The organism is Clostridium sp. (assembly GCF_036569345.1).
Taxonomy (GTDB): domain Bacteria; phylum Bacillota; class Clostridia; order Clostridiales; family Clostridiaceae; genus Clostridium_AD.
Map to the genome: position 1 here is coordinate 1 of NZ_DATCQT010000052.1, position 57,671 is coordinate 57,671.

The 57,671-nt window shown below is 30.4% G+C and carries 53 protein-coding genes, 1 pseudogene and 1 other annotated feature; of the genes and pseudogenes, 48 read left to right on the top strand and 6 right to left on the bottom strand.

Annotated features, from left to right (window positions below; all coding sequences use genetic code 11):
- The first annotated feature begins 61 nt into the window (after positions 1 to 61).
- Positions 62 to 970 (top strand): AEC family transporter, encoded by a 909-nt coding sequence (locus VIM70_RS04885; protein ID WP_331944610.1) that lies wholly within the window; start codon positions 62 to 64, stop codon positions 968 to 970.
- A gap of 140 nt (positions 971 to 1,110) precedes the next feature.
- On the opposite strand, the gene VIM70_RS04890 is transcribed toward VIM70_RS04885, so the two are convergent.
- Together VIM70_RS04890 and hisS are read right to left on the bottom strand one after the other, a co-directional pair.
- Positions 1,111 to 2,460, bottom strand: coding sequence for an aminotransferase class V-fold PLP-dependent enzyme (locus VIM70_RS04890; RefSeq protein ID WP_331944611.1), 1,350 nt, complete (start codon positions 2,458 to 2,460; stop codon positions 1,111 to 1,113).
- A 255-nt stretch (positions 2,461 to 2,715) separates the two neighbouring features.
- Positions 2,716 to 4,032, bottom strand: coding sequence for a histidine--tRNA ligase (gene hisS, locus VIM70_RS04895; protein ID WP_331944612.1), 1,317 nt, complete (start codon positions 4,030 to 4,032; stop codon positions 2,716 to 2,718).
- A 433-nt stretch (positions 4,033 to 4,465) separates the two neighbouring features.
- Between hisS and VIM70_RS04900 the strand changes: the two genes are divergently transcribed.
- The 5 genes from VIM70_RS04900 (at position 4,466) to nifU (VIM70_RS04920) (ending at position 8,165) form a co-directional block, all read left to right on the top strand.
- The gene (locus tag VIM70_RS04900; protein ID WP_331944613.1) at positions 4,466 to 4,906 is read left to right on the top strand and encodes an RrF2 family transcriptional regulator; all 441 of its coding nucleotides are present in this window, start codon (positions 4,466 to 4,468) and stop codon (positions 4,904 to 4,906) included.
- Positions 4,899 to 6,083: a cysteine desulfurase NifS gene (nifS, locus tag VIM70_RS04905; protein ID WP_331944614.1), complete on the top strand. Its 1,185-nt coding sequence runs from the start codon at positions 4,899 to 4,901 to the stop codon at positions 6,081 to 6,083. Before VIM70_RS04900 ends, nifS begins: the two co-directional genes overlap by 8 nt.
- A gap of 1 nt (position 6,084) precedes the next feature.
- Complete coding sequence (nifU, locus tag VIM70_RS04910) at positions 6,085 to 6,513, top strand: Fe-S cluster assembly scaffold protein NifU (RefSeq protein WP_331944615.1); 429 nt, start codon at positions 6,085 to 6,087, stop codon at positions 6,511 to 6,513.
- Positions 6,514 to 6,523: 10 nt separating this feature from the next.
- The gene (gene mnmA / locus VIM70_RS04915) at positions 6,524 to 7,600 is read left to right on the top strand and encodes a tRNA 2-thiouridine(34) synthase MnmA (RefSeq protein WP_331944616.1); all 1,077 of its coding nucleotides are present in this window, start codon (positions 6,524 to 6,526) and stop codon (positions 7,598 to 7,600) included.
- A 166-nt stretch (positions 7,601 to 7,766) separates the two neighbouring features.
- The gene (gene nifU / locus VIM70_RS04920) at positions 7,767 to 8,165 is read left to right on the top strand and encodes a Fe-S cluster assembly scaffold protein NifU (protein WP_331944617.1); all 399 of its coding nucleotides are present in this window, start codon (positions 7,767 to 7,769) and stop codon (positions 8,163 to 8,165) included.
- A 44-nt stretch (positions 8,166 to 8,209) separates the two neighbouring features.
- Here the strand turns inward: nifU (VIM70_RS04920) and nagZ are convergent, their stop codons facing one another.
- Entirely contained in the window at positions 8,210 to 9,250 is a 1,041-nt protein-coding gene (gene nagZ, locus VIM70_RS04925; RefSeq protein WP_331944618.1) for a beta-N-acetylhexosaminidase, read from the bottom strand.
- A gap of 177 nt (positions 9,251 to 9,427) precedes the next feature.
- On the opposite strand from nagZ, the gene VIM70_RS04930 reads away from it, so the two are divergent.
- From VIM70_RS04930 to VIM70_RS05095, 34 genes are all read left to right on the top strand, one after another.
- Positions 9,428 to 9,934, top strand: coding sequence for a PRC-barrel domain-containing protein (locus tag VIM70_RS04930; RefSeq protein ID WP_331944619.1), 507 nt, complete (start codon positions 9,428 to 9,430; stop codon positions 9,932 to 9,934).
- The gene (locus tag VIM70_RS04935; RefSeq protein ID WP_331944620.1) at positions 9,921 to 10,949 is read left to right on the top strand and encodes an AI-2E family transporter; all 1,029 of its coding nucleotides are present in this window, start codon (positions 9,921 to 9,923) and stop codon (positions 10,947 to 10,949) included. The genes VIM70_RS04930 and VIM70_RS04935 overlap by 14 nt, the downstream gene beginning before the upstream one ends.
- A 119-nt stretch (positions 10,950 to 11,068) precedes the next feature.
- Positions 11,069 to 11,260 (top strand) — a binding site (T-box leader).
- Positions 11,261 to 11,330: 70 nt separating this feature from the next.
- Complete coding sequence (gene alaS, locus VIM70_RS04940; RefSeq protein WP_331944621.1) at positions 11,331 to 13,991, top strand: alanine--tRNA ligase; 2,661 nt, start codon at positions 11,331 to 11,333, stop codon at positions 13,989 to 13,991.
- Between the two features lie 186 nt (positions 13,992 to 14,177).
- Positions 14,178 to 14,435, top strand: a complete 258-nt coding sequence (locus VIM70_RS04945) for an IreB family regulatory phosphoprotein (RefSeq protein WP_331944622.1) — start codon at positions 14,178 to 14,180, stop codon at positions 14,433 to 14,435.
- A gap of 72 nt (positions 14,436 to 14,507) precedes the next feature.
- Complete coding sequence (ruvX, locus tag VIM70_RS04950; protein WP_331944623.1) at positions 14,508 to 14,927, top strand: Holliday junction resolvase RuvX; 420 nt, start codon at positions 14,508 to 14,510, stop codon at positions 14,925 to 14,927.
- A 91-nt stretch (positions 14,928 to 15,018) separates the two neighbouring features.
- Positions 15,019 to 15,264 carry a DUF1292 domain-containing protein gene (locus VIM70_RS04955; RefSeq protein ID WP_331944624.1) on the top strand — a complete coding sequence of 82 codons (246 nt, stop codon included), beginning with the start codon at positions 15,019 to 15,021 and terminating at the stop codon, positions 15,262 to 15,264.
- A gap of 195 nt (positions 15,265 to 15,459) precedes the next feature.
- A complete protein-coding gene (locus tag VIM70_RS04960; RefSeq protein WP_331944625.1) occupies positions 15,460 to 15,915 on the top strand; it encodes a Fur family transcriptional regulator in 456 nt (151 codons plus the stop codon).
- Positions 15,916 to 16,159: 244 nt separating this feature from the next.
- Entirely contained in the window at positions 16,160 to 17,983 is a 1,824-nt protein-coding gene (typA, locus tag VIM70_RS04965; RefSeq protein WP_331944626.1) for a translational GTPase TypA, read from the top strand.
- A 192-nt stretch (positions 17,984 to 18,175) separates the two neighbouring features.
- On the top strand, positions 18,176 to 18,850 hold the full coding sequence (locus tag VIM70_RS04970) for an O-methyltransferase (RefSeq protein ID WP_331944627.1): 675 nt from the start codon (positions 18,176 to 18,178) through the stop codon (positions 18,848 to 18,850).
- Positions 18,850 to 20,073, top strand: coding sequence for a U32 family peptidase (locus tag VIM70_RS04975; RefSeq protein ID WP_331944628.1), 1,224 nt, complete (start codon positions 18,850 to 18,852; stop codon positions 20,071 to 20,073). The genes VIM70_RS04970 and VIM70_RS04975 overlap by 1 nt, the downstream gene beginning before the upstream one ends.
- The gene (udk, locus tag VIM70_RS04980; RefSeq protein ID WP_331944629.1) at positions 20,073 to 20,708 is read left to right on the top strand and encodes a uridine kinase; all 636 of its coding nucleotides are present in this window, start codon (positions 20,073 to 20,075) and stop codon (positions 20,706 to 20,708) included. The genes VIM70_RS04975 and udk overlap by 1 nt, the downstream gene beginning before the upstream one ends.
- Before the next feature lie 59 nt (positions 20,709 to 20,767).
- Complete coding sequence (locus VIM70_RS04985) at positions 20,768 to 22,456, top strand: penicillin-binding transpeptidase domain-containing protein (protein ID WP_331944630.1); 1,689 nt, start codon at positions 20,768 to 20,770, stop codon at positions 22,454 to 22,456.
- An 88-nt stretch (positions 22,457 to 22,544) separates the two neighbouring features.
- On the top strand, positions 22,545 to 23,243 hold the full coding sequence (gene sigK / locus VIM70_RS04990; RefSeq protein ID WP_414648662.1) for an RNA polymerase sporulation sigma factor SigK: 699 nt from the start codon (positions 22,545 to 22,547) through the stop codon (positions 23,241 to 23,243).
- 208 nt (positions 23,244 to 23,451) lie between these two features.
- Entirely contained in the window at positions 23,452 to 24,507 is a 1,056-nt protein-coding gene (locus tag VIM70_RS04995; RefSeq protein ID WP_331944632.1) for a type IV pilus twitching motility protein PilT, read from the top strand.
- A 370-nt stretch (positions 24,508 to 24,877) separates the two neighbouring features.
- Positions 24,878 to 26,131: a cell division protein FtsA gene (ftsA, locus tag VIM70_RS05000; protein WP_331944633.1), complete on the top strand. Its 1,254-nt coding sequence runs from the start codon at positions 24,878 to 24,880 to the stop codon at positions 26,129 to 26,131.
- A gap of 15 nt (positions 26,132 to 26,146) precedes the next feature.
- Positions 26,147 to 27,238, top strand: a complete 1,092-nt coding sequence (gene ftsZ / locus VIM70_RS05005; RefSeq protein WP_331944634.1) for a cell division protein FtsZ — start codon at positions 26,147 to 26,149, stop codon at positions 27,236 to 27,238.
- A gap of 414 nt (positions 27,239 to 27,652) precedes the next feature.
- The gene (spoIIGA, locus tag VIM70_RS05010; RefSeq protein WP_331944635.1) at positions 27,653 to 28,459 is read left to right on the top strand and encodes a sigma-E processing peptidase SpoIIGA; all 807 of its coding nucleotides are present in this window, start codon (positions 27,653 to 27,655) and stop codon (positions 28,457 to 28,459) included.
- Positions 28,460 to 28,515: 56 nt separating this feature from the next.
- Positions 28,516 to 29,223, top strand: coding sequence for an RNA polymerase sporulation sigma factor SigE (gene sigE / locus VIM70_RS05015; protein ID WP_331944636.1), 708 nt, complete (start codon positions 28,516 to 28,518; stop codon positions 29,221 to 29,223).
- A gap of 229 nt (positions 29,224 to 29,452) precedes the next feature.
- Positions 29,453 to 29,713 carry a YlmC/YmxH family sporulation protein gene (locus tag VIM70_RS05020; RefSeq protein WP_331944637.1) on the top strand — a complete coding sequence of 87 codons (261 nt, stop codon included), beginning with the start codon at positions 29,453 to 29,455 and terminating at the stop codon, positions 29,711 to 29,713.
- Between the two features lie 60 nt (positions 29,714 to 29,773).
- A complete protein-coding gene (nrdR, locus tag VIM70_RS05025; RefSeq protein ID WP_331944638.1) occupies positions 29,774 to 30,241 on the top strand; it encodes a transcriptional regulator NrdR in 468 nt (155 codons plus the stop codon).
- 65 nt (positions 30,242 to 30,306) lie between these two features.
- Complete coding sequence (gene pgeF, locus VIM70_RS05030; RefSeq protein WP_331944639.1) at positions 30,307 to 31,020, top strand: peptidoglycan editing factor PgeF; 714 nt, start codon at positions 30,307 to 30,309, stop codon at positions 31,018 to 31,020.
- Positions 31,021 to 31,059: 39 nt separating this feature from the next.
- Positions 31,060 to 31,755: a response regulator transcription factor gene (locus VIM70_RS05035; RefSeq protein ID WP_331944640.1), complete on the top strand. Its 696-nt coding sequence runs from the start codon at positions 31,060 to 31,062 to the stop codon at positions 31,753 to 31,755.
- 2 nt (positions 31,756 to 31,757) lie between these two features.
- Positions 31,758 to 33,467: a two-component system histidine kinase PnpS gene (pnpS, locus tag VIM70_RS05040; RefSeq protein ID WP_331944641.1), complete on the top strand. Its 1,710-nt coding sequence runs from the start codon at positions 31,758 to 31,760 to the stop codon at positions 33,465 to 33,467.
- Positions 33,468 to 33,641: 174 nt separating this feature from the next.
- Positions 33,642 to 34,535 (top strand): phosphate ABC transporter substrate-binding protein, encoded by an 894-nt coding sequence (locus VIM70_RS05045; protein WP_331944642.1) that lies wholly within the window; start codon positions 33,642 to 33,644, stop codon positions 34,533 to 34,535.
- Between the two features lie 68 nt (positions 34,536 to 34,603).
- A complete protein-coding gene (pstC, locus tag VIM70_RS05050) occupies positions 34,604 to 35,512 on the top strand; it encodes a phosphate ABC transporter permease subunit PstC (protein ID WP_331944643.1) in 909 nt (302 codons plus the stop codon).
- Complete coding sequence (gene pstA, locus VIM70_RS05055; protein ID WP_331944644.1) at positions 35,512 to 36,399, top strand: phosphate ABC transporter permease PstA; 888 nt, start codon at positions 35,512 to 35,514, stop codon at positions 36,397 to 36,399. The genes pstC and pstA overlap by 1 nt, the downstream gene beginning before the upstream one ends.
- Positions 36,400 to 36,411: 12 nt before the next feature.
- A complete protein-coding gene (gene pstB, locus VIM70_RS05060) occupies positions 36,412 to 37,164 on the top strand; it encodes a phosphate ABC transporter ATP-binding protein PstB (protein ID WP_331944645.1) in 753 nt (250 codons plus the stop codon).
- A 24-nt stretch (positions 37,165 to 37,188) separates the two neighbouring features.
- Positions 37,189 to 37,845 (top strand): phosphate signaling complex protein PhoU, encoded by a 657-nt coding sequence (gene phoU / locus VIM70_RS05065; RefSeq protein ID WP_331944646.1) that lies wholly within the window; start codon positions 37,189 to 37,191, stop codon positions 37,843 to 37,845.
- A gap of 71 nt (positions 37,846 to 37,916) precedes the next feature.
- Entirely contained in the window at positions 37,917 to 38,741 is an 825-nt protein-coding gene (locus VIM70_RS05070) for a substrate-binding domain-containing protein (RefSeq protein ID WP_331944647.1), read from the top strand.
- A 310-nt stretch (positions 38,742 to 39,051) separates the two neighbouring features.
- On the top strand, positions 39,052 to 40,389 hold the full coding sequence (locus VIM70_RS05075; RefSeq protein WP_331944648.1) for a DUF512 domain-containing protein: 1,338 nt from the start codon (positions 39,052 to 39,054) through the stop codon (positions 40,387 to 40,389).
- Positions 40,389 to 41,705 carry a ribosome biogenesis GTPase Der gene (der, locus tag VIM70_RS05080; RefSeq protein ID WP_331944649.1) on the top strand — a complete coding sequence of 439 codons (1,317 nt, stop codon included), beginning with the start codon at positions 40,389 to 40,391 and terminating at the stop codon, positions 41,703 to 41,705. The genes VIM70_RS05075 and der overlap by 1 nt, the downstream gene beginning before the upstream one ends.
- 1 nt (position 41,706) lies before the next feature.
- On the top strand, positions 41,707 to 42,699 hold the full coding sequence (locus VIM70_RS05085) for an NAD(P)H-dependent glycerol-3-phosphate dehydrogenase (protein WP_331944650.1): 993 nt from the start codon (positions 41,707 to 41,709) through the stop codon (positions 42,697 to 42,699).
- Positions 42,700 to 42,852: 153 nt separating this feature from the next.
- Positions 42,853 to 44,331: a stage IV sporulation protein A gene (gene spoIVA / locus VIM70_RS05090; RefSeq protein ID WP_331944651.1), complete on the top strand. Its 1,479-nt coding sequence runs from the start codon at positions 42,853 to 42,855 to the stop codon at positions 44,329 to 44,331.
- Positions 44,332 to 44,593: 262 nt separating this feature from the next.
- A complete protein-coding gene (locus VIM70_RS05095; RefSeq protein ID WP_331944652.1) occupies positions 44,594 to 44,800 on the top strand; it encodes a hypothetical protein in 207 nt (68 codons plus the stop codon).
- 33 nt (positions 44,801 to 44,833) lie between these two features.
- Here the strand turns inward: VIM70_RS05095 and VIM70_RS05100 are convergent, their stop codons facing one another.
- Entirely contained in the window at positions 44,834 to 45,328 is a 495-nt protein-coding gene (locus VIM70_RS05100; RefSeq protein ID WP_331944653.1) for a methylated-DNA--[protein]-cysteine S-methyltransferase, read from the bottom strand.
- Between the two features lie 192 nt (positions 45,329 to 45,520).
- Between VIM70_RS05100 and VIM70_RS05105 the strand changes: the two genes are divergently transcribed.
- The 3 genes from VIM70_RS05105 (at position 45,521) to VIM70_RS05115 (ending at position 47,995) form a co-directional block, all read left to right on the top strand.
- Complete coding sequence (locus VIM70_RS05105) at positions 45,521 to 46,783, top strand: putative DNA modification/repair radical SAM protein (protein WP_331944654.1); 1,263 nt, start codon at positions 45,521 to 45,523, stop codon at positions 46,781 to 46,783.
- On the top strand, positions 46,776 to 47,507 hold the full coding sequence (locus VIM70_RS05110; protein ID WP_331944655.1) for a TIGR03915 family putative DNA repair protein: 732 nt from the start codon (positions 46,776 to 46,778) through the stop codon (positions 47,505 to 47,507). Before VIM70_RS05105 ends, VIM70_RS05110 begins: the two co-directional genes overlap by 8 nt.
- A 122-nt stretch (positions 47,508 to 47,629) precedes the next feature.
- Positions 47,630 to 47,995: a hypothetical protein gene (locus VIM70_RS05115; protein WP_331944656.1), complete on the top strand. Its 366-nt coding sequence runs from the start codon at positions 47,630 to 47,632 to the stop codon at positions 47,993 to 47,995.
- A gap of 147 nt (positions 47,996 to 48,142) precedes the next feature.
- On the opposite strand, the gene VIM70_RS05120 is transcribed toward VIM70_RS05115, so the two are convergent.
- On the bottom strand, positions 48,143 to 49,417 hold the full coding sequence (locus tag VIM70_RS05120; protein WP_331944657.1) for an aspartate aminotransferase family protein: 1,275 nt from the start codon (positions 49,415 to 49,417) through the stop codon (positions 48,143 to 48,145).
- Between the two features lie 16 nt (positions 49,418 to 49,433).
- Positions 49,434 to 51,356: a peptidase U32 family protein gene (locus VIM70_RS05125; protein WP_331944658.1), complete on the bottom strand. Its 1,923-nt coding sequence runs from the start codon at positions 51,354 to 51,356 to the stop codon at positions 49,434 to 49,436.
- Positions 51,357 to 51,555: 199 nt separating this feature from the next.
- Between VIM70_RS05125 and VIM70_RS05130 the strand changes: the two are divergent.
- The 5 genes and pseudogenes from VIM70_RS05130 to VIM70_RS05150 form a co-directional block, all read left to right on the top strand.
- Positions 51,556 to 51,765: pseudogene (locus VIM70_RS05130) on the top strand (DUF3243 family protein); the annotation flags it as partial.
- Positions 51,766 to 52,407: 642 nt separating this feature from the next.
- Positions 52,408 to 54,273: an NAD(P)/FAD-dependent oxidoreductase gene (locus tag VIM70_RS05135; RefSeq protein ID WP_331944659.1), complete on the top strand. Its 1,866-nt coding sequence runs from the start codon at positions 52,408 to 52,410 to the stop codon at positions 54,271 to 54,273.
- Positions 54,274 to 54,428: 155 nt separating this feature from the next.
- Complete coding sequence (locus tag VIM70_RS05140; protein ID WP_331944660.1) at positions 54,429 to 55,400, top strand: polyprenyl synthetase family protein; 972 nt, start codon at positions 54,429 to 54,431, stop codon at positions 55,398 to 55,400.
- Positions 55,401 to 55,423: 23 nt separating this feature from the next.
- A complete protein-coding gene (locus tag VIM70_RS05145) occupies positions 55,424 to 56,830 on the top strand; it encodes a menaquinone biosynthesis decarboxylase (RefSeq protein ID WP_331944661.1) in 1,407 nt (468 codons plus the stop codon).
- A complete protein-coding gene (locus VIM70_RS05150) occupies positions 56,811 to 57,668 on the top strand; it encodes a UbiA-like polyprenyltransferase (RefSeq protein ID WP_331944662.1) in 858 nt (285 codons plus the stop codon). The genes VIM70_RS05145 and VIM70_RS05150 overlap by 20 nt, the downstream gene beginning before the upstream one ends.
- Positions 57,669 to 57,671 lie beyond the last annotated feature (3 nt).

Consider the following 57,671-nt stretch of genomic DNA (forward strand, 5'->3'; position numbering starts at 1 on the left):
TATTATTATTTAATATATTAACAGAAAATTTATGGTATTTTTTCAATTAAGGAGAATAAAAATGGGAAATAGTCAATTAATTAATCAAATTATCGTATTATTTATTATAATGGCGGTAGGATTTTATGCTAAAAAAAAGAAGTTTCTTAATGATACTGTCGATAAAGGGCTTTCAGAACTATTATTAAATGTAACCTTGCCCTTTATGATTGTTACATCATTTAATATTAAATATGAAGCAGAGATGGTTAGTAATGCACAAAAGATTTTAATATATTCTTTTTTAATACATATAAGTTTAATATTTATTAGTAAAATATTTTTCTTCAAAGTTCCTAAAACAAAACAGCAGGTATATCGATTTATAACAATTTTCTCAAATACTGGCTTTATGGGATATCCAGTTCTTGAAAGTATTTATGGAGGAAAAGGTGTTTTCTATGCAGCAATATTTAATATTGCTTTTAACATTATAGTGTGGACTGTAGGGGTAATGCTATTCACCGGAGAAAAAGATTTTAAATCCATGAGAAAGGCGGTTGCAAACCCAGCAATTTTAGCAGTAATCATTGGTGTCATTTTATTCGTATTTTCAATAAAATTACCTTTACCTATTGAAAATGCGATAAAGCTAGTGGGGTCTACTACAACACCAATATCTATGATAATTGTTGGTTCAATGCTTGCTGAAATGAAATTTAAAGATGCCTTCTCTGATTTTTCTATATACTATGCTACATTTGTTAGACTTTTAATAGTCCCAATGATTGTTTATGCTGTGTTAAAACTTTTAAAAGTAGATGATTTATTACTTAAAATATGTGTTATACTGCAAGCAATGCCAGCAGCAGTAATGGCACCCTTACTTGCTGAAAAATACGGTGGTGACAATTTGCTCGCCTCACAGTGCGTGTTTATAACTACGATAATTTCTGCAGTAACGATACCTATAGTAATATTATTTTTATAGAATAAGTTATTGTAGGAAGTTCTTATGTAGATGGAGAATAGCATATTTAAATCATGGAGAAATAGTACACAGAGTGCATATCTACACTGTTATTAAAGTGCAGATAAATGTTTAGTGTACTATTTTTATTTATCATTTAACTATATATCGAAAAGGGTTTTTTTCATATTTTGATATTTGTTAATATAATAATCTCTTTTTAATGAAATCTTATTTAGGGCATAAACTAATATATCAATTTCCGAGTAAGTATTATATAGTCCAAAACTAATTCTAACCATTCCGGGATGGTATAAATTAGGATTAGCTAGTCTCTCACTTATAAATTCATCAGAAATATTTAATAACTTAACGACGTATGGTTGAGCGCAAAAACATCCACTTCTTACTGAAATGCCCCATTCATAGGAAAGAATTTTTGCAACTAAGGCATGGTCAATTCCACAAATATTAAAAGGAATTATGCTAACCCTATCAACGCCTTTAGAAGTATCACAATAAATTCTCAGGTTTGGTATATTTTTTATTTTGGAAACGGCATAGGAAGTCAAATTATTTTCAATACGCTCCACATTATTCATACCAATTTTATTTAAAGATTTAATAGCCGATGCCAGAGCGACAGAACCTATTACATTTGGTGATCCAGCCTCATGCCTCTCTGGAGATTCATTCCATTTTATAAAATCATGAGTAACAATATCTACTGTTCCACCGCCTACCTCATCAGGTTCACATTTATCTAAAATACTTTTAGGACCAATTAAAACTCCTATGCCAAAAGGTGCATACATTTTATGAGCAGAAAAGATTAGAAAATCTATATTGTATTCCGAATTTTCATTATTCATAATAAAAGGAGCATGAGGTATTAATTGTGCACCGTCTACTAATAGTTTCGAACCAAATTTATGAACTAATTTAGCAACATCATAAATAGGATTTTTATAGCCGGTTATATTTGATGCACCAGAAATTGTAACTAGTGTTACATAATCATTATATTTATTTAACTTAGCTTCTAAATCATCTAAGGACAATTTACCATCTGAATCTACAGAAATATAATCTATTATAAATTTATCTCTCCAAGGCAGATCGTTTGAGTGATGCTCCATATCTGTCGTTAATATAACACTTCTTTTATAGGGCTTACACAATAAGTTTGAAAGTTTGTTAAAGGCTTCTGTGGAATTTTTAACATAAATAACTGTATTATTAAAATCAGCATTAACGAATTTTAAAACAATATTTCTTGAATCCTCATATAATTTAGTGCTTAGTTGAGACTTATACCCTTCACCACGATGAATGGAGGAGTACCATGGAGCAAAATTAACAACATCTTCCATTACTGATTTGAAGGGTGGTGTAGTTGCTGCATTATCAAAATTAATTGCAGTAACAATTTTTCCGGAAATAAGAGGTACTTTTTTGTTTACGCCAAGTATCAGATCTCTGTAGCTTGGACTATTATCTTTAAAGGACATAATACTCCTCCTCGTAAAGTTATTTACTGTATATACTATTAGTTTTACGAGGAAAATGTGTCTTATTAATAATATATTAAAAATATGGAACCTGAGTATTAACATGAATTTGTAAAATCAGAGTTATATTAATATATTGTAGTTCAATTTTAGTCCATATATCAATGTCCTTAGTTTAAAGCCATAACTTTGATTACGTCATAAAAAAAAGTAATATATTCTAGCGAATATATTACTTTTTTGTGAGTTAATGATTTATACATTAACTATTTTATAGGCATTTTCAAAATCAACAGTTGTTTGCTCACCAGTTATCATATTTTTTACTGTAACAGTTTTATTTTGGGCTTCTGTTTCACCAATTAAAATTACAAAAGGAATACCTAGTTTATTTGCATACCCAAGTTTCTTTACTATTTTAGCATCATCAAGGTATATTTCAGTTATTACTCCCTTATCTCTTAAAGTATTTGCAAAAGAAATACCATAATCAATATTATTATCGAGTGGTATTACAAGTACTTTTGTTATACATTTTCCAGTATCATTCTTAAAAAATTCAACTTCATTTAATTGATAAAAAAGTCTTGTAAGACCTATTGATATTCCGACACCTGGTAATTTTTGTTTTGTATAATATTCTGCCAAATTATCATAACGCCCACCTGAACATACAGAACCAATAGATGGGTATTCATTTAAAAATGTTTCATAAACCGTGCCAGTGTAATAATCAAGACCTCTGGATATTTTTAAATCTATTTTAAAATTATCATCAGGAACTCCAAACAATTTTACGTATTTTGTAACAATTGAAAGTTCGTTTACACCTTGGTTAAAACTCGCATTAGAAATATTTAAATTATTTAAGGCGAGTAGAATATCATTGTTGCTTCCACGCATATTAATAAATTCAAGAATTTTTTCTACGACTTCGGTGCTTAAGCCATTACCTAGCAGTTCCTGAGTGGCTACGGATACTCCGATTTTGTCTATCTTGTCAATAATCTTTAGAACCTCTGATTTATCTTGGATTTCTAAGGATTCGAAAAAACCATTTAACAGTTTTCTATTGTTTATTTTTATGGTGAAATCTTGGAAACCAAGATTGCTGAATATTGAATAAATAATACTTGGTATTTCAGCATCATTTAAAATACTTAAACTGTTGTGTCCTACAATATCAATATCACATTGGTAAAATTCACGAAACCGTCCCTTTTGATTTCTCTCTCCTCTATAAACCTTACCAATTTGGTACCTTCTAAAGGGGAAAGTTAAGAAGCTGAAATTTTGAGATACATATCTAGCTAGTGGGACAGTTAAATCAAACCTAAGGGATAAGTCATTACTCCCTTTTAAAAATCTATAAATTTGTTTTTCAGTTTCTCCGCCTCCCTTTGCAAGTAGTATTTCTGATTTCTCGATCACTGGTGTATCTATGGGCATAAATCCAAAGCTTTCATAAGTTTTCCTTATTGTATCAGATAATTTATTGAATTGAATTTGATCTGCTGGCAGTAACTCCATAAAGCCAGGTAAAATTGACGGTTTAACAATTTCATTTTTCATTTTTAATACCTCCTATAAAATATAAAAAACCCAACGTAAGTGACTTATCTACGTGGGTAACATTCTTCCAAAGCGTTTTTTAAATTATACTATATATAATTAAATACTTCAAGGAAGAATATAAATTTCTTTAGTATTTGGGTTCTAATTATTTACTAAATATATAATATCGAGCATTATGGATGTATAAGTAGATTATTGGCATATAATTCGATAATTAAGCTTAAAAATCGAGAAAATAAAAGAAAACTGAGTTATTCATAGTTGACAAGATTACTAGGAGTTGATATGATGATTTCAGAAAGTATAGTAAAACACTCTACTTTAAGAATAATTCAGAAGTGAAGTTGCTCCAGTTTTAAGCAGAGATTACATACTATAACAATTTGAAAACTTTAGTAACTACGCGGGTGTTGATTAAAGGAGTGATTATATGAAATTATCTACGAAGGGAAGATATGGGGTCAAAGCCATGGTAGATTTAGCTATAAATTATGGTGAACAGCCTGTATCTATAAAAAGTATATCCGAAAGACAAAGTATTTCTGAATATTATTTAGAACAACTATTCTCATCTCTAAGACGAGCTAAACTTATTAAAAGTATTAGGGGGTCTCAGGGCGGTTATATACTTAATAGAAGACCAGAGGAAATAACTATATATGATGTTATTAATGTACTTGAAGGACCAATTGAAATTTCTAATTGCCTTGAAGATGAAGCATGCAATAATATTGATTGTTGTGCTACCAGATTATTATGGAAGAAAATAAAAAATAGTATAGATAGTGTAACCACCTCGATAACTTTAAAAGATATTGTTGATGATTACAATGAAATGACACTAATTAAAGGAGTGAAAGATAATGAATAAATCAATATACATGGACCATGCTGCAACAACTTATACTAAACCAGAAGTAATGAAAGAAATGCTTCCTTACTTTACAACTTATTTTGGAAATCCATCTTCAATCTATACTCTAGCAAGAGAAACTAAAAAGGTAATAGATATTGGACGAGACAAGGTAGCGAAAGCAATAAATGCTGATTCAAGTGAAATATATTTTACAAGTGGTGGTTCAGAAGCAGATAATTGGGCTATAAAGGGTATAGCTTCTGCTTATAAGAAAAAAGGAAATCATATAATAACTACTGTTATTGAGCATCATGCAGTACTTCATACTTGTGAATATTTATCTAAAAATGGATTTGACATTACATATTTACCAGTAGATGAATATGGATTTATTAGTATTAAAGATTTAGAAAATGCTATTACTGATAAAACCATTTTGGTATCAGTAATGTTTGCTAATAATGAGATTGGAACAATTGAACCAATAAAAGAAATAGGAGCATTATGCAGAAGTAAAAAAATACTTTTCCATACAGATGCAGTTCAAGCCGTAGGTCATATTCCAGTTGATGTAAAAGAGATGAATATAGATTTATTATCACTCGCTGGTCATAAATTTTATGGACCAAAAGGAATAGGAGCTTTATATATACGAAAAGGCATTAAAATAGAAAATTTAATACATGGTGGTGGGCAGGAAAGAAATAGAAGAGCTGGTACTGAAAATGTAGCTAGCGTAGTTGGAATTGGTAAAGCTCTTGAGCTAGCAGTTGAGAACATGGAAGAAAATAATAAAAAACTAGTTTATTTAAGAGATAAACTTATGAATGGATTATTAAAAGTACCGTACACAAGGCTTAATGGACCAATAGGAGAAAAAAGACTTCCAGGAAACTCTAATATTAGTTTTAGGTTTGTTGAAGGTGAATCTATATTATTAATGCTTGATGCAAAAGGTATTGCAGCCTCAAGTGGAAGTGCATGTACATCAGGTTCATTAGATCCATCTCACGTATTACTTGCAATAGGTCTTATTCATGAGATAGCTCATGGTTCATTAAGATTAACTTTAGGTGATGCTACTACTGAGGAAGAAGTAGATTACGTATTAGAAACAGTTCCAAAGGTTATTCAAAGATTAAGAGATATGTCACCACTATATGATGACTATTTAAAGAAGGGGGAAAAATAATATGGATTACAGTGCAAAAGTTATGGACCATTTTACTAATCCAAGAAATGTAGGCGAAATTCCAAATGCTAGCGGAATTGGTGAAGTTGGTAACGCTAAATGTGGAGATATTATGAAAGTTTATTTGAAAGTAGAAGATAATATAGTAGTGGATGCTAAATTTAAAACCTTTGGTTGTGGATCAGCTATAGCATCTTCAAGCATGGCAACAGAGCTAATTAAAGGTAAATCTGTAGATGATGCATGGACATTAACAAACTTAGCAGTTGCTGAAGCATTGGATGGATTACCACCAATAAAAATGCATTGCTCAGTACTCGCTGAAGAAGCTATACACAAAGCAATTAATGATTATAGAAGAAAAGCTGGGCTAAAAGTATGGGATCATGAAGCACATCAAGACATACATGGTGAAGTACACGGAGAATAGGTGATATTATATGAAAAAAAAAGTAGTTATTGGAATGAGTGGTGGAGTAGATAGTTCTGTAGCTGCATATCTTTTGAAAGAACAAGGCTATGAAGTTATAGGGATCATGATGAAGCTCTCTCCAGATAATCCTGATTATGAAGAAAATGAAGGTGGATGTTGTTCTATTTCAGCGGCAAATGATGCAAGGCGAGTTGCAGATGTACTAGATATACCCTTTTATGTTATGAATTTCAAGGATGTTTTTAAGGCAAATGTTATTGATAATTTCGTTGATGAATATATGGAAGGTAGAACACCTAATCCTTGTATTGTCTGTAATAAAAAAATCAAATTTGAGGAATTTTTAAGAAAAGCTAGGGCACTGGGAGCTGATTATATAGCTACAGGTCACTATGCTAAAATTGAAAAACAAGATGATAGATATATACTTAAAAAATCAGAAGATGATAAAAAAGATCAAACATATGCTTTGTATACATTAAATCAAGAGCAATTAAGTCATACTTTGATGCCTTGTGGAGATTATTCAAAACCAGAAATACGTAATATTGCAGAGAGAATTGGACTAGAAGTTTTCAAAAAAAAGGATAGTCAGGAAATTTGTTTTATTCCTGATAATGACCATGGATCTTACATTAAAAAATATAGTGGTAGAGAAATAAAACCAGGAAATTTTGTTAATAATGAGGGGAAGGTTATGGGCTTTCATAAAGGAATAGTATACTATACCATAGGTCAGAGGAAGGGGCTGGGTATAGCTATAGGTAAACCTGTTTTTGTTAATGATATTAATCCTAAAACTAACGAAGTGGTAATAGGAGACGAAGAGAATATTTTTAAAATTGGTCTTATTGCTAAAGATTTAAATTTCATTCCATTTGATAAACTCGAATCAAATTTAAGAGTTACAGCTAAGATAAGATATTCGGCCATTCCTCAAGCAGCTACTTTAATTCCTATAGAAAATGATAGAATCAAAGTTGTTTTTGATGATAAACAAAGAGCTATAACCAAAGGCCAATCAGTGGTTTTCTATTTAGAAAATTTAGTAGTTGGTGGTGGGATAATAGAGGAGATTTTATAAATCTAAACCATATGTAAATAAAGCTATTTAGTAGAGAATTTAGGCAGAAAGATATCTAGTTGAAAACTAGATATCTTTCTGCCTTTATAGGAAACAACAATTATTAGGTAAAGCAGCGCGATGATAATAAAGCGAAACTTTTATTGTGAAAAAAAGGAGTAAAATTATGATATATAGTGATAAGGTTATGGAGCATTTTTATAGTCCAAGAAATATGGGAATATTAGGAGATGCTAACGGTATTGGAGAAGCAGGAGATCCAAAATGTGGGGATATAATGAAAATTTATATAAAGGTTGAGGATAATATAATAATTAGTGTTAAGTTTAAGGCTTTCGGATGTGGATCAGCGATAGCTTCATCTAGCATTGCAACAGAACTTATAAAGGGCAAAACTTTAGAGCGGGCGTGGAAGTTAACCAACAAGTCGGTTATTGAAGCACTAGACGGTTTGCCAGCTTTAAAAGAGCATTGTTCTGTGCTTGCAGAACAAACTATACATAATGCAATAAATAATTATAGGGAATCACAAAAACTTGAACTTTGGAAAAGTGATTTGAAATAACTACATTTTATAAAACTACATTAGTTTTTGAAAAATGTAGTTTTTTATTTTTTCATTAACGATTCTATTTTATTGTTAATACCATTAATATCATTGATATTGATGGATTTTATTATATCATTATATTTTATAATGGCGCCCATTGTCATATCATCAGTTATAACTACTCCGGTAAAATTTAAAGTTCCTCTTAATATATCGGTTATAACAGTTTTTGACATACTCGCAGGATAAGCAGGGTCTATTTTATTAAGTAAGATATGTGACACCATAATGGCATCCACATTATTTTTTATAGCTTCTTTAAAAGGAACTAGTTCAAACGCATTAAGTTTTGCTAAATCCTTTTTTACTACGGGAAGTTCTAAATGTGAATCAACTGCTGTGTCCCCATGCCCAGGAAAGTGCTTTACAACAGAAATTATATTGTTATCCATTATGCCTTCCATAGTTTTAATGCCTAATTTATTAACAATACTTGGGCTACTCCCAAAGGATCTGTCACCTATTATGGGATTATTAGGATTGCTATTTATATCAAGTACTGGGGCGAAATCCATATTAAATCCAAAGGTTTTAAGTTCTTCTCCTATAATTTTTCCAATATTGTAACTTGAGATGCTATCGTTGTTTTTTCCTATAGTTTCATTTGATGGAAGCTTTTTAATTTCAGTTGGCATCCTTGATACCCTTCCACCTTCCTCATCTACAGATATAAACAAAGGTATTTTGTTTTGGGAATTCTTAGTTTTTAGTGAATTAGTTAGGCTAACTAATTGATTCGGATTATTTACATTTTTGCTAAATAAAATAACCCCGGAAACCTTATGTTCTTTAATCAAATTATTTATATTATTATCCAATGTAAAACCATCAAGTCCAACAATTACTAACTGACCAATTTTCTCGTCCAAACTCATAGCATTAATTTTGATTTGTACTTTATCAATATTTTTAATTTTAGGCAAAATAACCTTGTCACTGGAACTAGGAATGGGACTAAGGCTAGGAATTGAATTACTACAACCAAATAGAAATAACCCACTAATTAACAATATGTTTATAATTAATTTTTGCCTTATCAAATTTCATCGCTTCCTTTTAAAATATTAGAATTCAATAAAAAAGAAAATTATTAAATAATAATACTGTTTAATCCATATATTTTCAACATTTATATTTTTTACGTAATAATTATTAGATTAATTGGAAAACATAACTGTAAGTAAAAATAAGAAAGATCTTTTTATATAGGAGAGACTATGTTTAAGAGCAAAAAATTTATATTTATGGATGTTGTGAGTGTGGATGGAAAGAAAATAGGTTTTATCAGAGACTTACTAATAGATTTTAATAACGGTAAGGTACTTGGATTTGTAATATCTCCATATAATTTTTTCAGTAAAAATCTAAGTGTATTAAAAGAAGATATCATATATTTTAATAAGCATATGGTAGTTAAAAAGGTGGAGAAAAGTAGAAAATTATGTTTGCACAGCTTTATCAATATGGATGTAATAGATAAATGTGGAAATATATTTGGTATGGTAGAGGATATTAATTTTACATATGATACATTTGAAATAAAAGGAGTTATAGTTTCTTCAGGGTTTATTCCAAATTTGCTAAGAGGGAAAAGGATAATGTTAATAAATGAACTAATTCTTGGAGAAGAAAATATTCTGTATATTCCACATAGCGAAGAATATTATTTTAAAAGTATGCCACATAATTTTTTTGTAAAGGAAAAAATAAATGAAAAAAATTAATAAAAAGAAGTTAACTATGACTATTGTATGTATAATTATTTTTATAGTTATAATCCTTATTGCAGTAAGAATACCTATTATTAAGCAAATAATAAATTTAGTTTTTATTTCTTTTATCGTTGCATATATACTAAAACCACTATATATGCTTTTAATTAAAAAAGGAGTAAATAAAAAAGCAGCTTCTGCTTTAATAATAGTAGGTTTAGCAGGCTTAATAGCATTAACCTTAATAGTTGTAATTCCATCACTTTTTAGAGAAAGTTTGTACATAAATAAGGCAATAAATGAACTTCAAAACTATTTGATTAATGCAAATATGAAGATAAAGGTATTAAGCACTAACAAAGTTATGAGTGGTATTATAAATACTATATACAACAAGTCAAATGCTCAAATACTTTTAATATTTGATAAAATATTTAATTCCATCATGGGAATGGGTGAGAATATAATAACGTACATGCTTTCTCCCTTGATAATATATTACTTTTTATGTGATAGTGAAAATATGATAAATAAGGCTTTAATAGTTTTTCCGCCAGAAAGCAGAAACGTAATAAAAAAAATAATAGAGGATATTGATAAGGTATTGGGACGATATATTATAAGTCAACTTATTTTATGTGGGATTATAACTATTGCAACATTTTTTATTTTAATATTTATGAAAGTTGATTTTCCTTTGATACTTTCATTAATAAATGGAATTTTCAACATAATTCCTTATTTTGGACCTCTATTTGGGGTAATACCTATTATTTTAATAGCGCTACTATCCTCACCAAAAATAGCTTTATATACAACGCTTTGGTTATTTGCACTTCAACAAATTGAAGGAAGTATATTGTCCCCAAAAATAATTGGAGAAAGTATTAGTATGCATCCATTGACAGTAATATTATTATTACTGATAGGTGGTAATGTTGGAGGTATTTTAGGAATGATACTAGCAGTTCCTCTAGGAGTAGTGATTAAAGTTATATACGAGGACTTAAACTATTATTTATTTTAGTTATATCAAATACATTGTTCTATATTAAATTTAAATCAAATCTTCAAAAGATTAATTTAAACATACCTTATATATTGACAATAAGTATATTTTTGCTTATAATTTGTATATATAGAGGTATTAAGGTAATGATAAGAATTAGTAAATATATTGTATCATATAGAGAGGAAGTGGAAGGTGAAAACTTCTTGATAAATGTATTGAAGCTATCTTTGAACTTTATTTTGTTGAGAGATATTGTTTGTAATAATTTTAATTAATTATGAGGCAATATAATTAGGGTGGTAACGCGGAAAACTTTCGTCCCTTGTTTTTAGGGAAGTGAAGGTTTTTTTATTTTCTGATGAAAACAAACATTGTAAAATAAACGGAGGAGATATTATGGAAAAATTAGGGCTAAATGAAATTAGGGAATCCTTTCTGAAATTTTTTGAAAGCAAAGAACATCTTAGACTTGAGAGTTTTTCTCTAGTGCCTAAGAATGATAGCAGTTTATTACTTGTAAATGCAGGTATGCAACCATTAAAACCATATTTTACAGGAATTAAAACACCGCCTAATACTAGAATAACCAATTGCCAAAAATGTATTAGAACAGGAGATATTGAAAATGTAGGCAAGACCTCAAGACATGGTACTTTCTTTGAAATGCTTGGTAACTTCTCTTTTGGAGATTATTTCAAGAAAGAGATTATTCAATGGGCTTGGGAATATGTAACAATTGTTTTAGATATACCAAAAGATAATTTATATGTAACTATATATTTAGAAGATGATGAAGCTTTTGATGTTTGGACTAAAAACACCGATATTGATCCAGCACGTATATTCAGATTAGGGAAAGAAGAAAATTTTTGGGAAATAGGTCAAGGACCTTGTGGTCCAAGTTCGGAAATACACTTTGATAGAAATGTAGAACTCGGTCAAATTAAAACTGAAGAAGAATTTCTTAAAGCAGGAAATGATGATAGAGTAATAGAATTTTGGAATTTAGTGTTCACTCAATTTAATAAGGATGAGCATGGGAACTACAACAAATTAACGAATCCTAACATAGATACGGGGATGGGCCTTGAGAGAATAGCATCTATAATGCAGGGCACCGATAATATATTTGAAATTGATACTATAAAAAATATTTTAGAAGAGGTTTCAAGGATCTCAGGTGTTAAATGTGGGAAAAGCAGGGCAGAGGATATATCACTTCGAATAATAACAGACCATATTAGAAGCACAACATTTATGATAAGTGATGGTGTACTTCCGTCTAATGAGGGGATAGGTTATGTTTTAAGGCGATTACTAAGGCGTGCAGCAAGACACGGCAGATTACTTGGAATTGAAAATATTTTTTTAAATGAATTATGTGATACGGTGATTGAAAACTCATTTAAAGCTTACCCAGAGTTAAAAGAGAAAGCATCATATATTAAAAAGGTTATAAAAATTGAAGAAGAAAGATTTTTGGAAACTATAGATTCTGGTATGGATATTTTAAAGGCTTATATTGAAGAACTTAAGATGAGTGAACCTAAAGATGAAAATAGTAAAATTTTAAGTGGGGATAAAGCATTTAAATTATATGATACCTATGGTTTTCCTTATGAGCTTACAGAGGAAATATTAGAAGACGTGGGCATGAAAATTGATTTAAAAGGATTTAATAGTGAAATGCAAAGTCAAAGACAAAGAGCAAGAGATGCTAGAGGACAATCAAATTACATGGGTAGTGGAGAAAGTGTATTGAATTTAATTCCTAAAGACATAGAAACAGAATTTGATGGATACGATAAAACGGAGTTGCAAGCAAAAGCTAAAGTTTTAATTAGTGGTGAAGAACTTGTTTCCGAACTTTCAAAAGGTTTAAAAGGAATTATTGTAACAGAAATTACTCCTTTTTATGCTGAAATGGGTGGACAAATTGGAGATAAAGGAATTATTTTTAATGATAATTTTAAAGCACAAGTTTACGATTGTCAAAAAAGTGCTTCAGGTAAAGTTGTACATTTTGTTAAAGTGCTTGAAGGTTTACTGCTACCAAATGAATTAGTAACTCTTAAGATTGATGAGAATAGAAGAACAGAAGTATGTAGAAATCATACTGCAACTCATATGTTACAAGAAGCATTAAAAAGAGTTTTAGGTGATCACGTTCACCAATCAGGTTCTTATGTAAATCAGGAGAGACTAAGGTTCGACTTCACCCATTTTTCCGCACTAACGGAGGGTGAAATTATTAAGGTTCAAAAAATTGTAAATGACAATATTATGAAGGCATATAAGGTTGAGACGAATGTTATGACTATAGATAAAGCTAAGGAAAGTGGCGCCATAGCATTGTTTGACGAAAAGTATCACAATGATGTTAGGGTAGTATCTGTAGGGGAGTATAGCAAGGAATTATGTGGTGGTACTCATGTTAGAAATTCAGGGGAAATCGGGCTCTTTAAAATTCTATCAGAATCAGGAGTAGCAGCCGGAGTTAGAAGAATTGAAGCTATAACAGGTAGTAATTTTGTAGAATATATGGAAGATAAAAATAATTTATTAAAAGATATTTATGGTGAACTAAAATGCTCAGAAAAAGATATATTAAAAAAATTAGAAACTCAATTGTGTGAATTAAAAGACAAAGAAAAGGAAATAATATTATTAAAGGGCAAGTTGGCTAGTTCGTCAGTTGATGAAATGTTAACTAATATTAAAGAGATAAAAGGTGTTAAAGTAATTTGCGGCGATGTGAAAGATATAGATGGAGATGCTTTGAGAGATTTAGCTGATAAACTTCGTGACAAACTTGGTGATGGTGTAGTTGTGCTTGGAAGTCACATAGATGATAAGGTAATATTTATTGCAATGGCATCTAAATCAGCAATAGATAAAGGAATACATTGTGGAAAAATTATTAAAGAAGTTGCTAAAATCGCTGGTGGTGGTGGAGGTGGTAGACCTGATATGGCAGAGGCAGGTGGAAAACTTCCTGAAAAATTAAAACAAGCAATAGAGAATGTATCATCTATTATTGAAAGATTGGTAAAATAGTATACTTTTTGTAATAGTTGTTTTATAATATAATTAGCAACAAGTTATTTTATTATCGTTAGTATCTATAATGGTGTTTATTCTAACAAAAATCTGTAATGTATTGCCATTCTATACAATTTCCTAATGTATTCAAATGGTGTAAATTACAGCGTTAAGCATATTATAAGGGAAGAGGTGTATGGAATGGATAATAATGAAAATACAGTCCAATTTGATTTTGTAAAAGATAAAAAAGATTTAACAAAAACTATTTTGACTGACGTATACAATTCACTTATAAAAAAGGGATATAACCCAGTAAATCAAATGGTAGGATATTTAATTTCTGGAGATCCAACATATATAACGAACTACAATGGAGCAAGAGCGTTAGTAAGAAAGCTAGAGAGAGATGAAATATTAGAAGAAGTTTTGAAATCTTATCTAGACATAAAAAAATAAAATGCCCAAAAGGGCATTTTATTTTTTAAAGATGGGTTGTATTAATTAAACTATTATTAAAGGGGTATATGAATGAGAGTATTAGGATTAGACATTGGAGACAGAACAATTGGCGTAGCTGTGTGTGACCCCTTAGGATTAACAGCACAAGGAATTACAACAATCAAAAGGAAAAGCATAGTCATAGACATTGAAGAAATCAAAAAAATATGTGTACAGTATGATGTAGAAACAATTGTATCAGGTCTTCCTAAGAACATGAATGGAACTATAGGACCACAAGGAGAAAAGGTTCAGCGCTTTTGCGAGAAACTTAAAGAAATTTTTAATTTTGAAGTAAAAATGTGGGATGAAAGATTAACTACCGTAGCTGCAAATAGAGTAATGCTAGAGGGGGATTTGTCTAGGTCAAAACGAAAAAAAATTGTAGATAAAATCGCAGCTGTGTTCATATTGCAAGGATATTTAGATAGTTTAGGCACACATTTATAAGGCATATTTATATAAAAATATATATTTTAAAATACATATGAAATTAAGATTTAAATATTATTAATAATACAATTAGAAAGGAGAAAATAAAATGGATAACAATGTTGAAACTATACTATTAAACGATGAAGAGGGTAAGGAGATAGAATTTGATGTGCTAACGAAATTAGACATTGAAGATAAAGAATATGTTATTGTTGCTCCAACTGGAGAAGAAGACATTGATGCTATTGCACTAAGAATTGATAAGGACGCAGAGGGCAACGATATTTTAGTTACAATAGAAGACGATGAAGAGTTTGAAATGATTTCAGAAGCTTACGATGCAATTTCTTAAGGTGAGCATAACCCACAATTTAAAAGAAAGTCTTTATTTGAGCAACTTTAGTGGAATTTTAGACAAATTAGCCTCTTTTATATAGACTAAATGATTATCAATTGACAATATCATAATAAAGTATTAAAATGAATATATAGTAAATATAATTTACACTGATTAGTCAACTGATAGTTGTAGAAAAGGGGTATATATATGTCAAACATATCTCCAGAGAGCGTTGAGAGTTTAAAAGAATCTTTAAAACAAGAGGGATATAAGTTAACTCCACAGAGGAGAGCAATCCTAAATGGAATAATTAAGAGTGAAGGTAGCCATCTTACTGCAGAAGAACTATATGACCTTGTTAAAGTTGATTGCCCTGAAATAGGTCTTGCTACAATTTATAGGACAGTTCAACTTTTAGAAGAAATGGGTGTAATTAATAAGTTGGATTTAGATGATGGATGTAGCAGATATGAACTTAATCATGAAGATGAGAGACATCAACACCACCACATGATTTGTAATCGCTGTGGCGCAGTGCTCGAGGTAGAAGGAGATTTACTTGATGAGCTAGAAGCAATTGTTGAAAAAAAATACAATTTTAAGATTGAAGACCATAGTTTAAAATTTTATGGCATTTGTGAAAAGTGTCTAAGTAAACAATAAATACTTTAAAAAGAATTTATAGGTAACTTTTAGATTAATATGGGATGATGAGATGAAATTACTAAGTGATATTAGGCAATTAAATTCGTCATTTAGTGATAATGAATAATAGACATAGTTGACTTTTTTGCAAGATAATATTAAAATAAGTATAGTAAATGCGAAAATTGGATACTTCAAGACGTATCCAATTTTTGTTTGTGTAAAATGTGTGAACTTACGAAAAAAAAATTGGAGGATTAATATGAATTTATTTACAAGAAATGATGTTAGAAATATAGCAATAATTGCTCACGTAGATCACGGCAAGACAACACTAGTGGATTGTCTACTAAAGCAAAGCCATGTTTTTAGAGAAAATGAAAGAGTACAGGAGAGAGTAATGGACTCTAATGATTTAGAAAAAGAAAGAGGAATAACAATTCTTTCTAAGAATACAGCAGTAATGCATAATGGGATTAAAATAAATATAGTTGATACTCCAGGACATGCTGATTTTGGTGGAGAAGTTGAACGTGTACTTAAGATGGTTGATAGTGTACTTCTTGTAGTTGATGCATATGAAGGTGCAATGCCACAAACTAAATTTGTTTTAAAGAAAGCATTAGAATTAAATCTTAAACCTATCGTTGTTATAAACAAAATTGATAGAAAAGACGCTCGTCCTACAGAAGTACTTGATGAAGTCTTTGACCTATTTGTTGAACTTGGAGCAGATGATGAACAATTAGACTTTGCAGTGGTATATGCTTCTGCTAGAGAAGGGTATGCAAAACTTGAAGTTGCTGATGTAAGTGACAACATGGAGCCATTATTTGATTCTATAATAAAGAATGTAAAGGCACCAGAAGGATATTTAGATATGCCACTTCAAATGCTTATTTCAACTATTGATTATAATGAATATGTTGGAAAAATTGGAATAGGAAAAATTGAAAGAGGATCAATCAAAAAAAATCAACAAATAGCACTTATAAGAAAAGATGGAACAATAAACAATGTTAAAGTTTCAAGCCTTTTCGTTTACAATGGTCTTAAAAGAGAAGAAACTGATGAAGCAATGCTTGGTGATATAGTAGCAGTTTCTGGTATTCCAGACATTAACATTGGAGAAACAATAGCTGATATTAATGAACCAGAAGCTCTTCCATTCATTGAAATTGATGAGCCTACTTTAAGTATGAATTTCATGGTTAATAATTCTCCTTTTGCAGGCCAAGAAGGAACGTATGTTACATCAAGACATATAAGAGATAGACTTATGAAAGAACTTGAAACTAATGTTAGTTTAAGAGTAGAAGAAATTGAAGATGGTTTTGAAGTAAGTGGAAGAGGGGAACTTCATCTTTCAGTTCTAATAGAAACTATGAGACGTGAAGGATATGAATTCCAAGTATCAAAAGCAAATGTTATATACAAAGAGGAAAATGGCCATAAAACAGAGCCAATTGAGCACCTTACAATTGACGTTCCAGAAGAATTTATGGGTGTAGTAATGGAAAAAATGGGACCTAGAAAAGCAGATATGGTTAATATGACTTCTGCTATAAATGGATATACTAGATTAGAGTTCAAAGTACCTTCAAGAGGATTAATTGGCTTTAGAAGTGAACTTATGACTGATACTAAGGGTAATGGTATAATGAATCATGTTCTAGATGGTTACGATAAGTATAGGGGAGAAATTCCAGATAGAAATAAAGGTTCTTTAATTGTATTTGAAAGCGGAGAATCAGTAACTTACGGATTATACAATGCTCAAGAAAGAGGAACTCTTTTCATAACATCAGGAATGCCAGTATATGCAGGAATGATTGCAGGGGAATGTGCAAGAGCTGGAGACATAGAAGTAAATGTTTGTAGAAAGAAACAGTTAACAAACACTAGATCTTCAGGAGCAGATGATGCACTAAAATTAACTTCACTTAAACCTATGTCACTAGAGCAGTGCTTAGAATTTGTAGCTATAGATGAGTTAGTTGAAATTACTCCTCTAAACATTAGAATGAGAAAAAGAATATTAGACTCAGGAGAAAGAAAAAGAGCATCTAGTAAATCAAATAAATAGTTTCAGTAAAAGAAAACCCGAAATTTAATTTGGAAGGTTTTCTTTTTCAATGTACATATAAAATTAAAATGTAACACAGGGATTTTAGTTAACTGTGTTAGTCACATAAAAATAAATGACAAGTCAGTATTGTAAAATCTTTGACTTGTTATTTATTTTTATATGCATTAATGAATTTTTGGAGGAAATTAAATGAGTGGGGTAACATATGATTATATGGAACAATATTTAAGGGGTTTAATTCCAGGTAATAATATAATTATGAAAAATTTGGAAAATTTTGCTCTAGAGAATAGAGTGCCTATAGTTCAAAAAGAAACTGCTAAATTTTTAGAATTGATGGTTACTATGAAGAAACCTAAAAAGATTTTAGAACTCGGGACAGCTATAGGATATTCTGCTATTCTAATGAATCTAACTTCTGGAGGACTTAGTGAAATTACAACTATTGAAAGAGACGAAAAAATGATAGAGATTGCTAAGTCTAATATAGAAAAATACGGACTACAAAATAAAATTACTATTATAGAAGGAGATTGCCTAGAAGCACTAGAAAATCTTAAAGATGAATTTGATATGATTTTTATAGATGCAGGTAAAGGTCACTATAATCATTTTCTTCCCCATTGCTTAAGGCTCTTAAAAAAAGAAGGAGTTCTTATTGCTGATAATGTCCTTTTTAGAGGAATGGTTGCATCAAAAGAGATTGCAACGCGTAGAAAAATCACTATAATAAAACGTATGAAAAGTTATTTAGAATTAGTATCTAATAATGATGAACTTATAACTTCTGTAATACCAATGGGAGATGGTATCTCAGTTACAGTAAGAAAGTGTGAGGTAATCAGCAAGGAGGAACAAAACTAATGAAACCAGAAATACTAGCACCCGCAGGTAACTTGGAAAAATTAAAAGCGGCTATAAATTTTGGAGCAGACGCGGTTTATTTAGGTGGAAGTAAATTAAATTTAAGAGCTTTTGCTGATAATTTTAGCACGGAAGAATTAAAAGAAGGTTTAGACTTTGCACATTTAAGAGGCAAAAGGGTATATATTACCTTAAACGTATTTCCTCACAATGAAGACTTAGACGGCTTAGAAGATTATCTAAAAGAAATATATGAACTAGGTGCGGATGCTATTATTGTATCTGATCCAGGAATTATTATGACAGCAAGAGAAGTCGTACCAAATTTAGAAATTCATTTAAGCACTCAAGCTAACAATGTAAACTATAAATCAGCTATCTTTTGGCATAAACAAGGGGTTAAAAGAATTGTTCTAGCAAGAGAATTATCACTTATCGAAATTAAAGAAATTAGAGCAAAGTTACCTGATACTTGTGAACTTGAAGCTTTTGTTCATGGATCTATGTGTATGTCCTATTCAGGAAGATGTCTACTGTCTAATTATATGACTGGAAGAGATGCGAATAGAGGACAATGTGCTCAGCCATGTAGGTATAAATATTTCTTAGTTGAAGAAAAAAGAGATGGGGAGTACTTTCCTATAATTGAAGATGATAAAGGTACTTACATAATGAATTCCAAGGACTTAAACATGATTGAACACATACCAGAACTTATGAAATCAGGGATAGCATCCTTTAAGATAGAAGGAAGGATGAAAAGCGCATATTATGTTGCATCTGTAAGTAAATCTTATAGAGAAGCAGTGGATGCGTATATAGCTGATCCAGTAAATTATAAATTTCAGAAGAAATGGATGGATAATCTCTTAAAACCTAGCCACAGACAATATTATACTGGGTTTTACTTTGGAGATCCAAACAAACAGATATATGAATCATCGTCATATATTAGAGATTACGATATAATTGGAATTGTGCGCCAATATAACGAGGAAAATGGTATTGCAATAATCGAGCAAAGGAATAAAGTATATTGTGGGGATACTGTTGAAGTATTAAGGCCTGTAGGAGATAATGTTTCAATAGTACTTAGTGATATGAAAAATTCCAAGGGAGAGAGCATAGTTTCTGCACCAAGCGCTCAGATGTTATTTTCTGTTAATGTTAAAGAAAAACTTCATGAAAATGATATAATTATTAAATCTAAGGAGAAAGAATAATGAATCGCCCTATTTTAATAGGAATAACTGGTGGAACAGGTTCAGGAAAAAGTACAATAGCTAGAGAAATTTATAAACGGTTCGGCGATACATGTATTGCAATGATTGAGCAAGATTCTTATTATAAGGATCAAAGTGATCTTTCTTATGACGAGAGAATAAAAACAAATTATGATCATCCGGATGCTTTTGATACTTCTCTTTTAGTTAAACATTTGAATCTCCTTTTAGAAGGACATGTTATTGAAAAGCCTATATATAATTTTGAAATACATAACAGAATAAAAGAAACAGTTGCTGTGCAGCCAAGGGAGATTATTATATTTGAAGGAATTCTTGTACTCGCAGAAAAGATTCTTCGCGACATGCTTGATATTAAAATATATGTAGACACTGATGCAGATGTGAGGTTCATAAGAAGACTTATGAGGGATATTAATGAGAGAGGTAGAACAACTGATTCTGTTATAAATCAATATTTGAATGTTGTTAAACCAATGCATGAACAATTTACTGAACCTACCAAAAGGTATGCAGACATTATTATACCTGAAGGTGGACATAACAAGGTAGCTATAGATATACTTACTGCAAATATAAGCCAAATTCTACAAAAACAGCAAAATCAAAAATAACATTATAAAGTATAAAACATCTCATTCTAGGCGAGAATTAATCTAGATGAGGTGTTTTTATGTATAAGAGAAATAATATATTTGGTTACTCAAATCAAAAGAGTGAAATTAAAAAAAGAATATGGATAATAATGCTTATATTTGCGCTGTTATTTTGTATCCTAATTTGGAGAATTGCAAATGATATGTATTTTAAATCTGAACCTTTGAAAGCTATGTTTAATGCACAATATACAATAAATGAACAATACGGTATGTTATATAAGTTAACTGATTGTAATGGAAACGAGCTTTTAAACTATTCTAATAATTATTATGCTGTTATTGACCCAGTGGATTATCTAAGATTTAATGAATATACAAGTAAATATGACATGCAATCTTTGATTATTACTTTAAGAAACTATAATAAAGGCTATGATTTAGAAAAGATTAAAGGCACAGGAAATGGAGAGAAATTAAGATATAAAATAGATGAAGCGACCTATAATAAAATCAAGGATATTAAAAAAGTAAAAGGGTTTTATACTTTTGAATCAAATGATTTAGTCGAAAATAAAAATTGGAAAATTCAAAATGTATTAACAAATCTAATATACTATAATAATAAGGTTGAAACTAAAAAAAGTTCAGATTCTTTAGAGATGCAAATATATAACAAAACTAAAAATAATAAATTTACAGGAATTAGGTTTTCAAAAGGAGTTAATGGTGAGATTGCAGAAGGTGAGACTATTGATACTACAAATAATGTTAATGTAAGACTTACTTTAGATGAAAATATTCAAGATAAAGTTGAAGCTATTCTTCATGAGGAAAAATATGAGCAAATTGGTGTTGTGCTTATGGAGAGCAAGAGTGGAAAAATAAGAGCAATGGCGCAAAAGGATGACATTGAAAATAATGCAAATTTAGGAATTCCAAGTACCGGCGGTGCTTTACCAGGATCAATTTTTAAAGTTATCGTGGAAGAAGCGGCGTTAGATACTGGCTCAATAAACAAAAATGAGATTTTTACATTGAGTCCAGGTTTATTTCCAGACGATACTCATCAGTACAACGGTAAAACTGAGTTTACAGTTAGTGAGGCACTACGTGATTCTTCTAATAATATATTCGCCCAAATAGGTTATAAGATAGGGTTCCAAAATATGTATGACTATGCAAAAAAGCAAGGGATATTAGACACAGTATTAAATTTTCAGCAAGAGCAAATTGGTAAGTTTGATAATGGTGTGGGTTTATTAAGCCCAAAGGAGGATATATATCAGGCATCTATAGGGCAGAAGATTAAAATAACACCACTCGAGGCCCTTAGCATTCCAAATACAGTTATAAACAACGGAGTATATGTTCAGCCAAGCATAATAGACACATATGTAAATGATAAAAATGGCGTAGTAGAAAAGGTTACTCCTAAAACCTCTCAAGTATTAAAAAGTGAGACTGCAAAAACTTTAAAACTTGATATGTTGGATGTAGTAAACAATGGCACAGGTGTAAGAGCCTTTGTTAAAGGTATGGATATAGGGGGTAAAACAGGTACCACCGAGTATTCTGTGGAAGGAAAAAAGTATTCAGATGGATGGTTTGTTGGCTTTTTTACTTTTAAAGGAATAGATTATTCTATGGTTGTATTTGTAAAAAACATAACATTAGGTCAAAAGGAAGGTATAGGAAGTCAAGGTGGCGGGGATACTGCTGCTCCAATATTTAAAAAAGTAGTTGAAGCACTCTCTATTAAATAATTAAATAAATTTCTATGTACAGGCACCTTTAATAAAATAAATCATATTATATTAATAAGCTCTATTAGGAGGAACACCTGTGTTTTTCATGAATTGTTTATTTGATATGATTGGAAACGTTACGTTTTTGACGGCTTATATAACTGGAAGTAGTTCATTCCCTCAACCATTAAATGAAGAAGAAGAAAAATCCTATTTAATAAAATTAAAGGAAGGCGATATACTAGCTAAAGGAATATTGGTTGAACGAAATTTAAGACTAGTTGCACATATAGTAAAAAAATATTCTTACCCAGGAAAGGATGTAGATGACCTCATATCTATTGGAACTGTTGGGCTAATAAAAGCTATTGATTCATTTGATACAAGTAAGGGAACAAGACTTGCTACCTACGCTGCGAGGTGCATAGAAAACGAAATACTTATGCTTATTCGTAATAACAAGAAAACAAAAGGGGAAGTGTATCTGCAAGATCCTATTGGTATTGATAAGGAGGGAAATGAGATCTCCCTTATGGATGTATTAAGTAGTGATGAAGATTCTATTATTGATAAAGTAGAAAGTAAAATACAAATTAAGAGACTTTACAATAAGATAAATATGGCTTTAATGGATAGAGAAAAAATAATAATACAAATGCGCTATGGATTACTTGACGGTAACCCTCGAACCCAGAGAGAAATCGCATTAATTCTAGGAATTTCCAGGTCATATGTTTCTAGAATTGAAAAGAGAGCATTAAGGAAACTTAATAAAGAATTAAATAGTAATAATAAAATTATATAAACAGTTCTAGCAAATTGTAGCAACTATGGTATAATTATTAATTGTACACTACTAGGTGGATAAGGCATCTTAAGGAATTTCAATTATTTATTTAATATAACAAATTTTATTTAAAAATACGAAAAAAATGTAGCAAAATATATTAAGATTAAAGCTAATTTTTCTTGTATATTTGTAAAGCTACATAAAAAGAACAGGAGGACCACTAATGATACCTCTAAGTGAATTATTAGAAAAAACAACGCAGCAAAATGCATCAGATTTACACCTAACAGTTGGATCGGTACCGGTTATTAGAGTCAATGGACATCTAATACAGGTGGGTCAAACTAAATTAACGCCAGCAGATACTGAAAAGTATTCAAGAGAAATTTTAGAGGATTATTATGAGGAATACTTTGAAAACGGTGAAATTGATACTTCTTATTCTATTGGAGGCCTTGGGCGATTTAGAGTTAATGTATATAAGCAAAGGGGAAGCGATACTATAGCTATTAGAGTAGTTGCTCTAAAAATACCTACTATTAAGCAACTTGAGCTTCCAGAGGTTGTTAGGGCTCTTACAACAAAACAAAGAGGGCTAGTTTTAGTAACAGGGCCTACCGGTAGTGGTAAAAGTACAACACTCGCTGCTATGGTTAATGAAATCAATTCAACTAGAGCTTGTAATATTATAACTCTCGAGGATCCTATTGAATATTTGCACAAGCACAATAAATCTATTATTAATCAAAGAGAAATTGGGAAAGATAGTAAAAATTATAAAAATGCTTTAAGGGCTATACTTAGAGAAGATCCAGATGTTATATTAGTAGGCGAAATGCGAGATCTTGAAACAATTTCTATTGCTATTACCGCAGCTGAAACGGGACATTTAGTTTTCTCAACGTTGCATACTATAGGTGCAGCAAAGACAGTAGATAGAATAGTGGATGTATTTCCACCACATCAGCAGCAACAAATTAAGGTTCAATTAGCTGCTGTAATGCAAGGAATAGTTTCTCAACAATTAATACCTAAAATAAGTGGAAGTGGGAGAGTAGCCGCTCTTGAGATAATGATATCTACTCCAGCAATTCAAAACCTTATTCGTGAAGGCAAAACACATCAATTACAATCTTGCGTTCAAACTGGAGGAAAATATGGTATGAAAACTATGGATATGTCAATTGCAGACTTATATAAAAAAGGTGTTATATCTAAAGAGGAAGCAATGACTTACTCAGTTGACAATGAAATGATGATAAGAATGTTATCCCTTTAGCTAATATTTAAAAAATAAGCTAAGAGCTTATCAACTACAGCTCTTAGCTTATTTTAATTTTTTTTAAAATTTCAAATGTCACACTATTGTGAAAAATTCGCTTAAAAATATAATATTGCATTTTCTATATATTGCTACTATACTAGTTATGAAGAACAAGTTAGCTTTTTACCATCATAAATTTAATATAGTATACTAATTTGAAATTAAGTTTATATATATCTAAAAATATACAATAAAATGCAAGAAAAATTAACAGTATTTAAATTTATAATAAATATTATAAAAAAATGATTTAAATAAGAGGAAAATTTATTATTTTGTTGAATATATACACTTAAGGTTTCTCTTATGAGGGGGGATAAACTTAATGAATGGACAAATAGTAGGAATTGATTTAGGATCATCAAAAATATGTGGAGCCGTTGGTAAAATAAGTAGTAATGGAAAACTTCAGATTATAGGCATTACATCAGTGGTATGTAGTGGTTTAAATAAATCAGTTGTAATAGATATTGATAATACAGCTGAAGCTATAAAACAATGTATCACACAACTAGAGCGTATGACAGATACACAAATTAGTGAAGGGTATATTTCACTGCCTGGAGGAATTTGTGAATTAGTAAGAAATACAGGAATGATTGCAATATCTTCTGAAGACAGAGAAATTAAACAAAGCGATGTGGACAGGGTAATTGAAGCAGCTAAACTTATTTCAGTTCCATCAGATAAAGAAATAGTAGGGGTTGAACCTGAACAATATATTGTTGATGGATATAATAATATTAAGGACCCTAGAGGTATGAGCGGAGTAAGGCTGGAAGTAGAAGGACAAGTAGTAATGGCACAGTCTACAGTTGTTAGTAATTTACTGAAAAGTGTTAAAAGAGCAGGTATTAAAGTCAATGGCATAGTACTTCAACCGTCTGCTATATCAGAGGCAGTTCTTCGAAAAGAAGAGAAAGATATGGGCATAACACTAATAGATGTTGGAGCTCAGACTATTGATATTTCTATTTACAAGAGCGGAAAATTAAAATATACTTCTATTGTTCAATTAGGTGGAGATAACATAACCAATGATATTGCAGTTTGCCTTAAAGTGCCCTTTAGCGAAGGCGAAAGATTAAAGCTTAAATATGGAAGTCTAATTAAAAGTAAAAGCGAAGATGTACCAAAAATTAGAGTTAAAGATTCTTATGATACTTTAATGGAAATTGATAATAATTTATTAATTGATATAATTCATGCCAGAGTAGAAGAACTATTTCATTTAATAAAAAGAAACTTATTAAATAGTGGATTTTATAAGGAGATTTCTGGCGTAGTTATAGTCGGAGGTGGAGTATCTTTATTTAGGGGTACTAATGAGCTAGGTAAGGATATACTAGGTAAGTCAGTAAGAATAGGTTCTCCGGAGTACGTAGGAGCAGCTAGCCCTATTTACGTTACAGCTGTAGGGATAGTATTGCAAGCTGTAAATAATCTTAAAACTAGTAATAGTTCAATTGAAGAATCAGATGAACATTCTTATGATAACAAATGGTCAAAAAACCAAAATATAAAAGGGAAAAACAAATTTGCATTAAAAGTTAAAGATTTTTTTGCGGATTTTTTCTAAAGAGGAGGTATTGTTGTGCTAGATTTTGATGTTGATGTTCAAGAATTTGCTCAAATTAAAGTAATTGGGTGTGGAGGCGGAGGAAACAATGCTATAAACAGAATGATTATGGAGGGACTTAAAAACGTAGAATTTATAGCTATAAATACAGATAAACAAGCTTTAATTCTTTCTCATGCGGTTCAAAAAATACAAATTGGTGATAAACTAACTAAGGGGCTTGGAGCAGGTGCCAATCCCGAAATTGGTATGAAGGCAGCAGAAGAAAGTAAAGAAGAAATTTCTCAAGCAATAAAAGGAGCAGATATGGTATTTATAACTGCAGGTATGGGAGGCGGTACAGGTACTGGGGCTGCACCAGTGGTTGCAGAAATTGCTAAATCTATGGGAATACTAACAGTAGGAGTTGTAACAAAACCATTCCCATTTGAAGGCAGAAAAAGGATGATTAATGCTGAAATAGGAATAAAAACTCTTAAGGAAACAGTAGATACTTTAGTAACAATACCAAATGAAAGATTATTAACCATGGTAGATAAAAAAACTACATTGATGGATTCTTTCAAAATGGCAGATGATGTATTAAGACAAGGTATACAAGGTATATCTGATTTGATTACAATCCCAGGTCTTGTAAATTTAGATTTTGCAGATGTGAGAACAATTATGCTTGCTAAAGGCCTTGCACATATGGGCGTTGGTAGAGCTTCTGGTGATAATAGAGCTCAGGAGGCAGCAAAGCAAGCAATTTCAAGTCCACTACTGGAAACTTCTATAGTTGGTGCTACAGGTGTGCTTTTAAACATTACTGGTGGAATGGACTTAGGATTACTTGAAATAAATGAAGCTGCAGAAATAGTACAAGGTGCAGCCGATCCTGATGCTAATATAATATTTGGCGCAGTTATTGATGAAGATCTAAAAGATGAAATAAGAATAACAGTAATTGCAACTGGGTTTGAAAGTGATAATTCGATGCAAAATAAAACTGTGCTAAAATCTAAAGTAAAAGAAACAGTGAGTCCTATTGAAGAAGTTGCGTATACTAAAGATTATGAAGAATCAGACTTAGAAATTCCAGCTTTTTTAAGAAGACAAAGTAAGTAATAAATAATAAAGTGCCTTTTGGCACTTTATTTGCGTTTAAAGTGATATTAATTGCACATTAGACATTATTCCCTATGTAATAAAATCACGTTAACTAAAGCCATTTCAGAGGTATTGATTAACGTGACGAATTTTTAGGGGGTAAGTCTTTTTTTGTATATATATTTAATCATCAGCTTAGATGCTGTAATATTAGCTACTTCAGGAGGAAATTTATGTAACATCAGAATATAGTTTTTTTTCACGCAAGTTGCTTATAAATATATAATATTTATGATATTCCTTATAAGATGTTGTTAGGAATAATATAGAAATAAATGACGGTTTATAAAGGAATAAAAATTACTTTTGTGGTAAAATATGACAAAATTCTGAATGAAAAAGTTATATAATAATTTAAAGGAGGAAGATGGAGTGATAGTATATTTAGATGTTCTTATATTAGTGAACTTTATAGTTAATTTATTCATATTACATGTTACCGTTCAAACATTAAGAAAAAGAGTAAAATTTGTATGGATATGCCTTTCAAGTTTTATAGGCAGCCTATATGTTTTAACTGTAGTATATCCAAAGCTTAAATACTTGACATATTTACCTTTTAAAATATTAATAGTAATTGTCATGATTTTAATTGTTTTTAGAGAGAAAAAATTTTTATTCAACATTAAGGCTTCTCTAATTTTTTTATTATATTCAATCCTATTAGCTGGAATGTGCTTATTTATACAAATCAGCAGTAGTACAGATATGTCATTCGATGTAATCATAATAAATTTTCCTTATGAAAAATTACTGCTTTCATTAATGGTAATTTATATACTCATATATAGAATCATGATTTTTATAGGAGATAGAAAAAAAATATTAACACTGGTTTACACTGTTGATATTATAAATAAAAATTATAAAAAAACTATAAAAGCATTTTTAGATACTGGAAATGAGCTTCGAGAGCCTGCTACTAATTTGCCAGTACTAATTGTTGAACGCGATATTTTAAGGGAAATTTTACTAGAGAAAAACAATACTTATTCTATTCCTTATACAGTGGTAAATGGAACGAGTGGAAGATTTATAGGATTTAAACCAGAGTATATAAATATTCATATTGATAAAAAGAATATTGAAACAAAAAATGTAATTATAGCATTTTGCGAGTATAAATTAAGTAAAGATAATGACTACAATGGGTTAATGTCAAGAGGTATACTAAGTTAATATACTGTGGAAATAAGTAATTGTTATATGCTAATAATAGAGTTTAGGAGGACGTTATGTTTAATTTTAAAGTGATGTTAAACAAATTATTTGTTAAATTAAAAATGTTTTCAAACAATTTGTTTTATATAGGAGGGAATGATGCACTTCCACCTCCTTTAACTAAAGATGAAGAGTATGAATTAGTGACTAAATTAGACACCGGTGATAAACGGGTAAGGGCAACATTAATTGAAAGAAATTTAAGATTAGTAGTTTATATCGCAAGGAAGTTTGAGAATACAGGCGTAAATGTTGAAGATCTAATTTCTGTGGGAACCATAGGGCTTATAAAAGCAGTTAACACATTTGATCCTGAAAAGCAAATTAAGCTAGCTACATATGCTTCAAGATGTATTGAGAATGAAATTTTAATGTATCTTAGGCGAAACAGTAAAATTAAAACGGAAATTTCTCTTTATGAGCCCTTAAATGTTGATTGGGATGGAAATGAATTGTTGCTTTCAGATATAATTGGTACGGACAACGATGTGGTTTACAATATTATTGAAGAGGATGTTGATAAGCAATTACTTTGGCTTGCTATGCAACGTTTGAATTCAAGAGAAAAAGAAATTGTGCAATTAAGATTTGGATTAAATGGAACTATAGAGAAAACACAAAAGGAGGTTGCTGATATACTAGGAATATCACAATCGTACATCTCTAGGCTTGAAAAAAGAATAATAAAAAGATTGCAAAAGGAAATTAATAAAATGGTGTAGGGATGTCTTTAGTATAAAAATATATCAAGAAAAAAGTATGTTTAGGATCCTCTACATGGGTCCTTTTTATAATTCCTTTAAAATTAATAAAATGTTCTAATTATAAATAATATTTTTAGTGAGTAATGAATATAAATAATATAAAGTGAAAGGAATATAAAAAGATAGACTACAATAGTGAATAGCTATTTAAAGTGGCTGCTTTAAAAAACTTATAGGGGGTAATAAAATGGAAAGCTTAATGTTTGCTATAAACAACTTAAGACAAATGGAAATTATAGATATAAATTCAGGCTCAAAAATGGGATATATCAAAGATCTAAAAGTTGATTGTGAAGACTATAGAATTATTTCAATCGTTCTTCCAACTCTGAAATCATCTTGGTTTAATAAAAATAATAGCATTGAGATACCTTGGGAGAATGTGAAGAAAATTGGTGTGGACGTTATTCTTGTAGATGGTAGTGATGTATTTATGGAAAACGAATAAGAAAAAGTGTATAATGTTAGTATATTTGCTAACTATACTAGGAAAAGGGCGTGAAGACCATTGAAATGTCCATATTGCAGCTGTGAAGAAAGTAAAGTAGTTGACTCTAGATCAACAGATGATAATATTGCAACTAGAAGAAGAAGAGAATGTCTTAGTTGTTTTAAACGATACACTACTTATGAAAAAGTGGAAGATGTACCTATTTTAGTAATAAAAAAGGATTTTAATAGGGAATATTTTGATAGAACAAAAATACTAAATGGCCTTATGAAAGCATGCCAAAAGAGGCCCGTATCAAGAATGCAAATAGAAGCAATTTGTGATGAAGTAGAAAAACAGCTAAATAATGAAATGCTTACAGAAGTAAAATCTGATTACATAGGAGAAATCATTATGAGTATATTAAAAAATGTAGATGAGGTTTCTTATGTGCGATTTGCTTCTGTATATAGGCAATTTAAGGATATTAATACGTTTATGGAAGAAATAAGAAAACTAATGTCTAAGGAAAAAAAATGTCCTTAGGCATTTTTTTTCATTTCAATAAGTTATAATGTTGTTAATAAAAGCCATATAAAAGAGGTGTAGTATTGCAAATTGAAACTATTGATAATTATGAATTTATAAAATTTGAGTGTGATAATGCAGTGATATTGTTTTCAACGGCTAAGGGTGGATTAGATTTCAATCAAAGAACTGAGAAAGGGTTACTAAATTTAGAGAGAATTAAAGAACATTATGATTTAAAAGATATGGGTTACTTAAATCAAATTCATAGTGACGTAATTTTAAGATTTGATGGTAATATTAAGGATGGAGATGCTTTAATAACAGATAGAAAAAGAACAGCTATAGGTGTTTTTACAGCAGATTGTGTTCCAGTAATTTTAGTAGACAATAGGGCATGTGTTATTGCTGCCGTGCATAGTGGATGGAAAGGAACAAAAGATTTTATAGTAAGTAAAACAATAAAAAGACTACAAGAAAATTATGATTCTAGAGCTGAGGATATTAGCGTTTACATAGGACCACATATTGGAAGTTGTTGTTATGAAGTTAGTAGGGAACTAATAGAAGAGTTTACTAGTGAAGAAATTTATAGTAATATTAATATTAGTAACATAGATAATAAACTTGATTTAGAAAAATGCATTTTAACTCAACTTGTGGAAAAGGGTATTAAAGTAGAAAACATTAGTACCACCAATATGTGTACTTCCTGTAATAAACAATATGAATTATATTCCTATAGATTCAATGAAAATAAGCACGAAAGGATGTTTTCTTTTGTTTATTTAAAATAAGAAGACAATAAAATACAGAAGACAAATGGAGGGATTAATATGGCCGAAGAAAAAATATTAGTAGTGGATGATGAAGAACATATACAGGAGTTAATTAAATTTAATTTGGAGAAGAGTGGATATAAAGTTATATGCGCTGATAATGGTATAGATGCTATAAAACTCGCTAAAGAGCAAATGCCTCAAATTATGTTGCTTGATATAATGTTACCTGGCATGGATGGTTTAGACGTTTGTAAGGAAATTAGAAAAGATTCAAATATGTCCAATATGCCCATAATAATGATAACAGCAAAAGGTGAAGAAATAGACAAAATAATAGGACTTGAGTTAGGTGCTGATGATTATATTACAAAACCATTTTCAGTAAGGGAGCTAGTAGCCAGGATTAAAGCTATCCTCAGAAGAAGCACAATGCAACTAGTTGAAAAGACTTTCAATGTTGGCAATTTAGTAATTGATTTTGCTAAACACGAGGTTATTAAAGGTGAAACTAAAATTGATTTGACATTAAAGGAATTTGAACTATTACAAATACTAATAAAGAATAAAGGTAGAGTTATGACTAGAGACTTCTTACTCGATAAAATATGGGGTTATGAATACGTAGGAGAGACTAGAACCGTGGACGTTCATATAAGACATTTAAGACAAAAGATTGAAGACGACGATAAAAATCCAGTATATATCCAAACTATTAGGGGTATAGGCTATAGATTTAATTTTGGAGATTAATTATGAAGAAAAAGTTATTAATATATTTGTTATGTACTGTGATTTTTATATTTATTGTAGTAACTGCATTAATTATATCTATTTTTAATTTTGAATATAATCAAAATCTAAAAGATAAACTTCAAACAAATAATAATATGATAATTAGTTTATTGCAAAGTAATAATTTAAGAGACCAACAGAAATTTTTTACTAAAAACTTAGAAAGTTCGGATTTGAGGTTTACATACATAAATAAGTTGGGTAAAGTTCTTTATGATTCAACTGTAAATAGTGAAACTATGGATAATCATAATGGTAGGATAGAAATAATAAAAGCAAGAAAAACCGGAAGCGGATTTGCAATGAGATATAGTATGACTACTAAGAAAAATATGATGTATTTTGCAAGTACTTTTGGTGATGGATTTATTATTAGAAGTTCTATGCCTCTTGAGATAGTTAATGGTTTAGGGAGTAAATACTTAAAATTTTACATCTTAGCTATAATTTTTTCAACGTTAATGTCAATTTGGTTTTCTATAAAACTATCCAATGTAATAGTAAAACCCATTACGGATTTGATTTTTATTACTTCGAGAATTAGTAAGGGCGAATTCCATAGAAGAGCTAGGATATTGTCAGATGGAGAAATAGGAGAATTAGCTAAGAATTTTAATGAGATGGCGGATAAACTAGAGTCTACACTAAATGACGTTATAGATAAACAAAATAGGCTAGAGGCTATTCTACAAAGTATGGATAGTGGAGTTATTGCTGTAAATAGAAAAAATAAAGTGATAATGATTAATCCATACGCTAAAAAAATGTTCGGAATTACTGAAGATATTATTGGACAAAACCTTATGGATAATATTAGAAACTTTGAATTAGAAAATATATTTCTTCAAAGCGATGATGATTATAAAGAAATTAAGATTGGCTGGCCAAAAGAAAGAGAACTCAGGATAAAAACTGCAGATATAATTAACGCAAATGAACATATTGGTACTGTAGCTGTAGTTCAAGACATTACAAAAGTGAAAAAATTGGAGAAAATGAGAACACAATTTGTAGCAAATGTTTCACATGAACTTAAAACGCCTCTAACATCTATTAAAGGGTTCGCAGAAACATTAAAATATGTTGATGACGTTGAGACAAAGGAAAAGTTTTTAAATATAATTAACGAGGAAGCTGAAAGATTAACTAGGTTAATTACTGATATTTTGACACTTTCACATATAGAACAAAAGATGGAAGTTAAAAAGGAAAATATTGATGTTAATGAAATTATAGAAGATGTTTACAATTTAATGAAAAATACTGCAGATTTGAAAGGAATACAGTTATTAGTGAAGAAGCAAAACATAAAGACGATTACAGGTGATACGGATATGTTTAAACAAATGTTAATTAACTTAGTAGATAATGCTCTAAACTACTCAGAAACAGGAGATAGTGTTTGCATTGGAACAGAGTGCAAGGAGGATAGATTTATTTTGTGGGTTAAAGACACAGGAGTTGGAATAGCTGAAAAACAAATTTCACGTATTTTTGAAAGATTCTACAGAGTTGATAAGGCACGTTCTAGATCAAAAGGAGGCACAGGCCTTGGCCTTGCTATTGTCAAACATATAGTACTTCAATTTAATGGGAAGATATTTATAGAAAGTGAGTTAGGAATAGGTAGTAAATTCATAATAGAAATACCATACCGTCATTTTAAATAAGCAATTTCATTATTACAGTGATAGATTTATTTTTGCCATTGTAAACTTTAATTAACACAAGTTAAACTTTAGTTAACTTTGGCTTAATACAAAGTTAACTTTCAGGGTATAATATTATAAGTGTAATGAGTAGCTATTAAAACAGTCTAAATAAATGAGACGGAGGAATTATCTATGAAAAGAAAAAGTTTAAAATTAATGGTGGCGGCATTAGCTGTTGCAATGACAGCAGGAATTTTTGCTGGTTGTTCAAGTAAAAAAACAACTGAAACCACTCCTAAAACTGAAACTGCCGCATTATCAGGTTCAATAACTGCAGCAGGATCAACTGCACTTCAGCCTCTAGCTGAATTAGCTTCCCAAAAACTCTCCGATAAAAATCCAGGAGCAACAGTAAATGTTCAAGGCGGTGGAAGTGGTACTGGACTTACTCAGGTATCACAAGGTAGTGCACAAATAGGTAATTCAGATATATTTGCAAAAGATAAAACTGGAATTGATGCAACTGCATTAAAAGATAATAAGGTATGTGTTATAGGATTTGCAGCAGTTACAAACCCAAAAGCTAATGTAAAATCTTTAACAAAACAACAATTAATAGATATATTTACAGGCAAGATAAAAAATTGGAAAGAAGTTGGCGGTGCTGATATAAAAATTACTATTATAAATAGAACAAAGTCTTCAGGAACAAGAGCAACGTTCGTGCAATATGGATTGGATGGTAAGCAAGAGGCAGCTGGACTAACTGAGGATTCAAGTGGAGCTGTAGAAAAAGTAGTTAAACAGACTGATGGAGCAATTAGTTATTTAGCATTATCTTATTTTAATGATGCAGCTAAAAAAGTAGGCTTAAACGTATTAAAAATAGATGGTGTTGAAGCAAATTCAGCAAATATAAGTACAGACAAATATAAAATTTGGTCATACGAACATATGTATACTAAGGGCGAATCTACAGGAGTAACAAAAGCATTTATAGCTTATATGTTAAGTAGTGACATGAAAGCATCAATAATAAAATTAGGATACATTCCAATGTCAGATATGAAAGCAACAAGAGATTAATGTTCTCTAAAGGCTAGGTAAAACTAGTCTTTATTTTGCATTAAAATAATATTTTGGGGTAAAATAATATGAAAAAAAATGGTATGAAAAAATTTCTTTTAAAACTTAAAAATGAATATTTAGGACGTGGATATGCAACATTTTGTGGTGCGATTATTGTTATTCTCACTTTCACCATCATATTATTCTTAACAACTAAAGGTTTAAATACATTTATAAAACACGGATACTCGATAACTAATTTTCTATTCTCTGGTGCTTGGAATCCGGATGGCGGAGAGTCTTTAAAACCTCAATTTGGAACTTTAATATTTATTTTTGCTTCGACATTTGTGTCGTTTCTTGCGGTTCTTGTTAGTGCACCTGTAGGGGTAGCCTTAGCAGTATTTATGAATGTGATTTCACCAAAACTTGGGACAAAGGTTCTCCAACCTGCTATAGAATTGTTTGTTGGAATACCATCAGTTGTATATGGTTGGATAGGAGTAAGTGTATTAGTGCCTATTATTAAGGTTTTCTTTGGAGGAATCGGGTTTAGCCTGCTTGCAGGAGTACTCGTTATAAGCGTAATGATATTACCGACAATTGCAAGTATCTCCTCTGATGCTATAAGAACTATTCCAAAAGATTATATAGAAGCATCTTATGGACTTGGAGCAACGAGGTGGCAAACTATAATTAAGGTGATTATTCCTGCAGCTAAAAGTGGAATATTAACTGGAATTGTACTCGGAGTTTCAAGAGCTTTTGGAGAAGCACTTGCCGTGCAAATGGTAATAGGTAATTCAATTACATTCCCTAAAGGGCTACTTGGAACTACATCTACATTAACAAGTATTCTTACTATGGATATGGCAAATACAATAGATGGAACACCTTGGAATGATGCATTATGGTCAATGGCGCTACTATTACTAATTATATCATTTATATTTATACTTATAATTAGAAAAATTGGGAAAAGGGGTGAGGCATAATGAGTTCTAAAGTTAAAGATAAAATAGCAACAATTGTTTTATATATAGTTTCTGCTTTAGTAATTTTATTACTTGTAAGCCTCATTGGGTATATAATATATAATGGACGAGAGTCATTAAATCTAAAGTTTCTGCTTGGTGAACCCAAAATTGGTGAAGCTGGTGGTGGAATTGGACGTCAATTATTTAATTCAATACACTTACTTGTAGTAACACTTATATTTACTATACCTTTGGGTGTAGGCGCTGGAATATATTTAGCTGAATACGCAAAAGAAGGCAAGATATTAAATGTTATAAGATTATGCATAGAAACAATGGCGTCATTACCATCTATTGTAGTTGGTTTATTTGGGCTTTTAATTTTTGTTAACATGGCAAAATGGGGATATTCTCTTCTTGCTGGAGCGTTAGCTATAACTATAATAAATCTACCAGGTATGACTAGAGTTTGTGAAAATGCTGTTAAAGCCGCATCATTTGGTGTTAAAGAAGCAAGTTTAGGATTAGGTGCAACTAGGTGGCAGACTCTTAAAAATGTTGTATTGCCATCTGCAATGCCTCAAATTTTAACAGGTGTTATACTAGCAGCAGGAAGAATATTTGGAGAAGCAGCAGCATTACTATATACTGCAGGTATGAGTGCTCCAAACTTAAACTTTACTACTTTAAGTTTAACAGATAAAGTTTCAGCTTTTAGTTTATTAAGGCCAGCGGAAACATTATCTGTCTACATATGGAAACTTAATTCAGAAGGAATGGTGCCCGATGCTACTAAGATAGCAAATGGTGCTTCTGCGGTTTTAATAATAGCAGTGCTTATATTTAATATATCTGCAAGAATAATCGGAAAAAAAATATATGATTCTCATTCGGGAAGTAAATAGGGAGGTAACAATATGGGAATAGTTATAACAAAGAATTTAAATCTATATTATGGGAATTCTCAAGCGTTAAAGAATGTAAATATTGATATAGAGAAAAATTCAGTTACGGCACTTATAGGTCCATCAGGATGTGGTAAATCAACATTTTTACGTACTATAAACAGGATGAATGATTTAATAGAGTGTGTTAGAATAGAAGGAGAAGTAATATACGAAAATCAAAATATATACAAACCAGATTATGATGTTATAGATTTAAGGAAAAAAGTCGGAATGGTATTCCAAAAGGCTAATCCTTTTCCTATGTCAATATATGAAAATATAGCTTATGGTCCCAGAATTCATGGAATAAAAAATAAGAAAGAGCTTGATGAAATTGTGGAGACGAGTTTAAAGGGAGCTGTGCTTTGGGAAGAAGTAAAAGACAGGCTTAAAAAGAGTGCATTAGGATTATCTGGTGGACAACAGCAGCGTTTATGTATTGCTAGAACTTTGGCCGTAGAACCTGAGGTTTTATTGATGGATGAGCCAACATCTGCCTTAGATCCTATTTCAACTTTGAAAATCGAAGAATTAATGGATGTACTGAAAAAAAAATACACAGTAATAATAGTAACTCATAATATGCAACAAGCAGGAAGAATTTCTGATCATACAGCATTCTTTTTAAATGGAGAAATTATTGAAAATGGAAAAACAGAGGAAATATTTTATAAACCTATAGATAAAAGAACAGAGGATTATATTACAGGAAGATTCGGCTAAAATATAAAAAAGGAAGGTGATTTTATGGCAAGGAAAGTCTTTGAAGAGAATCTTCAAGAACTTCATAATGATCTCATTAGAATGGGGAGTATAGTTGAAAAACAAATTCATGACTGCATCGATGCTTTAGTTACTCATAACACTGATAAAGCAGAAAAAATAATGAAGAATGATGATATAGTTGATGAACTAGAACGAGAAATAGAAAATAAAGCAATTAAATTAATTGCCATGCAGCAGCCTTTAGCAATAGATTTAAGAAACATTTTTACTATGACAAAAATAGTAACAGACCTAGAGAGAATGGCTGATCATGCTGTGGACGTTGCTAAAATTACATTAAGATTAAAAAATGAAAAATATGTAAAGCAACTAATACATATACCTAGAATGGCTGAAATAGTAGTAGCTATGATAAAAGATGCCTTGGATGCCTATGTGGCAGGAGATGTTGAAAAGGCGTATGCAGTTTGCAAACGAGATGATCAAGTAGATGCTATTTATAAGGAAGTATTTGGTGAACTCTTACAATTAATGATTAAAGATCAAAGCACAATAAATCAAGCTACTCAATTTATATTTATCTGTAAGTGGCTAGAAAGAATTGCTGATCATACTACCAATATATGTGAATGGACAATTTATTTAGTTACCGGAGAAAAAATTAATTTAAACGAATAATTTTGATGAAAAATACAAAAGCTACAATGAATATCTATAAACTTATAAAATATTGTAGTGGAGTAGTGATTATGAAGAAAGAATATTTCAAAAGTTTTTTAATTTTTCTTTGTATTAGTTTGATAATGATAAGTTCTGGATGTAAAAAAGATTCTCAAACTAAGGAAAAACAATCTAAAAACATTAAAATAATTTGTGAAGATACAGTGTTGCCATTGGTAAATGATTTAGTGCGTGATTATAATTTAAATAACGATTCTGTAGTTACTGTGGAATCAGCACAGAGAGAAAGTTCTTTTGATAAATTATATAATTCTGAAGTAGATGTACTAATTGGATATGTTCAGCCAAGTAAGACGAAGATCGAGGCTAAAATGCTAGCTTATGATGGAATAGGTATTATTGTTAATAAAAGCAATAAAGTAACCGGTGTAGGAATACAGGAATTAAAAAAAATATATACCGGAAGTATAGTAAACTGGGAAACATTAAATGGAGAATCAAAAATCATAGTACCTGTAGCTTATAAAAACATTTCAAACTCTGTGGAGCAAGAATTTGGTACAAGAATAATGGATACTCCTGTAAAAGAATCAATGGTCAATAGCACGCAATATGTATCAAGTGTGGAAGAAATGAAAAATTTTGTTGCACAGAATAAATATGCTATAGGTTTTATACCTGGACAGTGGTATAATGAAGAAAGTAAGTTTTTAAGAGTCAATGGTATTGAAATAACCACTTCAAATTTAAAGAATAAACTTTATACTCTAAAATTTCCAATAAAAATGTATTTTTCAAAAGAAAAAGAAGATAGTTTAAAGGATCTTTTTCAGTATTTTAAAAGTGAAGATGGTAAAAAAATTATAAGAAAATATTGTATTGAAGCATTTTAATACCTCCTTCTTAGGAGGTATTTTTATTCTGTAATAAATTCTATGACTATTTTAATTTCTAATTTATGATATTTAAGAAACTTCAAAATAGGTGATATATGCTTTTTTTATACTTTTAAGGGCTAATCTCGTTGACTTAGGTATTTAATTCATGTAATATAACTTAATGGAATGATATAATTTATTATTGAACTAATGCTTATTCTAAATTTAATATTATATATTTAAATGTGGTATTAAATATTAATATAATATTTCTAATTCCTCACAAAACCTTTTTAGAAAGGGTATGGTTGAGCAGGAGGTTAAAATGAAAAACCAAATATCTAAGATACTTGTAGGAAGTATTGCTGAAGAAATTGAGTTAGAATTAGGAGATAGATTGATTAGTATAAACGGCAATGATGTAATAGACATTATAGATTACAAATTTTTAATTACTGATGAACTTATTAATATAGAAATTGAAAAGGTAAATGGTGAAGTTTGGGATATTGAAGTAGAAAAAGAATATGATGAAGATTTGGGAATTCAATTTACTGATGTTATGTTAGATAAACCAAAGAGTTGTCATAATAAATGTATATTTTGTTTTATTGACCAATTGCCAGAAGGAATGAGGGAAACTTTATATTTTAAAGATGATGATTCAAGATTATCGTTTTTTCAAGGTAATTTTGTAACTTTGACTAATATGAAGGAAGAAGACATCGAGAGGATTATTAAATATAAGATAAGTCCTATCAATGTTTCTGTCCATACTACTAATGTTGAGCTTAGAAAGATAATGTTAAACAATAAATTTGCTGGAAATGTATATGATAGATTAATTAGGCTGGCTGAAGGTGGTATTAAAATTAACTGTCAAGTGGTTTCTTGCCCAGGTATTAATAATGGAAAAGAACTTATAAAAACAATCGAGGATTTATATAAACTATATCCAAGCATTGAGAATCTAGCGGTTGTACCAGTCGGAATAACAAAATTTAGAGAAGGCTTATTTAATTTAACTTTGTATGATAAAAATACTGCAATAGAGGAAATAGAAAGTGTAAAAGAATTACAAGCAAAATATATTAGTGAAATAGGCTCACCTTTTATAAGATTGTCTGACGAATTTTATGTTTTAGCACAAATTGATGTTCCTACAGAAGAGTTTTATGATGGGTATCAACAGTTAGAAGATGGTATCGGAATGATAAGGTTACTTAGAAGTGTTATAGATGAAGATCTAGAGACGTTAAAGCTAAATACTAGTGGAAGTTTTACTTTTATAACAGGGCATTCAGCTTACGCAGAAATACTAAAGATAGCTAAAAAAATTAATAAATATAATAATAAAATTAATATTGATGTAAAAAAAATAACAAATGTTTTTTTTGGAGAAACTATTACAGTTGCTGGACTTTTGACTGGAAATGATATAATTAAGCAATTGACAGGTGAAAAATTAGGGGATTATTTAATTATTCCAAGAAATATGCTCAAAAGTGACTATGAATTAGGGAATGATGAGCAGCAAATATTCTTAGATAATATTACAATAAGTGATATAGAAAAAAGCTTAAATAGAAAAATTTTAATATGCGATTATTCAGGAGAAGATTTAATCCATATAATAAACCAAAATAGTCGGGAGGAAGAATAATGGCAAAACCAATAGTAGCAATTGTAGGAAGACCTAATGTGGGGAAATCTACTTTATTTAATAAGTTAGCAGGTAAAAGGATATCAATAGTTGATGATAAACCGGGTGTTACAAGAGACAGAGTGTATGCAGATGCAGATTGGCTAAGGCATAATTTCACAATAATTGATACAGGCGGTATAGAAATTGAGAGTCAGGATATTATTTTAGCACAGATGAGAAGACAGGCACAGATAGCTATAGAAACATCAGATGTTATAATCTTTATTGTAGACGGTAAACAAGGACTTACGGGTTCGGATAATGAAGTTGCCCAAATGTTAAGACAAAGCAAAAAGCCAATAGTTCTCGTAGTAAATAAAATAGACCATCTTGAACTAGAAGCAAATGCCTTTGAATTCTATAATTTAGGTATAGGTACCCCTGTGGCTATTTCTGCAACTCAAGGTCTTGGACTTGGAGATATGTTAGATGAAGTGGTTAAACATTTTGATAGTGTTTATTCAAACACGGAAGACGAGGAATATATTCAAGTTGCAGTAGTAGGTAAACCAAATGTTGGTAAATCATCTCTAATAAATAGATTGCTTGGAGAAGAAAGAAATATAGTAACAGATATCGCAGGTACTACAAGAGATGCAATAGATAGTAAATTAGAAACTGAGGAAGGTAAATTTATTCTTATAGATACCGCAGGAATAAGAAGAAAAAGCAAAGTTGAAGAAGGAATTGAAAGGTATAGCGTTATTAGAGCCTTAGCGGCCGTTGAGAGAGCTGATGTTGTTATACTTATACTAACAGCAACTGAAGAATTAAGTGATCAAGATGAGAAAATTATAGGGTATGCTCACGAAATGAGAAAAGCCATTTTTGTTATAGTGAATAAATGGGATCTTATTGAAAAAGACACTAAGACTATGCTTGAGTATAAACAGAGAATTCAATCTGGTTTAAACTTTATGGCTTATGCACCTTATTTATTTATATCTGCTAAAACTGGCCAAAGAGTACATAAGGTATTAACAACAGTAAAAGAATGTTATGAAAATTATTCTAAAAGAATTTCTACTGGAATACTTAATGAGGTTGTAAATAAGGCTGTACTTATGAAAGAACCTCCCACAGTAGCAAATAAGAGATTGAAAATATTCTATGTTACTCAAGTAGACTCTAAGCCTCCAACATTTGTATTCTTTGTAAACAATACAAATTTATTACATTTTTCTTATCAAAGATATTTAGAAAATCAATTGAGAAATAGTTTTGAATTTATTGGAACAGGTATAAAACTTATATTTAGGGAAAGGAAGGAATAAAATGTTTAAAGTTGCTTTTCTAGGTGGTGGGAGTTTTGGTAGTGCATTATCAATTATGCTTGCCAAAAAAGGAACTGTAGTTAATATTTGGGATAGAAAGATTAGTGTTATTAATGATATTAATATTAAAAGAGAAAATATTAAATATTTACCCAGCGTTATCGTACCAGCGGGAGTAACAGCATTTACTGATGTAAAAGAGGTTATAAATGATAGTAAGATAATAGTACTCGCGGTGCCATCACATGCAATAAGAGAAATATGTAAGATGATAGTGCCACATTTAAAGCAAGATCAAATTCTGGTTAGTATTGCAAAAGGAATTGAAGAGGGTTCCTCAAAAAGAATTTCACAAGTTATAGAAGAAGAAATTCCGAATAACCCAATAGTAATACTCTCAGGTCCTAGCCATGCAGAAGAGGTTGCCTTAGATATACCTACAACAGTAGTGGTTACGTCTAAAAAAATGGAGTATGCAAAGATTGTTCAAGATGCATTTATGACAAGTAAATTTAGAGTTTATACTAATGAAGATATTATTGGAGTAGAGATAGGCGGAGCAGTTAAAAACATTATAGCACTTGCTGCAGGTGTGTCAGATGGTATTGGCTATGGTGATAATGCGAAAGCTGCACTTATGACAAGAGGAATGAGTGAAATTATAAAAATAGGCACGAGACTTGGAGGTAGAATTGAAACATTCTATGGATTAACAGGTATGGGTGATCTTATAGTAACTTGTACTAGCATGCATAGTAGAAATAGGAGAGCCGGTATTTTGATTGGTAAGGGTGTACCTATGGAAAAGGCTTGCGTAGAAATAGGAATGGTAGTAGAAGGTATAAAAGCAGTAAGAGCATTCTATGAATTGAAAGAGAAAGAACAGATTTCAATGCCTATCACCGATGTGCTTTATAAGGTATTATTCGAAGGTAAAGATCCTAAATATGGAGTATATGAATTGATGTCAAGAAATAAAAAAGATGAGTTTTAAAAATCAGTATAAAATTAGTAATTATTTAAAGCCAATTTTTGTTAAGAAATTAATAAAAATTGGTTTTTTTTATATATTTTTAATCTGTAGTAATATTTTATTGATATCTTAAATATATTTATAGTGATAATAATAAGTAGTGGGAGGTATATATTGGATAATTTTGATATATATAAAGATATAGCAGAGAGAACACAAGGAGATATCTATGTAGGTGTTGTGGGTCCCGTAAGAACAGGAAAATCAACATTTATAAAAAGGTTTATGGAACTTATGGTAATTCCTAACATAGACAATCCTCATAAAAAAGAAAGAGCAAAAGATGAACTTCCTCAAAGTGGTTCAGGTAAATCAATTCATACAACTGAACCTAAATTTGTACCAAATGAGGCAGTAGAAATTGAATTTGAAGGCGGTACTAAATTCAAAGTTAGAATGGTTGATTGTGTTGGATATATTGTAAAAGGAGCTCTTGGATATACTGAAGGTGAGGCACCAAAAATGGTTACAACTCCTTGGTATGATTATGAGATTCCATTTGAGGAAGCGGCAGAGATCGGAACAAAAAAAGTAATAAATGAGCATTCAACTATAGGTCTTTTAATTACTACAGATGGTTCTATAACTGGTATAGAAAGGGAAGAGTATTTAGAAGCTGAAGGAAGGGTAGTTGAAGAACTTAAATCCATAAATAAGCCATTTATCATGGTTTTAAACTCTAGTAATGCGGCTGCACCTGAAACAGCAGTTTTAGCAAGAGAGTTAGAAGAAAAATATGATGTTCCAGTTCAAGTTATGGACGTTATAAACATGAAAGAGGAAGATATAGCTAATATATTTCAAAGAATTCTTAGAGAATTTCCGGTTAAAGAAATTAACATAGATATGCCAGAATGGATTGAAAACTTAGATTCTAAGCATTGGGTGAAAGTTAACTTTATGAAATTCTTAAAAGATATGTGTAAGGATATTTTTAAAGTTAGGGATATAAATAAATCTCTACTAGGTTTTAAAGAAGTTGATTTCTTAGATTATGCAAAACTTGATGAGATGAATATGGGAGAAGGTACTGCTAGAGTTAATATAGTTCCTAAAGCAGAATTATTTTATAAAATATTAGGCGAAACCTGTAATTGTGAAATAAAAGGAGAAAATGACTTATTAACATTAATGGGAGAGTTTTCTAGAGCGAAAGTGGAATATGATAAAATTTCGGAAGCATTAAAAGATGTTAAAGAAAAGGGTTATGGGTTAGTAGCACCACAGCTTTCAGAAATGACATTAGAAGAACCTGAAATTGTACAACATGGGGGTCGATATGGAGTTAAATTGAAGGCTTCAGCACCTTCTCTTCACTTTATTAAGGCAGACATTCAGACAGAAATATCCCCTATTATGGGCACAGAAAAGCAAAGTGAAGATTTCTATAAATCCATTTTAGAACAGTTTGAGAATGATAAATCTCAAATATGGCAAAGTAATATGTTTGGTAAATCTTTAGAAGTATTAGTCAAAGAAGGACTTCAAAACAAGCTATTTAAAATGCCTGATGACGTACAAGTAAAAATTCAAAAAACTTTACAAAGAATTATAAATGAGGGTAATGGTAGCTTAATTTGTATTATATTATAAAAGTGCTTTTTATTTTATAGTAGTTTGAGTTATAATGAGTATATATTATAACTCAAACATAAATTTAGTATTGATTTAATATAAAATTGTATAATGTGTGGGAGCTCTTAAAAAGGCTCTTTTTTTTGCTTAAAAATTATAAATATTGAATGATCTACTTAGAAATATCTTTTAGAAAAAATAGAGATTGTGGAGTATTATATATGGTAGATGCTGAATATAAATACATTAGAGATTTTATGCTGAAATCGGAGGAGTAAAGATGTTAAATAGTGAAGTTAAAGAGAATCTATTTAGAGAAGGAATTCATGAGGATGCTGTGAGAGCATTAGATGATAAGGGAAAGTGCCTGTTTGATATAAATAGTACAAGAGACGTATGTTTTGAACTAATTGATGTTGGAGTTAAGTTTAGTTGCGAAAGAAGTATTTTAGATGATGGATTGTATTTAATAAAAATATTAAATTAAATTTAGGAAAGGATAGATGTTGATTTGTGAAAATCACTTATCAACATAAACTCCTTCAATCTCCAATAATAGTTTTTGTGTAGGAGTTCTATTGCCTGCAAAACCCACCAAATTTCCTTTTTTACCAATAACTCTGTGGCAGGGTATAATTATAGGTAATTGGTTAAACTTATTAGCTTGACCTACTGCACGCGCAGCATTAGGATTTCCTATTAACTGTGCAATCTGCAAATAATTTTTTGTTTCACCATAAGGTATGCCCTGAAGTGCTTTCCATACTTTTTTTCTGAACAATGTACCTTTTATTGATAAAGCAATATCAAAATTTCTTCTTTTACCTTTAAAATATTCATCTAATTGAGTTATAACTTGCCTACATAAATCCTTATCTTGGGAAAGTTCATCATAATTTTGTTTGTATTGTGCCCAATCTTCTTCGAAGATACATACATTTCTAACACCAATTTCATCTACAACTACATGTATTAGCCCGATAGGGGAGTCATAAATGTCGTAACCAATTTTCATAAAATACCTCCTAGGTTTTATAATAATGTCCATAAATAAAAGGTAGCATAACTTTTCAATCCTGTCTAGGATAAATGCAATATATTTATTATATTAATTAAATAAATATAAAAATAATACATCCAATAATTAAGTCTTTTGTTTTTAAACAAAACATGATAAAATAAGAACAAACGTTTGGGAGGTGTTAAGATGGATGTAATGAGAAAACTTGAAATATTATCAAATTCAGCAAAGTATGATGCTTCGTGTTCTTCTAGTGGTTCTAATAGAAAGAATACAAAGGATGGAATAGGAAATGCAGCATCTACTGGCATTTGCCATTCATGGTCTCAAGATGGTAGATGTATTTCACTTCTTAAAATACTATATACTAATAAATGTATATATGATTGTAAATATTGCATTAATAGAGCAAGTAATGAACTTGAGAGAACAAGTTTCACCCCTAAAGAGGTAGTAGATTTGACCATAAATTTTTATAGAAGAAATTACATCGAAGGATTATTCTTAAGTTCAGGTGTGGAAAGAAATCCAGATTACACTATGGAAAACTTAGTTAAAATTATAAAGGATTTAAGATTGATTCACAAATTTAATGGATATATTCATGTTAAGGCTATTCCAGGTGCTGATCCTAAATTTATATATGAGGCGGGACTCTATGCCGATAGAATGAGTGTAAATATTGAGTTACCATCCGAAAAAAGCCTAAAACTTTTAGCACCTCAAAAAAATAAGGCAGATATATTAAACCCTATGGGAATTATTACTCGAAGCATAATAGAGTCTATTGAATATAAGAAAAAAGGGTTTAGGGTACCTAAATTTACACCAGGTGGTCAAAGTACTCAGATAATGGTAGGAGCAACTAATGAAAGTGACTTAAGCGTAATTAGTCTTACAGAAGGATTATATAATACTTTTGGACTTAAAAGAGTGTATTATTCTGCTTATGTGCCAGTTATGGAGCATGTGAATTTACCGTCAATTCAAACTACGCCTCCACTTTTAAAAGAACATAGAATGTATCAAGCAGATTGGCTTCTAAGGTATTATGGCTTTAAAGCAAAGGAATTATTAGATGATCTAAATCCTAATTTTGATGTAGATCTAGATCCTAAAGCTTTTTGGGCATTAAATAATTTAAGTGAATTCCCAGTAGAGGTAAACAATGCACCATATGAAACATTACTCAGAGTACCTGGCATGGGAGTAAAATCAGCTATAAGAATTATAAAATCAAGAAGACTTTGCAATCTTTCCTATGACAATTTAAAAAAGCTAGGGGTAGTGCTCAAAAGAGCTAAATTTTTTATAACTTGTAGCGGTAAATTTTATGGAGATAAAAATATGGAAAGAGAAAGGCTTAAAAATTATTTATTAGACTATGAAAGTTTTGATAAGTCACAGCAAATAAGTCTTTTTAATTTAAGGAGTGATTTATTTGTTTAGGTTTATCTATGATGGGAGCTTTGATGGGTTTTTATCTGTTATATATGATTGTTATTACGATAAAATACCTGAGTATATAGAAATAGAGGACCATTATACTTTTAATATACTATATACGGATAAGCTTATAAAAACTGATTTAGTAAAATCAAATAAAGTATCGAAGGCAATATTAGAAAAAATATCAGAAGAAACTCTGATTCATGTGTATCAAGCATTTTTATCTGAGGATATTGGAATAGAATTAAATTTATTTAAATATATACAATTAGGTTTTAAGATGGGGAGAAAAGTTAACGATTTCTTAACAAATGAAATTGTAAATGAAGTACAAAAATATTCTAGAAAAGTGGAATCAGAGGCACATAGATTTTTAGGATTGGTTAGATTTCAACAATTCAAGAATATATTGTATGCAGCTATTGAACCTGATTATAATATTCTTGAGCTTTTGGGAAATCATTTTAAAGAAAGACTCACAAATGAAAAGTGGATAATTCATGATGTTAAGAGAAAAGTAGGTATAGTTTATGATAATAATGATTGGGTAATGAGGGAATTGAAATTTGAAAAAATACAAAGTCATGACAAGGAAGAGTTATTCTATCAAAATCTTTGGAAGGTTTTTCACAAAAGTGTTTCAATAAAGGAAAGAAGCAATGAAAAACTGCAAATGCAGCATATGCCCAAGAAATATTGGAACAATTTAATTGAGATGAATTGATGTCTAGCAAATACGCATTTTTTTATATTTCAGTAATACATTTTTAAAAAAACAAGAATCATGATATAATGTAGGAGAATGAATTAAATAAGTTATTGTTAATTAAAGGAAGGAACGATGTTATGAAAAAGTCACTAGAATATGTAGAAGTTGAAAGCCCTAACATTAGTATTGAAAGAAAAAAAAATATGATGGAGAAAATTTACAAAAAATTAGAAGAATTAGGTGCTACTAGTAAGGAAACGGCTAAAACTAGTAAAGAAATAAACAATGCTTTTCCTAAAGAGCATATAATTAAAGACAGAGGTAACGATAAACAAATCAAGAAGGTACAATTAAACACACCTTCATTTGTAGGTTCACTATCTGGAGTTATGTCTAAGGGACGAATACTTGGAAAAGTTTATAATGTAGAAAAGCAAGAAACTACTTGGTATATAATTGGAAATATAAAAATGATTAATGATATTGATCCTAGAAATATGTAATATCAATCATTTATTTTCATCAACATAAACATAATAAAAAACTAAGTCTTAAAAGTTAAGACTTAGTTTTTTATTGTAGAAAAATTCAATTAAAGATTTAAAAATGCTTGTAAATATAACATTATTGAATATATTTATACAGAGAATCTAACATAATTTACTCAAGGCTAAATTTAATTTTTCTAACACTAAAAGTACATCACTTTCTTTTATTATAAGTGGTGGCTGGAAAGCTAGTACGTTTCTATCTAATCCATTTTTCCCTAAAATAATTCCTTCATCCTTTAAAAATTCTAATATAAGGTCGGCTTCCTCTAAGGCAGGTTCACCATTTTCTTTTAATAACTCAATACCTAACATAAGTCCTATACCGCGAACATCATAAATTATAGGATACTTTTCTTTAAGTTTAAGAAGTCCTTTTTTCAATTTTATTCCTAAAATTTGTGCGTTTGAGCATAAATTGTTTTCTTTAATATAGTCAAGTACAGCTATTGCAGTACTTGCAGCTACAGGATTACCACCTAAAGTAGAAGCAGAAGCATTAGTAAACGATGCTGCAATTTTATCATTTGTGCAAAACGCAGATATAGGCATTCCGTTTCCAAGAGCTTTTGCCACTGTAATTATATCTGGTACAACGTCATAATGCTCGATGGCAAACATTTTGCCAGTTCTGCCAAAGCCTGTTTGAACTTCATCTATAATAAGTAATATACCATTTTTCTCAAGGATGGTCTTCAATTTTTTGAAGTACCACAGAGGTGGAGTTATAATGCCACCATTACCTTGCACAGGTTCTGCAATTAAGGCTGCTATTTTATCACCTTTAGAAGCTATCACGACTTCAATAGCTTTTATGGAGTCACTAGCAGCTTCCTCAAGAGTTTTATCTTTGTTATAAGAATTAGGTACAAAGGTAACACAATCAGAAAGTATAGGATCTGCTCTCCACATAGGGAGGCCAGTAACACTCATAGTTAAATAAGTTCTACCATGCAAGCTATTGTTTAATGAAATAAATTCATTTCTTCCCGTATAAATTCTAGCAAGTAAGAGTGCGCCTTCATTAGCCTCGGAACCACTACAACAGAAAAAAGAATGTTTGATATCTCCAGGTAACACTGAAGAGAGTTTTTCGGCAAGATTAACCATTGGCTCAGTTAAATATATAGTACTAGTATGATCCAATGTTTTCATTTGCTCAATAGAAGCGCTTAAAATATCAGGATTGCAATGACCACAATTAACAACGGAAACACCAGCAAAAAAATCGAGATATTTATTACCTTGTGAATCAATTAAATACTGCATTTTTCCACCTACAATCTGAGGTGGTTTTTTATAAAAATGTTGTGAGCATGGGAAAAGAAAATCTTTTTTCTTTTGAATAATTTTTTCAGGACCTATATAGTTAGACATTATTATACCTCCTTAATTAATTGAATTGGAAAGCTCCAAGGGTAAAACCAGAACCAATAGGATCTAGGGACTGGAATATTTCTTCACATTTGCTTAAATCACTAAGGGCTTCTTTGTAAACACTCAAAATTTTATGTAGGGTAGTAGTATCATAATGACAAGCTTCAATTCTAAAATGAGATACGCCTATATCATTGAGCTCTTTTAAAAAGGGAAGATAGCAAAGATCTTTATAAAGCGTCATATGATTCTTACCATTGTTATCTTGGTATATTGGGTGTTCATTTCCTTTTCCGTCTACTAAAACTAATACTTTGTTAGAAACATTAGAATTATTTTCATGATTTGTAGACTCTGAAACTCTAGTATTCTCATATAAATCATGATTCATATACATAACTGTTGGAGAACCATGAACTATGATTTCAATAGGAATTGGTGAATTAGAAATAGTATCAATAGCGTCTAGCAGTGGTGCCTCTACAGAAAGTGTAGCAATTGATAAGCCTTGCTTTTCATAGAAACTAACTGCTTTATAGTTATAAATATTTAAAGAATAATCTCCAATAAGTTCAAGACCTAAAGATTTATATTTATGAATAGCTCCTAAATTGGTTACAATTAAGCCATCTAATCCTAGGTTGTTTTCTTTAAGTAAATGACTATATTTTGAAAAATCCTCATCAAACATCATTTTAGGAAAACCTAAGTATATCTTTGTATTTCTTTTATCTTTAGTTAATTTAAGTATTTCATTTTTACTAAAAGGGTTATTTGGCTTAAAAACTTCTCCAGATAAATAAACTGCATCTACGCATTCATCTATTGCAATTTTAGCTTGTGAATAGGAATTGACTTTTACATTTAACTTAGGCTTCTGTGCTAAAGAAGTTTTTACATTCAAAAGGTTCTTTATTTCTTCTATCTTATTTTTCGTAATTTCAATTTCTTCTACAGGATTGTCGAAAACTTTACCATTACCATTGTTATCTTTACCTTCATAACGTCTATTGATATATGATAATCCTGGTGTTCCAAATGAACTGCAAGTAGATAAGTCTCTTGTACGGGTTTCAAAAATAGTCTGAGCATCTTTTCTTCTATCATAACAGACAGGATCCTCGATATATCTATTTATGGCGTCGCTATAGTAATTAATTAATTTAACTAGAAAATCTGCATCTCTCATTCTTCCTTCTATTTTAAAGGAGAGGATGCCTGCCTCAATCATTTCAGGTAGATGCTCATACATATACATATCTTTTACTGCCATGGGAAATTCTGTAGGATAGGCTAGTCCGTCTTTTTTCATTGTATAATTCCACCGACATGGTTTCATGCAAAGTCCCCTATTACTGCTTTTTCCCAATATCATCCCACTGTACAAACATTGAGCACCGTGGGAAATACACATATCTCCATGAGTAAAACATTCGAATTCCATATCTGTTTGGGTATGAAGATTTTTAATGCTTTGTAAATCCATCTCCCTTGATGCTACAATTCTAGTAATTCCACATTCTCTAAGTGCTTTAATGGTTTCTAGATTGTGAACATTCATCATCACAGAAGAATGGAGAGTTAGTTTCAAATTTAAACTATTTATTAATTCTAATATGCTAAGGTCTTGAATAATTAAAGCATCTGGCTTAACTCTTTCTAAAAATTTCAGATAATCCTCAGCATCACTTAAATCTACCTTACTGAAAAGATTGTTTACAGTTATATAAACCTTTTTATTTAAGGAATGGGCAATAGTGATTGCTTTCTCTATTTCAGCATTTGACAAGTTATAATCTTTTCTATGCATACGCATATTTAATTTTTTGCCACCCAAATATACAGCATCAGCCCCGCTGTGAATTACCTTTTCAAAAATTTCAAAGGTTCCCACAGGGGCTAATAGTTCTACTTCTTTGTTATTAAAAAATCTACTCATATTAAGACACCTTTCCTTTACATTAAAAATTTTTTGATGAAAATGTAGCTAAAAGTCATTTTCTTAAATATTTATTATATTAAGAGAATAAGTAATTTTATGTTTTTATGCAAACAATACTTTTATAAGATTATGGAGGTGTAAAATGGATTTAGATATTAAAATGATTAATGATTGGGATAAATGAAAAAAAACATTATACAATATGATTTCTATGGGAGAAACCGTAGGTCTATCAGATGATTCAATAACAAAATTAGGTTCAAAAGTTGGAGAATTTCTATCTTCCAATGTAGACCCAGAAAACAGAGAGCAACGCCTTTTAAAAGAACTATTTGAAGCTTCAGATAAATTAGAACAAGAAATTCTGACAAAAGTAATAATAAAAATGGTTGAAAAAGATCATTAAATAATTTAACTTTGATGTACCTCTTTCTACATATTATAAGAAGGAGGTTACATTTTATTATAATGTAATATTATTTAATGAACGAATCATCTGATAGATCGTGTTATGTTCGTCTTTTTTCACTATTACTATCAATAACACCTAAACTCATCGTTATTGTTGAAATGATTAGTGCAATTTTTCCCATTAGGTACCTCAAATAGCAATTAATCTATCTTTAAATAAATTTTGTAAAAAAAGTTATTCAAAGACTTGAAAGAAAGTGAAATGTGATATAGAATCATATAGAGGTATGTAATGAATTGTCAATAACGAGGTGATTATAACACTTAGTAAACTTGATGTAAATAGTAATTAGTTTTTTAACTTATTGCATGTAATATATCTATGAACTAAATAAACAAAATGCGAAATTAATGACCAAATAGCTTGTTTATTTGCACTGCTAATGTTAATATGATAAAGTTTTAACTAAGAAGGCTAATTTAATTATAGAGAGGAAAAGACTGAGTGGATAACGGTTACATTTTAAATTAATTATAAGGCAATATTATATTAATCTATAACATATACTAATATAAATTATGTTTTTTATAAAATGCCTTTATATAATAATATTTTATAAAACAAGGGGGATTTAGTATGAGTGAGAAAAAAAGAATAGCTATACTTGGTGGGGGGTATGGTGGAGTATTAACAGCAAAGCAACTCGCTAAAAAATTTAAAAAGGATGAAAATGTTGAAATTACTCTTATAGACCAAAAACCATTCCATACATTGCTTACTGAACTTCATGAAGTAGCAGCAAATAGGGTATCAGAAGATTCTATTAAAATTGATCTTAAAAAAATATTTGCAAAAAGAAAAGTAGATGTTGTACTTGATGAGATTACTGATTTTGATTTTAAAAATAATAAGTTGAAATCAGCAAATAACACCTATGAATATGACTATCTAGTTATCGGTGCTGGATCTAAGCCAACTTATTTTGGCATAAAAGGCGCAGAAGAAAACTCCCGTAAATTATGGTCTTATGAAGATGCTGTAGAGTTAAAAGAGCATATTCTTCAAATGTTCAGAAAAGCTGTGAAAGAAACAAACAAAGAGAAAAGACAACAAATGTTAACTTTTGTTGTTGTTGGTGGTGGTTTCACAGGAATTGAAATGATAGGTGAACTAGGTGAGTGGAAGGATAGATTGTGTAAGGAATTCTACATAGATAAAAAAGAAGTAAAATTATATGTTGTAGATGCTTTACCTAAGATATTACCTAATTTACCAGACAAGCTAATTGCAAAAGCTGGTCAAAGACTTAATAAATTAGGTATTGAAATTATAACCAAAGCAGGTATTACTGAAGTTACAAAAGAATCTGTTACAATGGGAGATAAAGGTACAATTAGTACTTTAACAGTAATTTGGGCAGCTGGTGTTGAAGGCTCAGATACTATTGGCAAAATGGAAATTGGACAAAAGGGTAGGAAAAGAATAGAAACAAATGATAAGCTACAATCTGTAGATTATAAAAATGTCTATATTGTTGGTGATAATATTTTCTTTATTCCTGAAGGTGAGGAAAGACCTGTTCCTCAAATGGTAGAAAATGCAGAAGAATCTTCTGAGTTAATTGCACATAATATTTATAACACTATAAAAGGTGGGGAATTGAAAGCTTATAAACCTGTATTCCATGGTGCAATGGTATGTATAGGTGGTAAATATGGAGTTGCAAACATTGGATCAGGAAAAAAATTCTATGCCTTATCTGGATTCTTTGCATTATTTGTTAAACATTTTATCAATGTTGTATACTTCGCTCAGGTTGCTGGATTTAACAAATGTTGGTCATATATATCACATGAGTTTTTCCATGTTAAAGATAATAGAAGTATGCTTGGTGGATATTTTTCAAACTCATCTCCAAACTTCTGGCTAGTAGTACTAAGAATGTTCGTTGGTTACAAATGGTTAACAGAAGGACTTGCAAAATTACCCAATATATTAGCTGATCCTTCAAAAATATTCTTAATACCTGCACCAGTAATTGATGGAGCAACTGCAGCAACAGCAGCAGCACCTGCAGCAGGTGCAGCGGCAGCACCAGTAGTTGTGGCATTGCCAGTTCCAGGATTTATATCAGGTATGGTTAAATGGTCTATGAAGACTTTCTTCTATACAGGAGATGGTGGCTTCACTACTTTAGCTACAGTTTTCCAAACAGGTATGGTAATTGCTGAAATATGCGTAGGTTTGTTACTGATAGTAGGATTATTTTCAGCATTGGCTTCACTTTTATCAGTTGCTATGGGTACAATGATTTGGAGTTCAGGAATGGCTCCCGCTGAGATGTTATGGTTCTTAGCAGCAGGAATAGCACTTATAGGTGGATCTGGAAAAACATTTGGCTTAGATTATTATGTAATGCCAGTTTTGAAAGAACATTGGAAAAGGGTAGGATGGGTTAAAAAATCTTATTTATATGTAGATACCTATAGTGTTGATCAATAATTTTATAATAAAAAATTAAATTTCTTTAAATCAAATGTCCTTTTAAAAATAATTAAAAGGACATTTGATTTTGTATTGAATTATTTATAATATGTAATTAACAGTAATTATAACTATAAAAATATAAACAAAAAATAATTGGACTAGGTGATAAAATGAGTATATTTTGGGGGGATTACCCTGATATTGCAGACGAATTAGCAAATATAAAGAAAATTATAAAGAAAAATGTAAAATCCAGTGAAAAAGAATTTGATGAGGCTATTACACCTTTAGTTGATGCAGGTGGTAAGATGTTAAGACCTGCCTTCTTATTACTCGCAGCAAAGTTTGGAAAGTATGAACCCGAGAAGATGCATAATCTAGCAGCGGCTATAGAAATGATGCATATGGCAACATTAGTTCATGATGATGTTGTTGATGAATCAAAATTCAGACGTGGAGTAGAAACAATACAACATAAATACAGCAAAGAGTATGCTGTATATATAGGTGATTTTCTATTTTGCCAATGTTTTATAATGTTATCTGAATTTGGATACTCCACAGTAATACTAAAAGACATTTCTAAAGCTATATCTAAAATATGTATGGGAGAAATAACACAATATAATATCAGATACATAAGAAACACAGGACTTAAAAAATATCTAAAGATTATATCTGGAAAAACTGCAGCTTTATTTGCTATCAGCTTTTTCACTGGTGCACAGGAAGCTAACTGTAGTGAGAAAACGTCAAAACTGTTAGGACGAGTAGGATACTATATTGGTATGGCTTTTCAAATCATAGATGATCTGCTTGATTATAGTGGCGATTCTATTAAACTTGGGAAAAGTGCCCAGAGTGATTTAATAAAAGGATATTATACGCTACCATTAATATATGCTATGGCAGAAGATAAAGAAAATAAGATTTCTACTATTTTAGATAACTCCTCATTAAATGATTCTGATATATCTGAAATAATTATTGTAGTTAACCAATATAAAGGAATAGAAAAAGCTCAAAATTTAGCAAATAAATACACGAAAAAAGCCTTTGAGTATATAGAAAAATTGCCTCAATGTGAGAGTAAAGAAGTAATAGAAGATGTTGCAAAAAAATTATTGATTCGTGAGTTCTAATTTGTCTAGAAGGGAAAGTTTTTATGGCCTATAAAGATTTGCAGGATTTTATAAATCATTTGAGAGAAAAAAAGCTTTTAGATGAAGTCGAAATAGAGGTTGATAGTGAACTTGAAATTACAGAAATCGCGGACAGAGTTTCAAAACAAAACGGGAATGCTTTGCTTTTTAAAAATGTGAAAAATTCTGATTATCCATTATTAATTAATTCTTTAGGATCATATGAGAGAATTAACTATGGCCTGCAATTAGAGAACCTTGATGAAATTGCTAAATTAATACTGGATTTTATGGATGATTCGAAACTTGATACACTTGTAAGGGTCTTTCCTAAAAAAGTAAAAAATGCTGCTTGTCAAGAGGTAATAGAGGAGCCAGATTTAGATAAACTTCCCATATTAAAATGCTGGCCAAAAGATGGAGGGCGCTACATAACACTCCCACTTGTAATAACAAAGGATCCAGAAACTAATCAGCAGAACGTTGGAATGTATAGGCTTCAAGTATATGATAAGAAAACGACTGGAATGCATTGGCATCTACATAAAGACGGAAAAAATATTTATGAAAAATATCGTACACTTGGAATTAAAATGCCAGTATCTGTAGCAATAGGATGTGATCCAGCAACTATATATGCCGCGACTGCACCACTTCCAAAAATGGTAGATGAAATGATTTTTGCAGGATTTCTTAGAAAATCACCTGTAGAAATTGTTAAATGTATTACCAATGACATTTATGTACCTGCTAATGCTGAATTTGTATTAGAAGGATATGTAGATTTAGATGAGACAAGACTGGAAGGTCCATCAGGTGACCATACAGGATATTATTCTCTTGAGGATATGTACCCTGTATTTCATATTGAAAAAATCACAAGAAAGAAGAATCCTGTATATCCAACAACAATTGTTGGTAAACCGCCAATGGAAGATTGTTACATCGGAAAAGCTACAGAACGGATTTTCTTGCCATTATTAAAGGTTCAATGTCCGGAAATAGTGGATATAAATTCCCCTTTGGAAGGGGTATTTAATAATTGTGTAATTGTTTCTATTAAAAAATCTTATCCCAAACATGCTCATAAAATTATGAATTCTCTATGGGGACTTAAACAAATGATGTATACAAAAATGATAATAATTGTTGATGAAAATGTAGATCCAAAGGATATATCAACCGTTGCCTGGAAAGTATTTAACAATATAGATCCCAAGAGAGATTTAGTAATTTCAGAAGGGCCATTAGATGCACTAGATCACGCATCCAACACTCCTTTTTATGGTTCTAGATTAGGGATTGATGCTACAAAAAAATGGTCATCAGAAGGACATTCAAGGCCTTGGCCAGATGATATAGAAATGTCAAAGGAAGTTAAAGATATGGTAGATAAGAGGTGGAAGGAATATGGTATTAAAGAAACTTAAAAGTTATGGGGAGTTAGTTATGTTTTCACATACACTATTTTCTCTTCCCTTTGCTTTAATAGGAATGATTTGGGCAGCAAATGGGTTACCATCGGGTTATACAATATTTTGGATATTAATTGCTTTAATTGGAGCTCGAAATGGAGCTAATGCTCTCAATAGAATCGTAGATAAGGATTATGATAAAAAAAATCCTAGAACTGCAAATAGGCATTTGCCTAAAGGATTAGTAAAAAATTATGAAGTCTTAGCAATAGTGATTTTGTGTTTTTCAATATTTGAAATAGCTGCATATATGTTAAATCCTATATGTTTTATGTTATCGCCAATAGCACTTTTTTTATTTGTAATATATTCATATACTAAGAGATTTACATGGATATGCCATATAGTTTTAGGCATTACCTGCGGAGGGGCACCTGTAGGAGCATGGCTTGCAGTAACAGGAAAATTTGCACTAGCACCAATTATTTTAGGCACTGTAGTTACATTGTGGGTAGCTGGTTTTGATATAATTTATGCAACTCAAGACATTGACTTTGATAGAAAAACTGGTTTATTTTCTATACCTGCTAAATTTGGTTTAAAAGGTGCTCTATTCATATCATTCTTATTTCATTTTATTATGATTTTACTTTTAATTAGTTTATATTTTATAATGAATAGTGGATTAATATATTTAACTGGAATTTTCATAAGTGCTATTTTATTAGCATTGGAGCATTATATAGTATCACCAGCCAATGAAAAGAAAATGAAAATCGCGTCATATCACATAAATCAAGTAGTAAGTGTTTTGATATTTGTTTTTACAGTGTTAGATGTTTTTATATCATAGTTA

Coding starts and splice junctions, on each gene's coding strand:
- VIM70_RS04935 (WP_331944620.1), top strand. CDS start 9,921: ATGAAAAAAATTAATAAAAAGAAGTTAACTATGACTATTGTATGTATA.
- phoU (WP_331944646.1), top strand. CDS start 37,189: ATGGCAAGGAAAGTCTTTGAAGAGAATCTTCAAGAACTTCATAATGAT.
- VIM70_RS04995 (WP_331944632.1), top strand. CDS start 23,452: ATGATACCTCTAAGTGAATTATTAGAAAAAACAACGCAGCAAAATGCA.
- VIM70_RS04885 (WP_331944610.1), top strand. CDS start 62: ATGGGAAATAGTCAATTAATTAATCAAATTATCGTATTATTTATTATA.
- der (WP_331944649.1), top strand. CDS start 40,389: ATGGCAAAACCAATAGTAGCAATTGTAGGAAGACCTAATGTGGGGAAA.
- alaS (WP_331944621.1), top strand. CDS start 11,331: ATGGAAAAATTAGGGCTAAATGAAATTAGGGAATCCTTTCTGAAATTT.
- VIM70_RS04970 (WP_331944627.1), top strand. CDS start 18,176: ATGAGTGGGGTAACATATGATTATATGGAACAATATTTAAGGGGTTTA.
- pstC (WP_331944643.1), top strand. CDS start 34,604: ATGAAAAAAAATGGTATGAAAAAATTTCTTTTAAAACTTAAAAATGAA.
- VIM70_RS05095 (WP_331944652.1), top strand. CDS start 44,594: ATGTTAAATAGTGAAGTTAAAGAGAATCTATTTAGAGAAGGAATTCAT.
- nifU (WP_331944615.1), top strand. CDS start 6,085: ATGGATTACAGTGCAAAAGTTATGGACCATTTTACTAATCCAAGAAAT.
- pstB (WP_331944645.1), top strand. CDS start 36,412: ATGGGAATAGTTATAACAAAGAATTTAAATCTATATTATGGGAATTCT.
- sigE (WP_331944636.1), top strand. CDS start 28,516: ATGTTTAATTTTAAAGTGATGTTAAACAAATTATTTGTTAAATTAAAA.
- typA (WP_331944626.1), top strand. CDS start 16,160: ATGAATTTATTTACAAGAAATGATGTTAGAAATATAGCAATAATTGCT.
- hisS (WP_331944612.1), bottom strand. CDS start 4,032: ATGAAAAATGAAATTGTTAAACCGTCAATTTTACCTGGCTTTATGGAG.
- VIM70_RS05105 (WP_331944654.1), top strand. CDS start 45,521: ATGGATGTAATGAGAAAACTTGAAATATTATCAAATTCAGCAAAGTAT.
- VIM70_RS04960 (WP_331944625.1), top strand. CDS start 15,460: ATGTCAAACATATCTCCAGAGAGCGTTGAGAGTTTAAAAGAATCTTTA.
- VIM70_RS04985 (WP_331944630.1), top strand. CDS start 20,768: ATGTATAAGAGAAATAATATATTTGGTTACTCAAATCAAAAGAGTGAA.
- VIM70_RS05070 (WP_331944647.1), top strand. CDS start 37,917: ATGAAGAAAGAATATTTCAAAAGTTTTTTAATTTTTCTTTGTATTAGT.
- VIM70_RS05085 (WP_331944650.1), top strand. CDS start 41,707: ATGTTTAAAGTTGCTTTTCTAGGTGGTGGGAGTTTTGGTAGTGCATTA.
- VIM70_RS05045 (WP_331944642.1), top strand. CDS start 33,642: ATGAAAAGAAAAAGTTTAAAATTAATGGTGGCGGCATTAGCTGTTGCA.
- pnpS (WP_331944641.1), top strand. CDS start 31,758: ATGAAGAAAAAGTTATTAATATATTTGTTATGTACTGTGATTTTTATA.
- nifU (WP_331944617.1), top strand. CDS start 7,767: ATGATATATAGTGATAAGGTTATGGAGCATTTTTATAGTCCAAGAAAT.
- VIM70_RS05100 (WP_331944653.1), bottom strand. CDS start 45,328: ATGAAAATTGGTTACGACATTTATGACTCCCCTATCGGGCTAATACAT.
- ruvX (WP_331944623.1), top strand. CDS start 14,508: ATGAGAGTATTAGGATTAGACATTGGAGACAGAACAATTGGCGTAGCT.
- VIM70_RS05140 (WP_331944660.1), top strand. CDS start 54,429: ATGAGTATATTTTGGGGGGATTACCCTGATATTGCAGACGAATTAGCA.
- nifS (WP_331944614.1), top strand. CDS start 4,899: ATGAATAAATCAATATACATGGACCATGCTGCAACAACTTATACTAAA.
- udk (WP_331944629.1), top strand. CDS start 20,073: ATGAATCGCCCTATTTTAATAGGAATAACTGGTGGAACAGGTTCAGGA.
- VIM70_RS05035 (WP_331944640.1), top strand. CDS start 31,060: ATGGCCGAAGAAAAAATATTAGTAGTGGATGATGAAGAACATATACAG.
- mnmA (WP_331944616.1), top strand. CDS start 6,524: ATGAAAAAAAAAGTAGTTATTGGAATGAGTGGTGGAGTAGATAGTTCT.
- VIM70_RS05115 (WP_331944656.1), top strand. CDS start 47,630: ATGAAAAAGTCACTAGAATATGTAGAAGTTGAAAGCCCTAACATTAGT.
- pstA (WP_331944644.1), top strand. CDS start 35,512: ATGAGTTCTAAAGTTAAAGATAAAATAGCAACAATTGTTTTATATATA.
- VIM70_RS04900 (WP_331944613.1), top strand. CDS start 4,466: ATGAAATTATCTACGAAGGGAAGATATGGGGTCAAAGCCATGGTAGAT.
- ftsA (WP_331944633.1), top strand. CDS start 24,878: ATGAATGGACAAATAGTAGGAATTGATTTAGGATCATCAAAAATATGT.
- VIM70_RS04955 (WP_331944624.1), top strand. CDS start 15,019: ATGGATAACAATGTTGAAACTATACTATTAAACGATGAAGAGGGTAAG.
- VIM70_RS04930 (WP_331944619.1), top strand. CDS start 9,428: ATGTTTAAGAGCAAAAAATTTATATTTATGGATGTTGTGAGTGTGGAT.
- VIM70_RS05135 (WP_331944659.1), top strand. CDS start 52,408: ATGAGTGAGAAAAAAAGAATAGCTATACTTGGTGGGGGGTATGGTGGA.
- VIM70_RS05145 (WP_331944661.1), top strand. CDS start 55,424: ATGGCCTATAAAGATTTGCAGGATTTTATAAATCATTTGAGAGAAAAA.
- VIM70_RS05120 (WP_331944657.1), bottom strand. CDS start 49,417: ATGTCTAACTATATAGGTCCTGAAAAAATTATTCAAAAGAAAAAAGAT.
- VIM70_RS05150 (WP_331944662.1), top strand. CDS start 56,811: ATGGTATTAAAGAAACTTAAAAGTTATGGGGAGTTAGTTATGTTTTCA.
- VIM70_RS04945 (WP_331944622.1), top strand. CDS start 14,178: ATGGATAATAATGAAAATACAGTCCAATTTGATTTTGTAAAAGATAAA.
- VIM70_RS05020 (WP_331944637.1), top strand. CDS start 29,453: ATGGAAAGCTTAATGTTTGCTATAAACAACTTAAGACAAATGGAAATT.
- VIM70_RS05075 (WP_331944648.1), top strand. CDS start 39,052: ATGAAAAACCAAATATCTAAGATACTTGTAGGAAGTATTGCTGAAGAA.
- VIM70_RS05125 (WP_331944658.1), bottom strand. CDS start 51,356: ATGAGTAGATTTTTTAATAACAAAGAAGTAGAACTATTAGCCCCTGTG.
- sigK (WP_414648662.1), top strand. CDS start 22,545: ATGAATTGTTTATTTGATATGATTGGAAACGTTACGTTTTTGACGGCT.
- VIM70_RS04890 (WP_331944611.1), bottom strand. CDS start 2,460: ATGTCCTTTAAAGATAATAGTCCAAGCTACAGAGATCTGATACTTGGC.
- VIM70_RS04975 (WP_331944628.1), top strand. CDS start 18,850: ATGAAACCAGAAATACTAGCACCCGCAGGTAACTTGGAAAAATTAAAA.